Origin of the sequence: Lysinibacillus sp. NPDC093197 (assembly GCF_044754025.1) — a bacterium.
Taxonomy (GTDB): domain Bacteria; phylum Bacillota; class Bacilli; order Bacillales_A; family Planococcaceae; genus Lysinibacillus.
The window spans coordinates 1-57,671 of sequence record NZ_JBIVOH010000004.1; the positions used below are offsets into that span (position 1 = coordinate 1).

Sequence of the window (57,671 nt, forward strand, 5' to 3'; positions counted from 1 at the left end):
AGCCAGGATCAAACTCTCCATAAAAGAAATTTGATTAGCTCAAATTGTTTTGCTGGCATCAATTTTGATGTCCAAAATTTTGTTTCGTTCACTAACGAAGTTAGCTAGTAAAAACTATATTGATTACGTTTTGCTTGTTCAGTTTTCAAGGTTCATTTTGTTATCGCTTGTTTTCAGCGACTTTATTAGTCTAACTTGTTTTCAACAAGAAGTCAACAACTTTTTTAAATTGTTATTTTCAAGCCGTCCTTCTTGTTAAGGACAAGTAATAATATATAATATTGCAATATAAAAATCAAGCTTTTTTCATAAAAAACTTTAAAATCTTTTTTTCGTCCACTACAAATAATAGAATCCCTACTATTACAACTAATCCACCGATGATTTGTGTTGCAATTAAATACTCTTTAAAAATAACAAGAGCTAAAACAGCCGCTCCAATTGGCTCGAATAGAATAGCAATTGATATAACATTCGTACTAACATATTTAATGGACCAATTAAATAAAGTATGGCCTAATAAATTTGGGACAATGGCTAATAAAATAAACCATATCCAATCCGTTGAAGAATAAGGACCGAATGATTCTCCTTTAATTAGTACATAGAAAAACAACGTAATCGTACTCACTACGTAAACTATCATTGTATATGTCACAAGTGACAGTCGTTTCCTTACATCCTGGCCAAATAAAAGATAGGTTGTAATAAGTGCACAAGCAATTAGTGCAAGCATATCTCCATAGAAAGCAGATCCACTTAGCTTAAAATCTCCCCAGCTAATTAATACACTTCCTACTATGGCAATTGCCCCTGCCAAAATGGTTTTTAAAGTAATAGCCTCTTTAAAGAAAAAGTATGTACCAACAAACGCAAAAAGCGGTTGAAGAGTCACTAGGACAGTTGAACTTGCAACAGATGTGTAATTTAGTGATTCAAACCACAAAATAAAATGAAATGCTAAAAATACCCCCGCAATTGAAGAGAAAAGCCAATCCCTATTAGATAGCTGCTTTAATTCTTTTGTATATTTCATGAAAAATAACGGTGCCATGATTATGACAGAAAACAACATACGATAAAAAGCAATAACACCCGACTCCGCATTAGCTAATTTTACAAAAATAGCTGATAAAGATACTGAAATAACGCCAATAAAAATTGGGATATACGGATGAATCTTTGGTTCATTCATTGAAATCGACCTCCAGAAAAAAAGCTTATACATCATAACTTCCATGATGTACAATACAAAAAAGTAATGTACATATAATAATGACAGCTTGCATATCTCTTAGCAATACGAAATATTAATGGAGGGGTGCGTTTGGAAACATTATTGGAGAATATGATTACATATGAAGTTGGCATAAAATTAGTGATTGCAGCCACATTAAGTTTAGTAATCGGAATTGAAAGGGAATTAAAAAAGAAACCTGTTGGATTAAAGACCAGTTTAGTTATTGCTACATTCAGCTGCTTACTTACAATTATCTCGATTGAGACCGCATACTCAACACCTCCGAGATCAGAAATTAATATATCAATGGATCCCCTTCGCCTCGCAGCTCAAATAGTAAGCGGCATCGGATTTCTTGGAGCAGGAGTCATTTTAAGACGCGGTAATGATAGCATTTCGGGTTTAACTACTGCCGCTATGATTTGGGGAGCTGCTGGTATCGGGATTGCTGTTGGTGCAGGCTTCTATATGGATGCTACAATGGCTGTTATTATTATTGTTTTCGGTATCGAAGTATTGTCTCCATTTCTTATGAAAATTGGACCAAAGAGAATTCGTATGCGAGAAGTATCGCTAAAAATTCAAATTGATGATGATGGTAATACAGAATCGTTCCTTCTATTTTTAAAAGACAACAATATTGTGATTGAAAACATTCGTATAAAAGACATTCCTTTAGGCAATAATCAAGTGTTACACGAATTAGATTTCCGTTTATCTTTAATTGTCTCTGATAACTTACTGTCGCTTTATCGTTCATTACGTACCTTACCTTACATTGAAAAAATTGAAATGGAAATTTTAAACTAGCTGGAGGATTCTCTAATGACAGAAATATTGAAACTACTCAAGGAAGGTAATAAGCCTTCATTAATGGCTGCATTTGTAAATGCATTTTTAGGGATTATAAAAGGCATTGCCTTCTTCTTCACAGGTAACGTCGCTATGTTTGCCGAAATGATGCATTCACTAGGAGACGCTGCAAACCAACTATTTGTATATGTTGGTTCAGCGCTATCCAAAAAAGCCCCTACGAAAAAATTCCCTGGAGGCTTTGGTCGAATTGTTAATCTAGTTTGCCTGTTTGCCGTTATTATTGTAGCTATCCTTTCTTACGAGACTATAAAAGAAGGCTGGCATCATTTTATGCATCCTTCAGGTGAATCAAAAGGAATGTTAATAGCACTTGGCGTGTTATTGGTCGGGGTTGTATTAGAAGGAACAGTTCTGGCAAAAGCGGCAGTGGAAGTACTTCACGAAGCAGGGCAAGAAAAAGCTGGTATGATGTCTATTCCCAAAGCATTTGGATTTTTGAATCGTGCAAAACCTGCGACAAAATTAGTCTTTATGGAAGATTTAGTAGCAACAGGTGGTAATGTTTTAGCCTTTGTCGCTATCTTAATTGCACATTTTACAGGTTGGACGAGAATTGAAGGACTTGTATCAATCATTATTGGCTGTATGATGTTTTATGTAGTTGGAAAAGTATTCTTAGATAATGCACGTGGCGTTATTGGTGAAACAGATGAAGAAATGCTCAATCATATTGCTCATCTTGTGATGGATGATCCTAACATTAAAGATATTGTACGCTTAGAGGTTGTAAAAGAAGGCGAATTTTTACACGTTGAATTAGTTGCTGAAGCTGATGCTAATTTATCACTTGCATTTCTAGATGATGTCCGTGATCATTTAACAGAAGTTATTTTAAGTCAAAAAGGTGTCTCCAAAGTAGCCATTTTATTTGATGAAGATGACGGAAAAGCAAACTGGGTACACGTCGGCGAGCGACCATCAACCGCCTATAACAAACAATAAATAATAGAAGAAAAGCCAATTGCCTACGCAGGCAATTGGCTTTTCTATCGTATACCTATAACGCGTTTTGTAAAATTGTACGAACATCATCTTCGTGTAGCTTATTAAAGTTACCAAAAGGTCCATTTTGCATTGCATGCTCAATGATTTGGTCAAATTTCGAATCATCAATATCATAATCAGCTAGACGGCTCGGTGCATCCAAGGAAGTCCAAAATGCAGATAAACGATCAATTCCTTCATAGGCAATTTCTTCTGCTGTTTTTCCTGTCGCATCAACACCGAAAACGCGAGTTGCTAAACCGGCAAAACGTTCTGGATTTACTGGCACATTTAGTCGCATCCAATGAGGCTGTAATATTGCTAAGCCACCAGCATGCGGAATATCGTAAATTGCTGATACAGCATGTTCGATATTATGTGATGCCCAATCTCCGCGAGAGCCGATTGATAGGAAACCATTTAAACCAATTGTCCCTGCTAGCAATATTGTTTCACGCAATGAAATATCCTCTAAATCTTTTAGTAATTTAGGTGCTGTCGTCATAACAGTTCGTAAAACACCTTCACACATTTCATCTGTCACCGGCGTATTCGTCGTGTTGTGGAAATATTGCTCGAAAACATGAGACATCATATCGACCATACCGTAAACTGTATGGTTTTTCGGTACTGACACTGTGTAAGCTGGATTTAAAATAGAAAATTTAGGGAACGTAGCAGGACTTCCCCAACCTAACTTTTCTTCAGTTGCCGCATTTGTAATAACAGAGCCTGAATTCATTTCAGAGCCTGTAGCAGCTAATGTTAAAACAGTTCCAAGTGGTAAGGCATCTTGAACTAATACTTTTCGTTTAACAATATCCCATGCGTCGCCATCATATTTAGCACCGGCAACAATTAATTTAGAACAGTCAATGACCGAGCCACCACCAACAGCAAGCACAAGATCAATGCCTTCTTTTTTACAAATATCAATGCCAATTCGCGCTGTTTCTACACGAGGATTAGGCTCTACGCCACTCAATTCAAATACCGTTTTATCCGCTTGTTGTAGCTTTTCAATAACAGCATTGTACACGCCGTTACTCTTTATACTTCCCCCACCATAGACTACTAGTACTTTGCTACCATATTGCTCTAACTCTTTCGGTAATTTTTCCAGTGCATCTTCACCAAAGTGTAATTTCACTGGGTTATAAAATGTAAATGAATCCATTGAATTCGCCCCTTTCTAGTTGGATTTTCTCATATCTACAATGAAGAAAGCAAAGATTTAAAACCTAAAAATGCAAAACATAGGAGAATACAAGAGTGTCAACTAATAGCATCAGGCATTTTCCCCTGCTACCTATTATTTAGTTGTTTGGTGAAGAGGACGAAGGGTGGGCGCCTAGCACTGGAGGGCGAGTGCCTGGCACTCAAACAATTCACCAGGCTAATCATGCATTTTATGACTATCCAAGTAAACATCCACGTAGACTTCTTTAGGAACAGCACAAGGTGTAAGACGCAATAAACCGCGCAACTGCGAGGATTGCGGCTTACATTTTGCCCAAAGAAAGCGTAGAGGATTTTTTACGTTTTAGGAGCCGACTACTACTACTTAGTGCCAGGCACTCAAACAATTAAGGTTGCCGCCCGGAGCATAAATCAACTGCAATCAATAAAAAAAAGACATCCCTAATTAGGAATGTCTTCTCATTTAAGTATCTATTGATTAAACCCAGCCACGGAAGCGAGATGCTTCTGCAGTACGGCGTACACCAACCATATATGCTGCTAAGCGCATATTGATATTACGTGTAGTCGCTGTTGTATATACATTATCAAATGCTTCAACCATTTTTTTGTAAAGGCGTTCTTCTACTTCTTCTTCTGTCCAATAATAACCTTGGTTATTTTGTACCCATTCAAAGTAAGAAACTGTAACACCACCAGCAGATGCTAATACGTCTGGTACAAGTAAAATGCCACGCTCTGTTAAAATTTTAGTCGCTTCTGCTGTTGTTGGACCATTTGCTGCTTCAACAACAATGTTTGCTTTAATATTATGCGCATTGTCTGCAGTAATTTGGTTTTCAATTGCAGCTGGAACTAAAATATCACAATCAAGCTCTAAAAGATCTTTATTTGAAATTGTGTTTTCAAATAATGTTGTTACTGTTCCGAAGCTATCACGACGATCTAATAAGTAGTCGATATCTAAACCTTCTGGATCATGAAGTGCACCATATGCATCAGAAATACCAATTACTTTAGCACCTAAATCATTCATGAATTTAGCTAAGAAACTACCTGCGTTACCAAAACCTTGGATTACAACGCGAGCGCCTTTAATGTCGATACCACGTTTTTTCGCAGCTTCTTCGATAACAATTGTTACACCTTGAGCAGTTGCACGGTCGCGACCTTGAGAACCGCCAAGAACAAGTGGCTTACCTGTGATGAAACCTGGAGAGTTGAATTCGTCCATACGACTATATTCATCCATCATCCATGCCATAATTTGTGCATTCGTAAATACGTCTGGAGCAGGAATATCTTTTGTTGGTCCAACAATTTGACTAACCGCACGAACATAACCACGGCTTAGACGTTCGATTTCACCCATAGACATTTGACGTGGGTCACAGATGACACCGCCCTTACCTCCGCCGTATGGTAGATCTACAATTCCACATTTCAATGTCATCCACATTGAAAGCGCTTTAACTTCCTCTTCGGAAACAGCTGGATGGAAACGTACTCCACCTTTAGTTGGTCCTACTGCATCATTATGTTGTGCACGGTAACCAGTAAATACTTTTGTAGTTCCATCATCCATTTTAACTGGAATGCGGACTTGCAGCATACGAAGCGGCTCTTTTAGTAGTTCATACATTGCTTCGTCATAGCCTAGTTTATTAAGAGCTTCTTGAATAACATCTTGAGTTGATGTGAACAGATTTAAGTTTTCAGACATTTTAAATCGCCTCTTTGTTTTTTTTAATGATTGTATATCGGCATCATTGTAACACACTTCTGAATTAAAATGTGAACATTTTGTTAAAGTTTAAATACTTTTTCAATTTGAGCAATAGACCAATCTAAATCTTCTTGAGAAATAACTAATGGTGGTGCAAAACGAATTACAGTATCATGTGTTTCTTTACATAATAAACCTAATTCTTTTAGTTTTTCACAATATGGACGTGCAGCTTCTGTTAGTTCCATACCGATGAATAAACCACGGCCACGAACGTCTTTAATCACTGGGTTGTTAATTTCACGTAATTTACCTTTGAAATATTCACCAAGTTGTTGTGAGCGCTCTGCTAATTTTTCATCTAATAATACTTTAATAGATGCGATAGAAACAGCACATGCTAAAGGATTTCCTCCGAAAGTTGAACCGTGAGAACCTGGATTGAAGACACCTAAAATTTCACGATTAGCAGCAACACAAGAAATTGGGAATACACCGCCACCTAATGCTTTACCTAAGATGTACATATCAGGCTCTACTTCTTCCCAATCACATGCAAACATTTTACCTGTACGAGCTAAACCAGCTTGAATTTCATCCGCAATGAATAAAACATTATTTTCACGGCATAATTCACGTGCAGCTTTTAAGAAGCCTTCTGGTGGAATAACAATACCCGCTTCACCTTGGATTGGCTCAATTAAAAATGCTGCTGTATTTGGAGTAATTGCAGCTTTTAATGCTTCTAAATTACCGTAATCAACAAGTTTAATATTTGGTAACATTGGTCCGAAACCGCGACGGTATTCTTCATCAGATGATAAAGATACAGCTAGCATCGTACGTCCATGGAAGTTTCCGTTACAAGCGATAAGCTCTGCTTTACCTTCTTCTACACCTTTTACATCATAAGCCCAACGACGAGCAGCTTTAAATGCAGTTTCTACTGCTTCTGCGCCTGTATTCATAGGTAAAACCATTTGTTTATTTGTTAATTTTCCTACTAGCTCATACCATTCACCTAAGTTTTCACTGTAAAATGCACGAGAAGTTAAAGTTACTTTATCAGCTTGTTCTTTTAATGCAGCAATAATTTTCGGATGGCGATGCCCCTGATTCACTGCAGAATATGCTGATAACATATCTAAGTATTTGTTTCCTTCTGGATCTTTAACCCAAACACCTTCAGCCTCTGCAATAACGATTGGCAGTGGATGATAGTTTGCAGCACCGTAATTTTGTGTTTGTTCAATAACTTGTTGTGATTTTGACATATAGCATTCTCTCCCTACTAACTAAAATGAAAATCTATAAAGATAGGACGGTTTATAAGATCTGATAAAAGAGCTCTTTAATAGAAACAAAACAAAAAATTGGTCACCTATTAATTAAGCCGCACACCTCGTAGGTTTTACTATCTACGTACGAGGCGTTGCTAGCTTTTTCTTCTTATTTAAACAGCCCATCTATGAACATGTGGTTTTGCGCCACACAAATCAGTAAAAATTAAAGCATTTCTGAAGTTGTTTTTGCTTGCATATGAAGTTGTAAGTAGTCAGGGCCACCAGCTTTTGAGTCAGTACCTGACATGTTGAAGCCACCAAATGGTTGGTAACCAACGATAGCACCTGTGCAACCACGGTTGAAGTATAAGTTACCAACATGGAAATCTTCACGAGCTTTTTCTAAGTTCATACGGTTGTTAGTAATAACCGCACCTGTTAAGCCGTATTCTGTGTCGTTTGCAATTTCGATTGCTTCATCGAAATCTTTTGCTTTCGCAATTGCTACAACTGGTCCGAAAATTTCTTCTTTCATAATACGAGCAGAACGATCTACGTCAGCGAATACTGTTGGATTGACGAAGTAACCAACTGAATCATCAGCCGTACCACCTGCTACAAGGCGACCTTCTCCTTTACCAATTTCAATGTATTCAGTAATTTTATTGAATGCTGCTTGGTCAATTACTGTAGCCATGAAGTTGCTGTTGTCAGCTGGGTCACCAACTGTTAACGCATTTGTAAGCTCAGCTACACGGTTAACAACTGTTTCGTAAACATCTTCTACGATAACGGCACGAGAACATGCAGAACATTTTTGACCTGAGAAGCCGAAAGCTGATTTTACGATTGATTGTGCCGCAAGCTCTAAATCTGCTTCTTTATCGACAACAATTGTATCTTTACCGCCCATTTCAGCGATAACACGTTTAATCCAAATTTGACCATCGTTATGTGTTGCTGCACGTTGGTTAATACGTAAGCCTACATCACGAGAACCTGTGAAGCTGATGAAGCGTGTTTTCGGATGATCAACTAAGTAATCTCCAACTTCTGCACCTGAACCTGGTACATAGTTCACTGCACCTGCAGGTAATCCCGCTTCTTCTAAAACTTCGATAAATTTATAAGCAACAACTGGTGTTGTTGAAGCTGGTTTTAATAATACTGTGTTCCCTGTTACTAAAGCTGCTACTGTAGTACCAGCCATAATAGCGAATGGGAAGTTCCATGGTGAAATTACAATACCAATACCTAATGGAATATAATCATAACGATTGTATTCGCCTGGTCGGCTTTCTACTGGTTGACCGTCTTTAATACGTAACATTTGGCGACCATAGTATTCAAGGAAGTCAATTGCTTCTGCTGTATCAGCATCTGCTTCATTCCAAGGCTTACCAGCTTCTTTTGTTAAAAGTGCTGAGAATTCATGTTTACGGCGACGGATAATTGCTGCTGCTTTGAATAGCACGTCAGCACGAATAGCTGGGTCTACTTTTTTCCAAGTTTTAAATGTTTCATCTGCTGCTTGCATAGCTTTTTCAGCTAATTCTCTGCTTGCTTTTGAAACGCGACCAATTACTTCTGTTTTCTTTGCTGGGTTATATGAAACAATTTTATCTTCTGTTGTAATACGTTCTCCACCAATAATTAGTGGATAGTCTTGACCTAAATAGCCTTCAACTTTATTTAATGCCTCTAAATAAGCTTTGTAGTTTGCCTCTTGAGAAAAATCTGTAAATGGTTCGTGTTTGTATGGAATCATACTATATCCTCCTTTTGTGAGCTGTAAAAATTTAGTGTGCAAAAAACATTGACGCAAATTTTTTTTGCGTATAAAATATTCTTACACTTATTATAATGCAAAATTTCGTTGCATATTTCAAGTAAAAAATTTTTGAGGTGCACATTTTATGAAAAATTCTGAACCCTTATTACCTTTTTATGAGTTTATTGCAACTAATGTATCCGTTGGTATACATGCGATTGACGTAACAGGTAAAACAATTATCTATAATTCAAAAATGAAAGAAATTGAAGGATTTCATTTTGACGAATTAGCAGATCGTTCAATTATTGAGTTGTTTTCCTTCCGTCAACATGAAAGTACTTTAATGCGGGTATTACAAACTGGCTTACAAGAAATGAATGTGAAACAAACCTATTGGAATAAAAATGGTCATGAAATTACAACGATTAACGATACATTTCCGCTTTTTAAAAACAATCAACTAATCGGTGCAATTGAATTTGCACGTGATATAACATCTTTAGAAAAACTAGTGTATCAACCTCTCCGTCGATATGGTGAGCCTTTAACATTTGATATGATTACCGCCGTTTCAGAGACGATGAAACAAGTTATCGTAAATGCTAAAAAAGCTGCCGCAGTAAAATTACCTATATTACTCATCGGGGAGTCTGGTACAGGAAAGGATTTAGTTGCAGAAAGTATTCATCATGCTGCTTCAGCTGATACTGAAGCTTTTGTTACACTATTTAGTCGACGTTCAGCGAAATCAGTGCTAGATAAAATGCAAGAGCTTTTACAGGATGACAAAGCATATACATTTTTCTTTGAACGGATTGATTTTTTAAGCCTTCATGTTCAGGAGCAATTACTGGAATTATTACAGTCGCTCCCACAATCAAAATATATGCTGATAGGCAGTGTCGGCAGTGATCCGATTACACTTATAGCGGAGAAAAAGCTTTTAAAATCTTTGTATTATTTCTTTGCAACAATGTCCATCACTATTCCAAATTTAACAGACCGAAAAGAAGATATTTTACCGTTTGTTGATGATTATTTTAGTCGCCATCGTGAGCGATTTGCATCAAACGTAACAGAACTAGCACCTGATGTCCAAGCATTATTCTTACAATATGACTGGCCAGGAAATCTGAAAGAGCTCGAACTTTTACTTGATGAAATCGTGTCATTTATGACAACTGAATCAACTGTTACGTTCGATTTACTCCCTGTTCATTTTCGATTTAAGGTGCAGAGCCAAGATACTTCTGAGCGCGAACCTGAATTTTTTATGTTCCAACAGCAAAATGATGTCATGCCTCTCGATGCTTATTTACGGGAAGCCGAATCCTATTATGTGCAAAATGTCTTAAATCTATATGAGGGTAATATAACAAAGGCTGCTGGTGCGCTTGGCATGAGCCGCCAAAACTTGCAGTATCGCATACGGAAGATGAAAAAGGACTAATCTTAATTATGAAAATGTTTATAAAAAAAACGAGGATGCCTTCACATGGAAGCATCCTCGTTTTTTAATGTCCTGACTGTTCGATCCAGTCCTGTAGTTTATCTTTTAGGGAATTAAAGCCGTTTGCATCGGATTCATCTACACGATCCTGTAGAGATTTCCGTGGTGGCGCATCTTTTTTTCTTATTGCTGCTGGGCGCTCTTGTAAGGCACGGATCGATAAACTAATTTTTTCGGCCGCTTCATCGATTTCAAGTACCTTCACTTCAACCTCTTGCCCTACTGATAAAAACTCACTGACGTCTTTTACAAAGCCGTACGTAATTTCAGAAATATGCACGAGCCCTTGTGTATCGTCATCAAGTGCTACAAACGCACCGTACGGTTGAATACCTGTAACTTTTCCGGTCAATACGTCTCCTAATTCATATTTTTTTGCCATAACCTTTGCCCACTTTCTATATGTTTGCTCGTATATATCACGTTAAATTATAACATACGTCAATATCTGGAGCAAAAAATCGTCCCACTAATCAATGATCTCTGTTATACGATAATACCCTTCCTCTTGCTTCGAAAACTTTATTAGGAATTGCCTTCCGTACATATCCTGTTCACTGATTGCAACGCGAGCAGCTACAATTGGATAAATCCCATCGTATTCACCTAGCTGACTAAATATTTCTATATTTTTCATTGTTTGTAACATCAAACTTATATCCAATTCGGAATCTGGCATTAATAAAGTTTTTTGCAAAGACTCATCACCAATGGATATGGTATATAAATAAAGCGCAGCAATATTTATTGGGCGAAGTTGGTTTAATATAGCTATATCGTTATGTTTTTTATATTGCTCATATATTCCTTTAATTTGCTCTATACGAGAGTCATTCATGTCAACAATATTAAAATCACTATCGTTGATATAACCTGCTGTTTCTTCCCGTGTCTGTAAAAGTATTGTCCATATATCATAAGCAGTAAGTTGCGCTAATGTTTCAGAATGATTATTTTGCTGTAATTCCTTAAAGATATTGGCAGCTTTCTTTTTCATAACCTCACCATACTTACCCTTGGCTACTTCCTGTAAAAATGTTATATATTCCTTATCAGGTTGCCCATCTTCCGCTAAGACAGGATATTTTTTAGTACCTAGCAATAATGCCACCCACGTGTTTTTAAAGGTTTCTAGTAATAGTTTGTAATTGGGAGAACCGGCATTGACATCTGCAAGTAACGAACGTTCCATTATTTTAAGCGAATTTGCTGTTTCTTCTCGTGAATAGCGTAAATCGTCGACTAATAATAAATAACCCGTTTTTAAGTATTCGAAATACCCAAAAACATCCGGATGTAATTGATTTATATAAGCTGGCGCAAACTCCCCTTCTACTGGATTCGCTTTAAAATAAAACGAGCCATTTTCATCCTTTTTCAGCTCCATATATTGATTATTTGCCGCTTCAATAATAGCTTTTAAATCAGATGGATATTGCTTTTTATCCGCATTCTTCAGTAGTGGTTCAAACGGTTCAAGTAGCTTGCTATAAAAATTTTCCAACTCTTCTACAGCAATAACGTATTGGTTATAAACCTCATACGATTCATCAAAAGTTAAATTGTTATATGTTTTTATCGTCTCTATAGCCCTTTTAGGAGTCATTAAATTACTTAACACATATTCTTCCATATTTTCAACATAACTTTCATCAGTTAATAACAAATGTAAATTATTTTTTAAATAAAAATCTAACATTGTATCTGCCGTTTGAATAAACTCAAATGTTTGCAGTTCATCTTTCGAAACTTTTAATTCTCTTCTAATATCCTCTTTTCGACTTTTATATTTTTTCATTAAATAGTCGGCTACCTCTTCTTCTTCTGCCTTTTTTAAAAGTTCATTTTGTGGGACTTCAGTTTGGTTATTTTCTTGCTGTTTCATTGTATAGAGCGTCACTAAAAAACCAACTAGTAATACGCTTGCAATACTCGCTAGCCACACTGCTGGCTTTTGCCATTTTGGGAAGGGTTTCTTTTGTGTGGCAATCGTTTGCTTTGCGAGTGCTTCTTTTTCTTCTTCTTCAATTTGCTTCAAAACATCTGCTGGATTTAATTTTTGTTCCATTCGGTCGTATGATTTTTTTAATAATGCCATGCGTTTGTCAAATTGTTTGTCATCCATTTTCAACACTCCCATCCTGTGTCAAAGAGACTTTGAGCTTTTCCTTTGCGCATAAAATTCGCACTTTGACCGCCGACAATGAAATACCAAGTACTTCTGCAATTTCCTCATATTTCAACTCATGAAAGTAAAACAATACAAGTGGATAGCGATATTTTTCATCCAATGCTTGAATGTTATTGTGCAATAATCGATCTTCTTCAAAATTTAATACGTGCTTTTCCGCCGAGGGACTATAATTTTGTGGCTGTACATTTAACAGCTCCTCTTTCGCCTGCTCCCGTTGCTCCCGACGATAATAATCACGCGTAGCATTGAGCGTGACTTTATAAAGCCATGTAGTAAAACGATCCTGCTTGAATTGATGTAAAAAGCGGTACAGCTTAACAAAAACTTCTTGTGCAACATCCGCCAAATCACTACTATGTACGCCACATTGAAAGGCAAATTTTTCTACTGTTCGCTGATGGATGCGAATTAGTTCGATATAGGCTTCTTTATCACCTTGTTGTGCTCGTTCGATTAATTCGGACTCATTCACTCGTTATCCCTCCTTTTATATGTAACGACCTATTTCCCCTAATTGTTACAATTAACTGAATTGGTGATAGCGCATAGTTTTGTGCTAATAAAACCAATAGAACCGGTCTTCTGCGCTGTTAAGCTAACACTTTAGCACGTAAGTTTTTAATCCCATTTAGAAGTAGCTAGAAAAAAAGTATTTATAATCAATTTTCAGAAATTTGACTTGTGTTATGACGTTTTTACGGTAAAATATAACTTTAGTATAAGGAGGCTTTATTTTCGTGTCATCTAGAGATCAATTCCATATATGGCGGGAACGATTGGTGGAAGTGTATTTATTTTATGTACATTTTTCATCGGCTTACCGGTGTTAATTGCAGATTTTATGATTGACCGTCATGGGCAAAAGGATGCTGTTACATCGTTCAAAGAACAAGCGCCAGGAAAATCATGGTTTTTAATAGGATGGGGCGGCATAATTATTGCTTGTTTAATACTGTCCTTCTATAGTGTAGTTGGCGGTTGGATATTAAGTTCTTTAGGGCGTTCATTGACTTTTCAATTATCAAGTAATGGTAGTGAAGGCAATTACGCTGATTTATTTAGCAATATCATCTCTAGTCCAATTGAAGCTATTCTTGTACAAGGACTATTTTTACTTTTAACAGTTGCTATCGTATCGGGAGGCATTAAAGGTGGGATTGAAAAGGCTAGTACGTGGATGATGCCACTATTATTCATTTTCTTCATTGTGTTAGTTATCCGTTCCTTAACACTTGATGGTGCAATGGACGGCGTAAATGCTAAAACATTTTTAAAAGCACTTGGACAAGCATTCTTCTCTCTAAGTGTCGGTATTGCCGTTATGATTACGTACGCATCATATCTCCCGAAAACCGAAAAGATTGGTAATTCAGCTATCAATGTAGCCTCTATAATAGTATTATTTCGCTACTTGCAGGTTTAGTTATTTTCCGAGCCGTGTTCGTACTAGGCTATACACCTAACCAAGGCCAAAGCTTGTTTTTATTATTTTGCCTGCCGTTTTCGAACAATGGCCACTCGGTGGTCTATTCCTGAAAATTTTCTTTAATTGGTGCATTACTGATTTCTATTTTTGCAGGCTATTACTATACAAAAGATATTTCCCGAAAAGAGCTTGCTTCCTCAAGTCTTATGTTTAATATTTGGTACTTATTAATTCGCTACGTATCACCAATTGCGATTTTCCTTATTTTTATTCAAGGGATTTTACCATTGTTTTAATAAGAAAATGAGGCTGTCTAAGTATTGAAGACAACCTCACTTTTATAAGGAAAGAGAGCTTACGGCATGCATACATGCTCGCCCCATACGCCCTTTCCAATAGAAAAACATTATATGTCGTTTAAATAATGCATTTTGCTTCAAACTTAATGGCAATTAGTTTGTATGAAATGGCAACACAATCTTCAATTGGAATCCATTGCTCAAACGAGTGCTCGTAAGTTTCTTGAATGACCTTTGCAAGAGCCGATGGGTCATCAATACCTTGTAATGCTGCAACAACATCTGCTGTTTCTGTATCATAATTCTCAGCACCGATGTGGAAAGGGTCCCACTCCGCTAGCAGATGTACGGCTGCTCGATTCATTTTTATATTTTCCAAAATACTCACCTATTATCCTTTAATCTTAATAGGTATGATACCATAGTAAAAAAAAAAGAAAAGAGTGATTTGCTTGTCTATTTTCGATCAAACTTTAAAACGTCGCTATACTAACTCAGTAAAATGGGACGCAATGGAGAAAATTTATGGCCTAAACGATACTACAGAAATATTACCAATGTGGATAGCAGACATGGACTTTGCCCCACCATCAGCTGTTTCAAAGGCACTACAAAAACATGCTGAGGGTGCCATCTTCGGTTATGGCTTTGTATGCGAGGAAGTAAAACAGTCGATAGTGGACTGGCAATATAATCGTTATAATTGGCACATTGAAAAAGATTCCATTTCTTTTAGCCATGGCGTCGTGTCAGCATTAGCAAATATTTTAACAGCAATGACAAATTTAGGAGATAAGGTACTTATTTCAACACCTGTCTATCCGCCATTTTTTAATATCCCAAAAAGTAATGGTCGTGAAGTGATAACTTGTCCGTTAGTAGAACAAGACGGGACATTTGTCTATGATTTTGAGGCATTCGAACAAGCACTTGCCCAAGACATAAAAGCTTACATATTGTGTAACCCTCATAATCCAGGTGGTTATGTATGGGACGAAGCCACACTAAAAGAGATTATTCGTCTTTGTGCTAAGTATGATGTTCTAATTATTTCAGATGAAATCCACGCAGATTTAATGTTAGATGGTGCTAAGCATACGCCGCTTGCAAAAATTGCAGGCGATGAAATCGATCGTGTAATTACGTGTATGGCACCGACAAAAACATTCAATCTTGCAGGTATTCAAGTCTCATATATCATTGCCACTGATAAGAAAAAACGCCTTCAATTAGAGGCTGTCAATATGGCCAGTGGTCAAGGCTCATTAAACAGCTTTGCCCCTATTGCACTGCAAGCAGCTTACACTGAAGGTTTACCATGGCTAGAAGAATTACTTCTTTATATTTCTAATAACATGGATTATGTCATTACAGAGTTAACGCAATTGCCTGGCATACACATTGCTAAGCCTCAAGGCACATACTTACTGTGGATAGATTGTCGTCAATTAGAAATGGATGAAAAAGAGTTAATGAAGCAATTGCTTGAAGTTGGGAAACTTGCATTAGAGCCTGGTTCAAAATATGGCGAAGAAGGCCGTGGCTTCCTACGTATGAACGTGGCCTGCTCATTTGATACTGTAAAAGATGCAGTTGCCCGCTTTAAGCTAGCATTGTCATTGTAAGTGCCTGGCACTCAAACAATTCTGAATTTTTAACAAAGCAAAAATCCACGTAGACTCCTGCGGGAACGCACGCAAAGTAAGACGCAACAAACCGCGCGCCCGCGAGGTTTGTGGCTTACACTGTGCCCGAGGAAAGCGCGTGGTTTTTTGCGCTATAAAAATGGATTTTTCCTATTCGTTACACTAGTGCTAGTTACTCAAGTCTTCACTTTGCATACAGGAATGTTTTATGTATTAATCTAAAAAAAAACTATAGACAAACCGAAAATTATTCGAGTTTGCCTATAGTCTGAGGCACTCTTACACAGAGTACCTTTACTTATACATTTTGTTGATTATTTGTGCTATTTCGTTCAGCTAAAATACGTGTTTCGATTTCCTTAGATTTTAATTCCTGCTTTTTAGAGATTTTACGGAAAATCATAAATACACCTATACATAAAATAAGCATGATTAAAAATTCAAATACTGCTGGAATATAAGCTGTTTTATCTTCAGGGAAATATAAAAATTGATACATTAAATGTTCCATATTTTCTACACGTCCTTACAATTATTATTCAAAAACTGTAATTGACTCAATTTTAACATCTTCAAGCGGTTTATCGCGGTTATCTTTTGCTACATCAGCAATTTTATCAACGATATCCATACCCTCTACAACATGACCAAATACAGAGTGTTTATGGTCTAACCATGGTGTACCACCGTTTTGTGCATATGCTTCAATAATTTCTTCTGGGAAACCAGCACCTTGAAGTTGGCGTAGCATATCACTTGGAAGGTGTTTCATTTGTACGATAAAGAATTGAGAACCGTTTGTGTTTGGACCAGCGTTTGCCATTGAAAGTGCACCACGTAGGTTAAATAATTCATCAGAAAACTCATCTTCAAATGAGTTACCCCAAATTGACTCACCGCCCATACCAGTACCAGTTGGGTCACCGCCTTGAATCATGAAATCTTGAATAACGCGGTGGAAAATGATTCCATCGTAATAACCTGATTTTGCATGCCCTAAGAAATTTTCAACTGTTTTTGGTGCTTGTTTTGGAAATAATTTAATTTTTAGCGCACCTAAAGTCGTTTTCATTTCTACTAGTACTTCGCCTTCTTGTACTTCTGTTGTTAATTGTGGAAACATTGGAGTCTCTCCTTTAAATGTAAAATTTCAGTTTCAATGAAAATGATCATCCTAGATCATTCCTGACCTCATATTAGTCTAACATACTTCCTAGCCGTTTTCTCCACCTAAGTATTGACGAATTTTGTAATTTTACAATCGTTCAGCCAATTATATTTTTGAAAACGGGGAAACTTCTGTTTGATACCTATGGTAGTATAACCCAAAATGATGATGGAAGAAACGGGCTATCTTTGCTATTTCTTTTTATAGTTTCGTAATGTGTAAATAGGTCTCAACGAGTATTTGGAATACATCCAAAATATGCTATTCTGTTGAAAGACTTATTTTCAAAGTTGGAGGCATTTATGAAAAAAGTTTTTGGTTTTATTATTATTACTCTATGTTTACCTACCATTTGGTGGATCGGTACGAATATACGATCAGAGTTAAATGCAGCCCAAGCCCACGAACAACAAATCGAGGAAACGATTGATGTACCTGAAGTACAGGTTCAGCTTCCCGTCACATTAATAGATCAAGATGGTCAAACCTTTAGCGAAGAATATGTCGAATGGAGGCAGCCTTTAACACTGCAAGAAATTCCACAAATTGCCCAGGAAATTTTTATTGCTAGTGAGGATGCCGACTTTTATGATCATATCGGCTTCGATCTTAGTGCCATTATTCGTGCTGTTGTCGCGAACTCTAATGCCAATGCTACTTCGCAAGGAGGCAGTACCATTACCCAACAGCTTGTTCGAATGCGCTATTTATCTGACGAAAAAACGTACGAACGAAAATTGACGGAATTATTTTATGCCTACGAGCTTGAAAAAAAATACGATAAAGATGCTATTTTAACTATGTATTTAAATGAATCTTATTTTAGCAATCAAGTATATGGTATAGGAAGTGCAGCGAGCTATTATTTCCAAAAATCTATTCAAGATTTATCAATTGCTGAGATAGCTTTTATTTCTGCTATTCCAAACAATCCATCACTTTATAATCCTTTAAAAAATTTTGATGAAACAAAGGCAAGACAGGAACGGCTACTCGATACACTAGCTGCTAGTGGTGCTATTACAAAGGAAGATGCAGCTTCTTATAAAGCAGCACCAGTCATATTAAATGTGAAAAATAAGATGCAAAGCTACCCCATGTATAGCACTTATGTTCTGCAAGAGCTACGCTGGCTTGTAGCTGAGAAAGAAGGCTATACGGATCGACTTCAAAATACGCAAAGTGATGAAGAAAAAAAGTTGATTCAAGCACAACTAGACAATCGTCTCAATACTTTGTTCCAAAATGGTTTAACCATTTATACGGCTCTTGACCCAACTAAACAAAATCATGATGAAGAGCAAATGACGGCTATACTAGGAACTGGCCAATTGCAAGCAGCGGGAGCTGTAATTAATAACACCTCTCGTGAAATCATCAGTCTATATGCCGGTAAAAATTACGAGAAATTTGATTATCATCGGGCTTTTCAAGGACCAAGACAGCCAGGTTCAGCATTTAAGCCACTTGCTGTCTATGCACCTTTTTTTGAAACGACAACAAATACACCAGATTCCATCGTGAATGGTGGTAGTTATTGTGTCGGTTCTTTTTGCCCTCAAAACTATGGGGGATATAAATATGGGGATGTGACTATTCGAACAGCATTCCGTAATAGTTATAATACTTCTGCTCTTCGCCTTTTTAATGCTGTTGGTGTCGAGACGGCATTTAGTTACCTTGATCGCTTCCATTTCCGCTCCATCGTGGCAAAGGATCATACATATGCCGCATCATTGGGTGGATTAACATATGGTGTTACAGCTCTGGAGTTAGCAGATGCCTACACAAGCTTTATTGACGGCTCATATGTCCTTGCACATAGTATTCGTAAGGTGACAGCCAATGACGGCACTGTACTATTTAGCTGGGATACGGAACGTGATCAAATATGGTCACCCAAAACGGTAAAATATATGCGAGAGTTACTTACAGAAGTTGTAACAAATGGTACAGGGCAAGGTGTTTATAATAATAGTAACTATGTTGGCGCTAAAACAGGTACGACAAATGATTACCGCGATTATTGGCTAGCCGGTTTAAATGATCAGTATACAGCTGCTGTTTGGCTTGGCTATGATAAACCTCAACCGATGGAAAAACTAGAAGCGTATAAAATTCATCACAAGCTATTTAATATTTTACTAGAGTAAAGTTTCCTAGCAAATAACGACTTATTATAGCGTAGCACAATGGAATCTTCTAAAACGTAAAAACCCACTTGCTTTCCGCGGGCACTCCGTAAGCCGCAACCCTCGCTGTCGCGCGGTTTGTTGCGTCTTACTTTACGTGCGTTCCCGCAGGAGTCTACGTGGGTTTTTACTTAGTTATTAAAAATACATTACTGGCAGTATTCAGAATTGTTTGAGTGACTGGCACTTATCAAGGACACCTAGCACACTGTACTCTTCTAAAATGTAAAAACCCACTTGCTTTCCGCGGGCACACTGTTAGCCGCAACCGTCGCTGTCGCGCGGTTTGTTGCGTCTTACTTTACGTGCGTTCCCGCAAGAGTCTAAGTGGGTTTTTCAATATATTACTGGCAGAATTCAGAATTGTTTGAGTGACTGGCACTTAGCAAAGACACCTAGCACACTGGCATCTTCTAAAACGTAAAAACCCACTCGCTTTCCGCGGGCACACTGTTAGCCGCAACCGTCGCTATCGTGCGATTTGTTGCGGCTTACTTTGCGTGCATTCCCGCAGGAGTCTACGTGGGTTTTTACTTAGTTATTAAAAATACATTACTGGCAGTATTCAGAATTGTTTGAGTGACTGGCACTGACTTTATTTTGCAAAAGGTAGACTTGCCAGTACACCGTTATACAATTTTAAAATCACATAAACTAATAACGAAAATAATATTGTCCACATGAAAAGTTCAAATATTAGTAATCCAATCGTGCCACCCATGGACATAAAAAGGCTCATTTTATAAATAAGATAAATGAAATAGATAAAAATCGTTAAAACGAATATACCTGCTAATGCATAAATGGATTGAATAGCAAAGACAGAACACATAGCTCCAATAAATAGAATGACATAGCCTCCACGCGCTTGGCTTACTGCTGCACCTTCATTATCTTTTGAAAAAAATAACATACCTAGTTCATGAATTGTTTCACCAACTAATTTAAGCGCAGAAATTGCCATAAAAAAAATAACCGCAAATACAACTAGCAATAATACACGTAATTCAAAATCCGATAAAAATTCACGCATTCCTGAATAAACACCGATTGCTTGAAATAATTGTAATGCTTCGCCTACTGCATACATGCCGAACGTTAAACTAAACAATAAAATTGTAATTAATGGTAAATAACCATATATGTAAGGGTTCCTCATAAAAATTTTTTTCCTCTGTTTTTTTTGATAACTTCCTATTTATAATATAGCTAAAATTCTCCTGCTATCCAAGCTAAATCCTGTTAGTCCAAATGCATTCCCTACGAAAGTACGTTATAATTATTACACTTACCTGCATAAAGGAGGATTTTTTTGTTACAAGTACTCTATATTTTCATCCCGATGCTTGCTGCAATATTTGTGCCTTTTATATATAAAAGCGTAAAAAATATTCATACAGGCTGGTTTGTTCTGGCAGTACCTGCAACACTCGCCGTTATTTATGCTACTTATATAGCGAGAGTTGCCCAAGGAGAAGTGTTTTATGATGGAATACCTTGGATTCCATCGCTCGATATTTCTTTCGTATCATATTTGGATGGACTTAGCTTACTATTTTCGTTACTCATTACAGGAATTGGCTCACTCGTTGTGCTTTACTCCATTTTTTACTTAGATAAACATAAAGAAAAACTACATAATTTTTATGTTTACTTATTATTGTTTATGACCGCAATGCTCGGTGTTGTACAATCTGATCATTTAATTACTTTGTACTTCTTCTGGGAGTTAACGTCGATTTCATCATTCCTACTTATTGGTTATTGGTACACACGTGATGCTTCTCGCTTCGGTGCACTAAAATCAATGATGATTACAGTCTTCGGCGGCTTAATGATGTTAGGAGGATTTATCCTACTTTATTTAATGGGTGGAACATATTCAATTCGTGAACTTATAGCAATGGCACCAAACCTAGTGCAACATCCATTGTTCACATGGGCACTCGTTTTATTACTCCTAGGGGCATTTACAAAATCTGCACAATTCCCATTCTACATTTGGTTACCTGATGCAATGGAAGCACCGACACCAGTCAGCGCATATTTACACTCTGCAACAATGGTAAAAGCAGGGATTTACTTAGTGGCTCGCTTTACACCAATTTTTGCAGCTTCTGAGCTATGGGTATGGCTTGTTACAGGAGTAGGTCTGTTAACGCTATTCTGGGGTTCGTTCTTTGCATTAAAGCAAACCGATTTAAAAGGAATTCTAGCGTTTTCTACTGTCAGTCAGCTTGGATTAATTATGTCACTACTAGGCGCTGGGGCAGTTGCATTTCATGTAAACGGTGCAGCTGATTCAGTGTTTAAATATGCGGCATTTGCAGCCATTTTCCACCTTATTAACCACGCAACATTTAAAGGTAGCTTATTTATGATTGCAGGGATTATCGACCATGAAACAGGTACTCGTGATATCCGTAAACTTGGGGGATTAATGAGCATTATGCCTCTTAGCTTTACAGTGGCGGCAATTGGCAGCTTCTCAATGTCAGGATTACCTCCATTTAATGGTTTCCTAAGTAAGGAAATGTTTTTAACTGCTATGTTAGCACTTCAAAATTTCGAATTTTTTGGTTTTGATACATGGGGCGTTCTTTTCCCTATCGTTGCTTGGGTAGCGAGTATTTTTACGTTTATTTATAGTTTCTACTTTGTATTTAGAACATTTACAGGAAAATATAAACCAGAGCTTTACGCTCATAAACCACATGAGGCTCCTATTGGTATGCTAATATCACCGATGATTTTAGCATCATTAGTAGTCGTTATTTTCTTCATTCCTAATATAATTGGGGATACGTTTGTAAAGCCTGCAGTACAAGCCATTCAGCCGTTTTTATATGATGTTCCTAAAGATATCAATATTCACGTGGCAGCCTGGCATGGAGGTCTAACACCGGAGTTAATCATGACTATCGGCATTGTCATTATAGGCGTCTTATTATTTGTTGCTTTACCTAAATGGCAAGGCATCTATAAACTATTCCCGCGTGCTCTTACGCTCAATAATGCCTATGACAAAACAATGCTTGGTTTAGATGTCGGATTAAATCGTGTATCACGTCTTTATATGACTGGTTCTATGCGTCACTATCTACTGTATATGTTTAGTGCTATTGCTGTTATTTCAATTGGGACGTTATTTGCCAAGGATGCCTTTTCAATATCCTTTGAAGGCGCAGCCCCAATTCGATCTTACCAATTAATTTTAATAGTTGTATTAATTATTGGCACAACGATTACTATTTTTGCGAAGTCACGTCTTACAGCAATCATTGGACTTGGTTCTGTCGGATACACTGTTGCATTATTTTTCGTAATTTTTAATGCACCTGATTTAGCTTTAACACAGCTAGTTATTGAAACTATTTCTGTCGCATTATTTTTATTGGCGTTTTACCATCTTCCGAAGCTTGGAAAACGTGAAGAACGCATGCGCTTTCAGTTGAATCGTGCGGTTATTTCAATCGCAGTTGGTGTGATGGTGACGCTTATAGCCTTATCGGCACATTCTCAAAAGCTTGTCCCGACTATCTCAAAATATTACGAAGAAACCGTCTATTCATTAGCAGGTGGCGGGAACATTGTAAATGTTATTTTAGTAGACTATCGTGGCTTTGATACATTATTTGAAATTACAGTGTTAGGTATTGCTGGAATGGCAATTTTAGCAATGATCAAGCTGCGTATGAATAGAAAGGAGAAATCGCATGAAAACAAATGATGTGATAATACAATTCACAGCTAAAATTGTATTCTTCATTATTTTCTTCTTCTCCATTCATATTTTTTTAGCTGGTCATTATACACCAGGTGGAGGCTTTGTAGGAGGACTTTTAACATCGAGTGCCATCGTGCTCTTAGTACTTGCCTTTGATTTAAACACTGTACGCAATGTTTTACCGATCAACTATACGTATTTAACTGCAACGGGCTTATTATTGGCACTTGCAACAGCGGCATTCCCTATGTTTTTAGGGAAACCTTTTTTCACACATTTCTTTGATTATTTCGAACTACCGCTTCTAGGTAAGCAATCCTTACACACTGCAATGCTTTTTGACAGCGGTGTTTACTTGGTTGTTGTTGGCGTTACGATGACCATTATTCAAACGATTGGAGAGGATGAATAATGGAAATAATTATGGCGTTTGTCATTGGCTTTTTGTTTATGGCAGCGGTTTATTTAATATTATCGAAAAGCTTATTACGTATTATTATCGGTACTGGGCTTCTAAGCCACGGTGCACATTTACTCATTTTAACAATGGGTGGACTTACAGGGGAGGCTCCTCCTGTTTTAAAAGAAGGTGCCAAAACGTTTGCTGACCCTTTACCACAAGCTTTAATTTTAACCGCTATTGTTATTAGCTTTGGGGTAACGGCTTTCTTCCTAGTACTTGCATATCGCTCATATCAGGAGCTAGAGACAGATGATATTAGCTTAATGAGAGGAAGTGATGAGGATGAATAACTTCCTTTTACTACCAATCATCATTCCGTTCTTCTTCGGCATGATTTTAATGTTTGGGCAGAAAAATTTAAAATATCAGCGCACGTTTGCTTTACTAGGCATTCTACTCGCTTTCATATCAGCCGTTTCACTTTTATTGAAAGTAAAAAATGACGGTCTGCAGAAAGTTACATTCGGAGATTGGCCCGTACCATATGGTATTACAATGGTTTCGGATATGATGTCTGCACTGTTAGTAACGACAACATTACTCATTGCATTCTTCGTTGTTTGGTACGGCTTTGGTTCTATTACAAAGGAGCGTGAACGCTTTTTCTATTATCCTGGTATTATGTTTATTTTAACAGGTGTGAATGGCGCATTTACGACAGGGGATATTTTTAACTTATTCGTATTCTTTGAAGTATTATTAATGGCGTCCTATTTACTAATTGTACTAGGTGGAGAAAAAGGACAACTTAAAGGCTCCATTAAATATATTTTAATTAATGTCATATCTTCAGCATTGTTTGTAATTACAGTAGCTTTCCTATACTCAGTTGTAGGCACACTGAATATGGCAGACATTGCGGTGAAAATTAGCGAGATTAATCAGCCAGGTATCATAACCGTTATTGCTGTGCTGTTTTTAATGGTATTTGGTTTAAAAGCGGCGATATTCCCGCTTTACTTCTGGCTTCCAACTTCTTATGCAGCTGCACCGATTCCTGTGTTGACACTATTTGGTGCACTTCTAACAAAAGTTGGCGTTTACGCGATTACTCGCACATACACACTATTTTTCGTACATGATTTATCGTATACACATCATTTGCTGATGATACTAGCAATTGGAACGATTATTGCAGGCTGTATCGGGGCACTTGCCTATTTCGATGTCAAACTCATTATTATCTATAACATTGTTATTGCAGTAGGTGTCATTTTATTTGGTGTATCTCAAATGAATGAAGTGGCGTTAAAGGGTGCGATGTTCTACTTAATCCATGACATGCTTATAAAGGCAGCCCTCTTTATGTTGATTGGTATTGTAATCTACATTACAGGCACATCAGATTTACGGAAAATGGGCGGACTTATGAAAAAGTACCCTGTGCTAGGCTGGTTTTATTTAATAGCTGCCTTCGGTTTAGCAGGGATTCCCCCACTTAGTGGTTTTGTTGGAAAGCTGTTAATAGTTCAAGGCGGCTTTGAGGCTGGTAGCATGTGGAGTAGTATCTTTATTTTAGCCTCATCTTTACTTGTGCTACTTTCTGTTATTCGTATTTTCCTTTATGCCTTCTGGGGAGAGGAAAAAGCGACAACGGGTACTGTCGATAAAAAAGTATACACTACCCTTTTCGTACCAACTGTCATATTGGTGCTTATTACAGTAGCATACGGTGTTGGTTCAGAGTGGATAACACCATTTATGGATGATGCTGCGAAACTATTAAATGACCCATCTATTTATATAGATGCTGTAATGAAGGAGGATTAGAGCTATGGCATTTCAAATTATTTTAAACTTTGCTCTTGCCTTCGTTTGGATGTTTCTTTCATCTAACTATACAGCAACAGGCTTTATAGTAGGCTTCATTCTCGGTATTATATTGCTCGTGATTATGAGAAGATTCTTTTTTAAACGTCTCTATGTTTTCCGTATATGGGCAATTATTAAACTTACTGTGCTCTTCTTTAAGGAGTTAATATTAGCAAATATTCAAGTACTGAAAGTTGTGTTAAAGCCTAAGCTAGATATGCAACCTGCCTTCTTTGCTTACCCTACTGTCCTAAAAGAAGATTGGGAAATTACATTATTATCGAGTCTCATTACTTTAACACCAGGAACCGTTGTCGTTCATGTATCGGACGATGCAAAAACATTGTTTGTCCATGCTATTGATATTAGTGATGTAGACGATGCCATTGCATCCATTCGTGATTCTTTTGAAAAAGCCATTTTGGAGGTGAGTAAATCATGATGACGTTTATTATTGCAGCGATCGTAGTGATTTGCTTATCAATGATCGCCGTGATTTTCCGTATGGTGAAAGGGCCATCCGCGTCCGATCGCGTCGTAGCACTAGATTCCTTAGGAGTGTCACTAATTTCATTAATCGCTTTATTTTCAATTTTAGTGGAAACGAGCTTCTTTTTAGAAATTGTATTATTGTTAGCGATTTTATCGTTCATCGGTACAGTTGCTTTCTCTAAATTCATAGAGAAAGGAGATATCATTAAACGTGACAATTCTCGCTAATACTATAGTTATTCTGTTCATTTCTATCGGGGTACTATTTATCGTCGTAACAGCTATTGGGCTAATTCGATTACCTGATTTGTATACACGTGCACATGCCGCTTCTAAAAGTGCAACACTCGGTGTTATGTGTGTATTGATTGGCGTATTCTTTCACTTTTGGCTTATCGAGGATCATTTTAACCCTCGTATTTTACTCGGTATATTGTTTCTCTTTATTACAGGCCCTGTCGGTGGACATATCATGACCCGTTCATCCTATATAGCAGGTGTTAAACCTTGGAAGGGAACAGTACGTGACGAGCTAGGTCCTGAAATTGATAAAATGAAAAAAGAACAAGGTATCAAATAAGAGGCTGAGACAAAAATAAAAAGTGTTAGATTGACTGCAATCAATCTAACACTTTTTTGTTATGCCGTTGATGTTCGCTACAGGTTGCTTTCCGCAGGTTTACTGGCGATTCACTGGCTTTTACGGGCAATTTCTCTAGTTTTACGGGCGATTCAAAGGCCTTTTCGGGCGATTTCCCCTGTTTTACCGGCGATTCAGGGACTTTTACTGGCGATTTCTCCTGTTCCTGTTTTAAATATAGCCTTTTTCCGTTAAAAACGTCGTTAACTGCTCGACACATTCCTCAATAGAGTAGCGTTCCGTGTCCAAAATAAATTCTGGATGTTCAGGTTCTTCGTATGGCGCACTAATACCTGTAAAATTGGCAATTTCCGCATTGCGTGCTTTTTTATAAAGACCTTTTGGATCACGCTGTTCACATGTTTCTACAGAGCATCTCACATACACTTCTAAAAATTCTCCCTCTTCCACTAGCTTACGAACAACTTGGCGATCTTCTCTATAAGGTGAAATAAATGCCGTGAGCACAATTTGACCGCCTTCCACAAAAAGCTTGGAAACTTCCCCGATACGCCTTATATTTTCCTTACGGCTTACTTCGTCAAAGCCTAAATCATTATTTAACCCATGTCGTACATTATCGCCGTCCAGTACGAATGCCTGGTTCCCTCGTTCAAATAGGCCACGGGCAAGGGCATTTGCTACGGATGATTTCCCTGAAGCTGATAGCCCTGTAAACCATAAAATAAAGCTTTGATGTTTATTTTGAGTGCGGCGTTCTTCTTTTGTAATGGATGACTCATGCCAAACGATATTGGAACTCATTTTAACACCTCCTCACGCATGCCTTTAATAAGTACATCGACAACCTCTTTACGGCTAAATGTACTTGGAGGAACTTCCCCATTCCGAAGCATTTCCCGCACTTTCGTACCGGATAAAATAACATGTGATGCACTATCATGCGGGCATGTTTTTGTTGTAGCCATACCTTCACATTTAGTGCAATAGAAACTATGTTCAAACTTTAAAGGAACAATACCAAGTTCATCTTCTGTAAATTGTTCAAAGATTTTTTGAGCATCGTATGTTCCATAATAATCACCTACCCCTGCGTGATCACGTCCTACAATAAAATGGGTGCAGCCGTAATTTTTTCGCACAAGTGCATGGAAAATGGCTTCTTTTGGCCCTGCATAACGCATTGCTGCTGGAAAGACACCTAATTGCACACGATTTTGAGGATAGTAATTTTCTAAAAGAACCTTATAGCTCTCCATGCGTATACCTGCCGATACATCATCTGACTTCGTTTCGCCTACTAACGGATTTAAAAATAAGCCATCGATTGTTTCTAATGCCGCCTTTTGGATATATTCATGTGCACGATGAACAGGATTACGTGTTTGAAAGCCCACAATTGTTTGCCATCCCTTTTCCTTAAACAACTGACGTGTCTCCTTTGGATCAAATGAATAAGTAGGGAATTTTTGCTCAAGACGCTTTATTAATGTAATTTTACCTCCAACATATATCGCCTGCCGCTCATGGAGCTTTTTCACACCAGGATGTGCTAAATCCTGTGTACCGTAAATGAGTAGTGCCTCTTTTAGTTTATCTGGCTCATATATATCAGTGATATCGATGACACCATAAATTTCGTTGCCATATACTAATTTCGCTTCATCCCCTGGCTGTAATGTTGCTGCGACTTCGTTGTTAACAGGAAGTGTAATAGGAATACTCCATACAATTCCAGAGGCTAACCTTGTATGTTCAACGACAGATTCATAATCACTTTTAGTTAAAAAACCATCGATTGGGCTATATCCACCGATTGCAATTAACTCTAAATCACTTAACGCAATTGCATCCAATTCAATCTCCTTTTTAATATGTACTACCGATTTCTGTGGATTATAGGCTTGCACTAAAGCACCGCCATGTGGTTGTAGCGTCATTTATATTCCTCCTAAATTAATTCGAATAGTATGTTTTATCATTAAATACCTTCACCAGCATCGTAAATTGATCGTTCCTCTTCACGCATTGTTCTCATTAAACTAATCGCACCAAGCGTTCCGATTATGACGCTTCCCATTATTACGATGGCATATAAATCTTTCTTCATAAATAACTGAATGAGACTATAAGAAATCGCTAATGAAAAAATAGGTGAAACAAGCCAAATACACATAATTTTTTTGACGATATGTTTATGAAAAATTTGTTTTCCGCTTTTCGCCATTCCTATACCAATGATAGAGGAGGACGTTACTTGCGTTAACGGTACGGGTAATCCAAACAGCGAACTGATTCCAACAAGCAATGCACCTGTACTTGAAATTAGAATGCCCTCAGCTTTCTCGAAACGTACAATTTTTTTCCCATTCGTTTCGAGTACGCGTTTTCCTAATAGCATCGCTCCTATCGCAACAAATGCACCCCCAAGCCAAATGCCATTTGAGACAGTTATCATCCCAGCACCAACAAGTGGGCCAACTGCATTAGCAACATTGTTCATACCTGCTGAGAAGGCTTCAAAAAATCCTGCAAGCACGAGTAGCACTGTTAACAACGGATGGTTTGCTAATAATCCCTTTCCTTGAAATTTATTTAGTACCTTACCAAATACGAGAGCAATGACAAATGCTATTAGCGGAACGATTACCCAAAAGGACATAATGACAAGCAATGATTTAACATATAGCACGCGATAGGCAATTCCTACACCGACTACTGCCCCTACGGTTACTTCACTTGTCGATAATGGAATGCCTAATAGATTGGCAAGAAACAATGAGCTTGTGGCAGAAATTAATATAATCACGACGATTTTCACCGTAATATACTCTTGTGGCATAATTCCTGAGCTTATTGTCTTTACAACTTCCCCACCACCTAGAATCGCGCCTGCAAAAACCCCTACTGCACAAATTAGTAGTGCATGCCAAGCTTTTTTAATTGCCCCCGCTCCGTAGGCTACACCCATTGAAGCGGCTGCTCCACTTGCACCAATATTCATTGCAAAAAATAAACTAATGGCTATTGCAATATATTCCAGCATAATTTAAACGCCCCTATTCATGTAGCCCACATTCAGTTTTAGCAGATCCTTGCCATCTGCCTGCGCGTAGGTCATCCATTGTAAAGGCTGGTTGTGTACAGTGTTCACAGCCAATGCTCGGATAGCCTTGATCGTGTAACGGATTGTAAGTTAAATCATGCTTTGAAACATAACGCCATACATCTTTCCACGACCAATGAATGAGCGGACAAATTTTAATCGACTTAAATTTATCATCACGATTGATAAAATTCGTCTGCTGTCGTGTCGGGGATTGTTCCCTGCGCAAACCTGAAATCCAAGCTGTAGCTCCTGATAATGCCTCATGTAATGGCTTAATTTTTCGAATATCGCAGCACTTATTAGGGTTGGACTTCCATAATTCATCTCCATATTGAGCCTTTTGTTCATCAAGTGTAAGCTTAGGTTTCTGCAAGATTATATTAAGCTGTGGATATTTTTGCTTTACACGTTCAATCGTTTCATATGTTTCTTTAAAATGGACATCTGTGTCTAAAAAAACGATAGTAGCGTTTGGCTTAACCTTTGAGATGAGATCGATTAATACAATTCCCTCTATACCAAAGCTACAGGCATAAACGATGTTATCGCCATATTGTGCATAGCTCCATTGTAAAACCTCTAGTGCACCTTTAAAGGATTCATCCACTCCAAAATTAACCGTTGGCTCCTGCCAAGTTGCATACGTTAACATGTAATCCCCCTCGAAACATTTTCAGATATAGCAAAAGGCGTTTTAACAACAGACACAACAATTGCATTGTGCCTTCGTTAAAACGCCTCTAGTTTGACTAGCCAGCTTTTATGGATGATTGTAAACTAGTAATCTTGTACCTCATTTAGCAATCATACTTCTTATTACCAAATATATACTAAATTACACCTAGTAGTCAACTAGGTTTTATAAAAAATCTAAACTTCTTTCAGCAGTATCATTTTATTTCCCATTTGAATGTCACGCTCATCATTTACAAATAATTTTATTCAAATAATTTGTCTTTTGCTACTCACCGTCTGCACATCGGTTAATTGTCTGAAAAAAAACAGAAATTTTTCATAATTCCTTGTTGACTAATAGGAAATATATGTTTAATGTGGTACTAAGCTAATTAAAAATAAAAAAATGCTGATCAGAGGATCTGAAGGCCATCTACTCAAAATGTGTTTGTACACGTTTTTGAGAGATGGTCTTTTGTGTTCTTTTGAGAAAAAGGGGAGATTTTTGATGAAAAAAAGAAAGCATATTTTTCAATCATTTGTACTCTTATCTGGCTTAACTTTAATGTTAACAGGATGTAATAGCACATCCACAGACAACGATACAAGTACGGAAGACACAAAAAAGTCAGTTGAGCTACTAAATGTTTCTTATGATCCAACGCGGGAGCTTTATGATGAATTTAATAAAGACTTTATCGCAAAGTGGAAAGACGAAACAGGTCAAGATGTGAAGATTCATCAATCACATGGTGGCTCTGGTAAACAAGGGCGAGCGGTCATTGATGGTCAAGAAGCCGATGTTGTGACACTAGCACTTGCCTATGATATTGATGAAATCGCCCAAGCTCGCGATCTGCTAAATAAAGACTGGCAAACTGAATTTGAAAATAATTCTACACCCTACACTTCTACAATTGTCTTTTTAGTACGAAAAGGCAATCCAAAAGCTATACAAGACTGGAGTGATTTAACAAAAGACGATGTATCAGTCATCACACCAAACCCAAAAACTTCAGGTGGTGCACGTTGGAATTACTTAGCTGCATGGGGGTTTGCTGCAAAGTTGTATAACAATGACGAGAAGCAAATAAAGGATTTTATGAAGGCGTTGTATAGCAATGTAGAGGTACTTGATTCTGGGGCTCGCGGCGCTACGACGACGTTTGTTGAACGGAAAATAGGTGATGTGTTAATTGCTTGGGAAAATGAAGCTTATTTATCACTCAATGAATTAGGGGAAGATGAATTTGAAATCGTTACACCTTCATTGAGTATTTTAGCAGAGCCTCCTGTTGCAATTGTTGACAAAATTGTAGATAAAAAAGGGACGCGCGAAGTGGCAGAAGCATACTTACAACATTTATATAGCGATATTGGGCAAGAAATTGCTGCAAAAAACTACTATCGACCACGCAATGAAGAAATATTAGCAAAATACCAAGATCAATTTCCAAAGCTTGAGCTCATTTCAATTGATGACTTTGGCGGTTGGGCAGAAGCACAGTCCAAGCATTTTAAAGACGGTGGCACGTTCGATGAAATTTACGTTCCACAATAAGGAGGCATATGATGAGTAGCCTAACATTAAAAAAGAAGCCGGCACGAGTTATTCCCGGCTTCCATCTTTCTCTTGGTTATACAATGCTATACGTTAGTTTGCTTGTGCTCTTGCCTTTAGCAATGATTTTTATTCAGACGATGTCCTTGAGTTGGGCTGAATTCGTGACAATTATAACCGATCCACGTGCAGTTGCCTCCTATAAGCTCAGTTTCGGCACAGCACTAGCTGCTGGTTTACTTAATGTTGTCTTTGGCACCATTATCGCTTGGGTACTCGTGCGTTACCATTTTCCGTTTAAGCGCATCATTGACGGTCTTGTAGATTTACCATTTGCTTTACCTACAGCAGTAGCAGGAATTGCTTTAACATCTCTTTATGCCCCGAATGGTTGGATAGGTCAATTTTTCGATTTTAAAATCGCTTTTACACCACTTGGTATCATTATTGCACTAACCTTTATTGGACTTCCATTTGTAGTGCGCACCGTGCAACCTGTTTTACAAAACATTAGTACTGAAGTCGAAGAAGCCTCAGCAAGTCTTGGAGCAACAAGGCTCCAAACAGTCATAAAAATTATTTTCCCTGAACTAGCACCTGCCATTTTAACAGGCTTTTCGTTAGCCTTTGCACGTGCCCTAGGGGAATATGGATCAGTTGTCTTTATTGCTGGGAATATGCCGATGAAGACGGAAATTACACCATTAATCATTATGACAAAGCTTGAACAATATGACTATGCAGGCGCTACTTCTATTGCTGCCGTCATGCTTATTACATCATTTGTCTTATTGTTCACCATTAATTTAATACAGTGGCTAGCAAATCGTCGCTTTGTACATTAGGAGGTATTTATGGATCAGTCTACGGTAATCGAACCAATTGCTCCTGAATCACACATTGCAACGGCAAAGCCCGCTGCCCTACAGGAGCCTCGTATTGTTCGTTATGTATTAACATTTATTGCGCTTGCTTTTTTAGCATGTTTTATCGTTCTTCCTCTCGTATCAATTTTTATAACAGCCTTTCAAAAAGGAGCAGACGTCTATTTTGACGCAATTACCCATCCAGATGCATTAGCTGCTATAAAATTAACCTTAACAGTAGTGGCAATCGCAGTTCCTTTAAATGCAATCTTCGGCATTATGGCAGCTTGGACACTAACGAAATTTAACTATAAAGGGAAAAATCTATTACTTACAGTGATTGACCTACCTTTTGCTGTGTCACCAGTTATCGCAGGTTTAGTGTTTATATTGCTATTCGGTGCACAAGGTCTGTTTGGGAACTGGCTATTTGCCAACGATATTAAAATTGTTTTTGCTTTGCCGGGCATTGTACTTGCTACTATTTTTGTCACATTGCCCTTTGTAGCAAGAGAGCTCGTGCCATTAATGCAGGCACAAGGGACATCAGAAGAAGAGGCCTCTATTTCTCTCGGGGCTAATGGCTTTAAAACCTTTTGGTATGTCACATTACCCAATATTAAATGGGGATTATTTTATGGTTTGATATTATGTAATGCTCGTGCAATTGGCGAATTCGGAGCTGTTTCTGTCGTATCGGGTCATATTCGTGGTATGACGAATACAATGCCGCTTCATATCGAAATTTTATACAATGAATATCAATTTTCAGCAGCCTTTGCTGTTGCGTCATTGATGAGTGTGCTAGCTATTATTACGCTTATTATAAAAGATATTGTTGCTTGGAAATCAAAATCAGTTTAAAGGGGGTATACTTGCTTGAGTATACAAATACAAAATGTATCAAAGAAATTCGGTTCCTTTCAAGCACTGCAAGATGTATCCATTGATATTCAATCTGGTGAATTGGTAGCACTGCTTGGTCCATCTGGCTCTGGCAAAACGTCTTTACTTCGTGTAATTGCAGGACTCGAAGCCTCCGATGTTGGCGAAATATTATTTGACGGTCAAACGATTACGAATCGTCATCCGAAGGAACGAAACGTAGGCTTTGTTTTCCAACATTATGCGCTTTTTCGCCATATGACTGTTTTTGATAATGTAGCTTATGGCCTGAAAGTACGGCCACGTAAAACAAGACCATCCAAAGCAGAAATAACCGATAAAGTAATGACATTACTACGACTTGTTAAACTAGAAAATTTCTCGGATCGTTATCCAACTCAGCTATCTGGTGGGCAACGTCAACGTGTCGCACTCGCTCGCGCTCTCGCTGTCGAACCTAAAGTACTTTTATTAGATGAACCATTCGGTGCACTCGATGCTAAAGTGCGTAAGGAATTACGGCGGTGGTTGCGAAAGCTACATGATGATTTTCAAATAACGAGTATTTTTGTGACGCATGACCAAGAGGAAGCGCTTGATGTGGCTGATCGAATTGTCGTGATGAACAACGGTAAAATTGAGCAAATTGGCAGTCCAGATGAAGTTTACACCCACCCTAAAAGTCCATTTGTCTATGATTTCTTAGGTAATGTCAACCTCTTCAAAGGGCGTTTACATAACGGAAAGCTGACACATGGAGAATTTGCCATTGATGTGCCAGACACGCATGCTCATACACAGGACGATGCTGTAGGCTACGTTCGCCCACACGATATACAAATTGAAAAAACAGCGGTGTCAGGCACTGTTCCTGCTCAAATAAGCCATATACATTTGCTAGGACCAATTGTACAAATTGAACTGCGCCGTCTTGATATTGATGAATTTTTAGAGGCAGAGCTGACAAAAGATCAGTTTACAAATCTTCAACTAAAAGTAGGCGACAATGTATTTGTACGACCAAAGCAATTAAAAGTATTTATTCCAGAAGATTTTTCTATTTAAAAAAAGAAGGCACGGTTAAAATTTAAGAATAAAAATATGTTCGCTAATTTTGCTATTTCACTATGTTAAACTTAGCAATTCTTTCTTTTGCAAGATTAATAAATTAGCAGCGTGTACTAGTTGTTGGTAGCGAAGGCGGTGACTCCTGCGGGAACACACGCAACGTAAGACACAACAAGCCGCGCTTTAGCGAGGGTTGCGGCTTACGTGTGTGCCCGCGGAAAGCACTGACGGAGCAGACAACAACGGCATAGCTTAATAGTTGGTAGATTGTCTAGAATCAGCAATTCTTTCTTTTGCAAAAATAATAAATTAGCAGCGTGTACTAGTTGTTGGTAGCGAAGGCGGTGACTCCTGCGGGAACACACGCAGCGTAAGACACAACAAACCGCGCGTTAGCGAGGGTTGTGGCTTACGTGTGTGCCCGCGGAAAGCACTGACGGAGCAGACAACAACGGCATAGCTTAATAGTTGGTAGATTGTCTAGAATCAGCAATTCTTTCTTTTGCAAAAATAATAAATTAGCAGCGTGTACTAGTTGTTGGTAGCGAAGGCGGTGACTCCTGCGGGAACACACGCAGCGTAAGACACAACAAACCGCGCGTTAGCGAGGGTTGTGGCTTACGTGTGTGCCCGCGGAAAGCACCGCCGGAGCGGACAACAACGGCATACATAAAAAGTGTTAGATTGATGGTAGTCAATCTAACACTTTTTCTACTTTGCATATATTTTAGTTATGAAATTCTCGTCCATCAAAGACTGCTATTACATAGCCCGCACGAATAACAAAGTCTCCGAAATGCTCACCATCTAAACGGTCCTTTGCAAAATGCAAAAGAATTGGACGTAACTCCGCTAAAATTTCTTCTTCCCCAATATTTTCACGATAAATTTTATTCAAACGATTACCTGTAAAGCTAGCGCCAAGATACATATTGTACTTACCTGGACCTTTGCCGATAAAGCCTATTTCGCCCATTGCTGCACGTGAGCAGCCATTTGGACAACCAGACATACGAATAACAATTTCGGTGTCATGTAAACCAGCTTCATCAATAATCGTATCAATTTTCGTAATGAGTGAAGGTAAATAACGCTCTGCCTCTGCCATTGCTAAACCACAAGTAGGTAACGATACACAAGCAATTGAATTGCGGCGCAGTGCTGAGTAATGCGCACCATCTGTTAACTTATACTGTTCAATAAGTGCAGCTATTTGTTTCTTCTTCTGTTGCGATACATTGCTAATCATTAAGTTTTGATTTGGTGTTAAACGAAAATCTCCGCTATGCACTTTGGCAATTTCTCGTAAACCAGTTAACAGCTCGTAATCCTCAAAATCTTTAATTCGCCCATTTTGAATAAATAATGTGTAATGCCAATTGCCATCAGCACCTTTGATCCATCCAAATTCATCACCAGTACGTTCAAATGTAAATGGACGTTCCTCTTGTAGTTCCCATCCTAAACGACGATGTAATTCTGCTTTAAACCAGTCGAGTCCTCGCGCATCAATTGTATATTTAAAACGTGCATTTTTACGAACTGAACGATTACCATAGTCACGCTGAATCGTAATAATTTTCTCCGACGTTTCAAGCAATTTGTCAGGTGTAATAAAGCCAATAATACGAGCAAGCTGTGGATATGTTTCATGGTCACCATGCGACATTCCCATGCCTCCTCCAACAGCTACATTAAAGCCCACTAGCTGGTCTTCTTCAATGATTGCAATTAAACCGATATCTTGGGAATAAACATCGACATCATTGCTTGGTGGAATTGCCATACCGATTTTAAATTTACGCGGTAAATATTGTGCACCGTAAATAGGCTCAATTTCTTCCTCTTGGCTATCTACTACTTTTTCACCATCAAGCCATAGCTCGTGATAGGCACGAGTTCTTGGCAATAAATGCTCACTTAACTTTGCTGACCAATTGTAAATTTCCTCATGTAATGACGATTGGTTCGGATTGACATTACACATCACATTTCGATTCACATCCCCACATGCAGCGAGTGAATCTAACAGAACATCATTAATTTCTTGCATATATTTTTTGACATTCCATTTCAAAATGCCATGTACTTGGAATGCCTGACGTGTCGTTAATTTTAATGAGCCATTGCCATATTTTCTTGCCATGTCATCCATCACAAGCCACTGTGCAGGTGTTGCAGCCCCACCAGGTGTTCTTACTCGCACCATAAACTGATACGCTGGTTCTAGCTTTTGACGCTGTCGTTCATTTCGCAAATCTCTGTCATCCTGTAAGTAACTTCCGTGGAATTTCATTAATCTATTATCATCCTCAGGAATTCCTGAGCTTAATGGATCATTCATAGTCCGTTCAAGTGTCCCACGTAAGTAATTACTATCGCTTTTAATACGTTCTACATCACTAGGTGTCCCAGGTTGTGGAGGTAAAATAATTTTTCCAGTCATCTTTTTCGCTCCTTTACTAATAAACGTCACGTTGGTAGCGTTTTTGCTGTTTCAAATCATTGATATAAGCTTTCGCTTCCTCAGGCGTTTTGTTCCCATGCTGCTCAATAATGTGACGGATTGTTTGATCAACATCAGCAGCCATCGATTTTTTATCGCCACATACGTAAATAACAGCCCCTTGCTCAAGCCATTCATAAAATGCTTGTGCCTTTTCCTCGATTTTATGTTGGACATATATTTTTTTATCTGTATCACGAGAAAAGGCTATATCCATTTGAGCTAATGTTCCTGAGGCAAGCCAACGCTGCCAATCTGTTTGATAAAGGAAATCCGTCATAAAATGCTGATCGCCAAAAATTAACCAAGATTTCCCCTCTATACCTAATTCCTCTCGCTCCTCTAAAAATGCACGATATGGCGCAACTCCTGTACCAGCGCCAATCATAATAATTGGTGTGTCTGCTTGTTCTGGTAATCTAAAGTTCGGGTTTTTATGAACATAAATCGGCAATGTATCACCAATATTGACGCGCCCTGCAACACTACCGGAACACACCCCAAAACGCACTCGGCCATTCGTTTCATAGCTTACTTTTCCTATTGTTAAATGGACTTCATCACTATTTGCTAATTGGCTACTTGCAATGGAATAAAGTCTAACTGGTATTTTGCGAAGAAGGTCAACAAATTGTTGAGCATCCCAAGTAAATGGAGCAAAATCTTCAGCGATATCTACTAAATCCCGTCCTCTTGCATAGTCCTTCCAAGCTGTAGAACTTTCACATAGCTTCGCAAATTCTTTATGCACCGTAAATGCGCTAATTTTTTGTAAAAGAGGCTTTGATAAAACCGTAATTTCCAACTTTTTCCGAAGCGCATCTTTTAATTGCATTGCCTCATCAGATACAGTTACTTGTGCCTGTGGATTAAACTGTAATGCTGTTATTAATGCATGCACTAATGTTTCATCATTTTCTGGAAGAATACCAATGCTATCTCCAGGCTGAAATTGAAAATTCGCTCCTTCAATTGATAACTCGATATGACGCGTTTCTTTTTCAGAGCCACGACCATTTAAATTGATGTTTTCCAATACTTCAGCATAATACGGATTTTTACGGGAATATGTAGCATCTCCTTCTAATATTTGCGTTTGCTCCGTTTTAATCGCTGTATCTGTATGCTCTAATAATGCCTGTTGAACATCCGTAAACCATTTGGCAGCAGGTTCATCGTAATCAACATCACAGTCTGTTCGTGGAACAATACGTGTTGCGCCTAACTTTTCAAATTGCGCGTCAAAATCCTGACCTGTTTTACAGAAAAATTCATATGAGCTATCGCCTAATGCCAATACGGAAAAGTGCAGATGCTCAAGTTTGGGTGCACGTTTACTGTGTAAAAATTCATAAAATTGAATTGCTTGATCGGGTGGTTCCCCTTCACCATGCGTACTTACTACGAGCAATAGATTCGTTATTTTCTTTAAATTATTCGGCTTAAACTTCGCTAAAGATGTAACTGTTACCTCAACATCATTGGCTTTTAACGCAGCTGCATATTTTTCAGCTAAGCCTTGGCTATTTCCTGTTTGTGAACCATATAACAGTGTTACTGATTTCGTTGTTGGGACAACTGACAATTTTGCTTCTTCTACTACGTTTGTATCAATGGTTGCTAGTAGCGCACTTAAGTAACCATTTAACCAAATTTTTTGTTCTCCTGTTAAATTAGGTAGAAGCTCATTTAAAAGTTTCACCTGCTCCTCATTAAAAGGACTGTTAATTACTTGCAGTTTCAAACTATGCCACCTCACGTATAATTTAAAATTATCTAAGTCGTATTTTTTCTTTTTTTTCAATTTGTACAACGTAAAAATTTTGTACAATTAATGTAATCGAACCATGGTTAACTGTATTTAAAATTTGTCGGACATTATCTAATGCTAGATTGATATTTTCTTCTCTCTTATCTACCATTACGAAAAACACCCTTCCTCCAAATAATTTAGTTGTACTAATTGAACGATACGTTCCACTAATACTTTCCTTACATTATCGTCATAGCCCAAGCTATTACATAAAATCATGTTGTTTTCCTCATATCCTTGCAATTGCTTGGCAATACTTTGACGTAAAATGCCTGTAAACAATAAATACGGCACGATAAATACACGATGATTGAATTGTTGCCTTTGCTTTATCCAACCTTCCAAGCTAGGACCCGCTCCGTATAAAAAGCATGTATCGACTGCTACATAACTATATTTTTCACGTAATCTTAACGCAATTTTAGCTAAATCCTCTTTAACTGCTGGATCACTACTGCCACGACCAATGAGTAATACGCTTGCATTGTTAGCATAAAGCTCTGTTTCTAAAATTCGCGTTTGTAGTGTGTCAATTAATAGCTCATGTACTCCGAGTGGCTCCCCGTATGTAAAGCGTACTGTTGGGTATCGCTTTTTTGCCTTTTCAATCTCCTGAGGGATATCGTGCTTCGCATGCTGGGCAGCTAACAAAAGAATCGGCATAATTGCAATGGCTGTAGCCCCTTGGCGTACGCAATTTTCAATACCTTGTGCAATCGTTGGCTGGGCTAGCTCTAAAAAACAAATTTCCTGAATCGGTAAATCAATGTCCTGTTGCACTCGCTGTAAAAATGCAACTGCTTGCTCTACACCAGCCTTTACCCGACTACCATGTGCCACATATAAAATAGCCTGCATCAAAACACTTCCCTATACTGAAATTTCTTTTAAAGGCATTTTAGGACAAGTTTCCTCAAACCATTGAATTTTTTCCCGTAATGTCACCACTTCACCAATTACAATCATGCTTGGATTTTGAATATTTTCTTGCTGTGCAACATCCACAATATTCGCTAATGTTCCAATGACAGTTTTTTGTTGCTGACATGTTCCCCAATGAATAAGTGCGACAGGCGTTTGCTCGTCACGTCCGTATTTTATTAACTGCTGTTGGATATAAGGTAAATTTCCAACCCCCATATAAATCGCAAGCGTATCTATTCCTTTAGCAAGACTTTCCCATTGAATAGCATCATCTTTTCCCTCTCGCATATGACCTGTGACCATTGCGAAGCTTGAACTTAAATCCCGATGTGTAACAGGAATACCCGCATATGCTGGCGCGGCTATTCCAGAGGTGATCCCAGGTACGATTTCAAATGGAATATGATGTTGTGCAAGCACTTCTGCTTCCTCAGCACCTCTGCCAAAAACGAATGGGTCACCCCCTTTTAACCTTGTGACAATAAAGCCTTGCTGTGCATAGCTTACAAGGGAATGATTAATATGATCCTGAATCATGGCATGTCGATTTGGTAACTTTCCACAAAATATCAACTTGGCACTTTTTTTCGCATACGTTAATAAGTCCTTATTAATCAGTCTGTCGTATAAGATGACATCCGCCTGTTCAATGCAGCGTAATCCTCTTAGCGTAATCAAATCAATATCGCCCGGACCGGCTCCTACAATGTAAACTTTCCCCATGTCATGGCACTCCTTTCTATCGATAAAAAAAGAGACTCATACTATCCATAGGCAAAGCAATGCCTGTGAATAATAAGAGCCTCTAGTTTGCTAGTCAGCTTCCATTTTTAATTCTTAGTAATATAATAAGAATAATAAATAATTTAGTATATTCTGTCAACAGTTGTTTTATTCCTTTTAAAAATGCTAACCGTTTAAACGGAGCAATGAAAGGTAACAATGCAAAAAAAATATGCAAGGAGCGTGTACTCCTTGCATACTTTTTATTTTTGGGTCAAGCCACAAGCTGAACTTTTGTTCGTTCATAGAAATCAAATTAGTATGGTCTAAACCGTGGATATGGTCTACGTGGACCGAAATATGGACCTGGTGGATATGGACGATAGTACGGATAATTCGGGTAGTAGGGATATTGGTTGAATTGTGATCCAAGTAAACTTCCTAAAAAACCACCAAAAAACGGCCCGCCAATTGGCCAAAAGCCTCCTCCAAAGCCTCCAGGATATCCTCCGAAATTTCGCATAGGCTTCCTCCCTTCTTCTCTATCGTATGAAGGGAGATACATATCCCGCGAGTCCTTTGCCTACTCTATTTTTCTTCACCTAAACGTTGCACAAAGTTTGCTAATGTACGCACCATGACACCCGTACCACCTTTTGGTCCTAAATCATGTGCAGCTCCTGTATCCGATGTACCTGCAATATCTAAATGAATCCAAGGTAAATCACCAACAAATTCGCCTACGAAGCCACCACCGAAAATCATATGACCATCGCGACCAGGAGAGTTGTTCAAATCTGCAACATCTGATTTACGAATTCGTTTCTTATCACTTTCTGTTAAAGGCATACGCCATACAAACTCATCTGTCTCTTGTGCTGCTTCCATGAAACTAGCATAGAATTCGTCATCATTAGAAAGTGCACCCGTTTTATCTAGACCAAGTGCTGTAATAACACCGCCTGTTAAAGTAGCAACGTCAATAAGTGCAGTTGCTCCTTGTTGTTTAGCATATGTAGTAGCATCTGCCAATACTAAACGTCCTTCAGCATCAGTATTTAAAATCTCAACCGTTTTACCACTATACGTTGTAATTACATCATCAGGTTTAAAGGCTGTATCAGAAACCATATTATCAGTAGAGCCAATAACTGCAACTACGTTTTTATTAGGGCGTAATTCACCGATAATTTTCATAGCACCGAGCACTGCTGCTGCACCGCCCATATCGCCCTTCATACCAACCATCGAATCTTTAGGTTTTAATGAATAACCACCCGTATCATACGTAACGCCTTTACCCACAAGACCAATTGGATCAGCGAAATCTTCTGTTGCTTTATATTTTAACGTGATTAAACGAGGTTCTTCATATGAACCTTGATTGACACTTAAAATACCGCCCATACCAAGTTCCTCTAGTTGAGCTTTATCTAAAATTTCCACTTCAAAATCATAGTCGATTGCGAGGGACTGTGCATAATTTGCTAAGTCTGTTGCAGTTAATAGATTTGGTGGTAGATTAATTAAGCTACGTGCCTCGTTAACTGCATCTGCATAAATAATACCGACTTCAAAACTAGCCACAACCTCATCTAAATCCTCAGCAGTAGTCACTAAATTTACTGCTTCAATACGTTTATCTACTTCATTTGAAGTTGTTTTATAATGAGGAATAGAATAATAGCCTAGCGTTGTTCCTTCACCCGCTAAAAACGCAACATCATCTACAGTTATAGCTTCTGTTGTAAATGATTCAAGCCAAATTGAATAGTCTTTTACTTTTAAAGCTTTAAGCTCTTTACCGACTAATCCAAATGCAGCACGTAAGTCACCTTCTGTTAAGTTTTTACGCTCATCTAAGCCTACAAATAAAATACGTTTTAAATTGTCATGTTCCTTCACGAATGGCAATTTCGTAATCGATTTTAGTTCAGTCGATACATCGCCTGCACTAAGCCAAGCATTTAGTGATTCTCCGTAAAATGCTGAAAAACTTGCCCAATCTTGCATTTGTTCACGATGTTTTGTAACCCCTACAACTAATAATTCTGTAGAAATCGATTCAAATGTTTTTGCTTCTTTAACAATATGCATAATTATTCCTCCATTCAATATTTCTATTATACCTAACTTTCAAAAAAGCGCGTAATATTTAGCTATTTCTTCTTTTAGAAAATAATGAATGTTATAATAAAAGCAATTATAAGTGAAGGTTGTGATGAATTTGGCGATACTTCAAAATACCCCTCTACTCGTCGCCCTCTTTTCTGTTCTCTTTGCACAGTTTGTAAAAATTCCTATACATTTTTTAATGACAAGACAAATAAAATGGGGCCTATTTACATCCACTGGAGGAATGCCTAGCTCTCACTCTGCTTCTGTTACGGGGTTAACAACATCAATAGCGTATGAAACAGGTTTAGATTCACCTGTTTTTGCTATAGCCGCAATGTTTTCGTTCATTGTTATGTATGATGCAAGTGGTGTTCGTTTCCAAGCAGGGCAACACGCAGTTGTATTAAATCAACTTCGCAAAGATTTTCAGACGTTGCTACGTGATATTAAAGATTGGCCACAGATGGATGGGCAGGAAAAAATGGAAGAGTTGAAAACTTTGCTTGGTCATAAGCGTAGTGAGGTGTTTTTCGGAGCATTAACAGGCATCTTTATCGCTATCATAACCTATCAATTCATTCAATAAAAAAAGAGTTGGTTCACATCCACGAACCAGCTCCTTTTATATATCCATTTTGTCTTTTTAACGTTAAAACATCCGATATCCACTTTTTCTTAAATAAATCATAACAATTCCTGCTACAATTGCCCCTGCAAAGCCACCGGATAAAATAGAAATATCTACTACTTGTAACGCTTGCAATTTATCTAACAGCGCTGGGAAGGCTGAACCAGGTTTAAAAATATAATCTAAAAAGCTTACATCATCAACAATAAAGACAACTACAATTGGATATACAACTGCCATTAACCAAGTCATCCGCAGTAACATATTCAATAGAAATCCGATACCAAAAAACATGACGAAAAATAACACAATTGAAATGATTAACTGCACGATTGAAACTGAACCACCCATGTATGTATAACCTCCGTTTTCCTCTCATTAGTTTACATGATTATGAGAGTGCTTTCAATGAACATATCCTTCATTTCGCATGTTCGTCATATTTTAGTAAAAAACCAACTTCTAGTAAAAGTAGCCTGCTATTATCATCATATTATTTTTTAAAAAATAATCGATAGGAGGAGTAACCGAACACGTCACCTGGATTGATGCCATCAATTGCATCTAATTGATGCTGTTCAAATTGATTAGACACCATTTCCTTTAACATAACAGATGTCATTTCATCTTGTGCCAGCTCACTAGGATACAGCCATTTGGCCTCTAATATTTCATTTTCTTGAATAAAGAGCTGTTGTTGTTCATCCTTCATCTTGCAATAAAAAATAGCCATGTTATCACTAATTTCACCACGAATAACACCTGTACGAAAGCCGATTAAACCCGAAACATAACAATCGATGCCAGTTTCTTCTTTCAATTCTCGAACAACTGCCTCATCAACTGTTTCTCCTGCATTAACAAAACCGGCTGGTAATGACCAGCGTCCTTTTAAACCACTATAAGCCTTTTTTACAACGAGCCATTGCCCAATTTCATTGACAGTGCAACCTGCAACGCCTAACCAAACTTTGCCACGATCTTTTTTCATAACCATTCACCTCTATGTCCATATTATAGCTTTTTCATTTCTATTCTTAGAAGCAATAATTTATAAAAAAAGTATGCGTAGATGGGAAAAGTTGAATTCAAAAACTGTAGATGACTACTATTGTTGATTTCCGCTTCAGGCGGTGCATTCTTCGGACACATTGTAAATAGCAATCCTCGCTAACGCACGAGATGCACGCGTCTTACATTTTGTGCTGTTCCCACAGGAGTCACCCCCCATCGCTACAATCGACTGGATAGGTAATAAGATAAAAGGAATCAAGAATAAACTTCTTGATTCCTTTTATCGACAATTCGAAGAATTAAGAAATAGTCATTGTTAAAAACTACTCGTTGTTATGCCTCTAACTGCTCAATACTCCAATTAAGTTGTAATATATTTTTTAATTTCGTTACTGATTCTTCTCCAATTGTGCGAACCAATTGTTGTTCAATTTCCGCTTTGTTACGTTCGTTTTGTTCATAGCAAACTTCGCCGAAATTTGTCATTCGGATCACTTTGTGTTTTTTACTATGCTCAGCATTGCTCACCTCTACCAAGCCTTTTGCTTCTAAACTTTTTATAAATTTGTGAGTAGCCTGACGGGAAAAATCGACAACTTTCGTTACCTCTGAAATAGTAGGTTGGTTTTTATATATTTTACTTAAAATATGCCATTCTGAGTTAGATATATGGATTGTATTATATTTATTCCATTTCTCTTCAGCAAGTCGTCGAAGTATTTCATGACGTTCGCTCAACAAATCAATGACATCTCGATTTTGCAATTCGTCCTTCAACTCGTTCACCTTCATTCCATAATTTCGTAATTACTATACAAAAAAACGACCCAGTCGTCAACTAAGTTGACAAAAGTTCTTTTATTGTTTACAATTAATTTAGTCAACCAAGTTGACAATAATGTTTGATGGAGGGATTATACATGTACAATGTTGGCGATGTAGTCATTTATTCATCACATGGACTTTGTTCAGTTGAAGATATTTGTGAACAAACCTTTAGCGACATTACTAAAACTTACTACGTTTTACAACCACTCAACGATTCAAAATTAACAATTCGTACTCCTATCGATAATGCAAAAAAACAACTTAGAGATATTATTAAAAAAGATGATGCCATTAGAATTTTAAGTTCATTTACGTCTCCCGGTATTGAATGGATTGAACAAAACACACATCGGATGAGATTTCACGTAGAAATTATTAAAACAGGCGATCGACAAAAACAGGCGAACCTTTTAAATACATTGCTACGCAAAAAGTTTGAATATGAAGCAAACGAAAAAAAATTCCCAAATCAAGAAGAAAAATTATTGCACTCTTTACAAGAAATTATATTTTCCGAATTCTCCATTGCACTCGATAAACCTTCAGAAGAAATTTATGAAGATGTATTAGCTAAACTAAGTTAAACATTTCTTAAAGGTACATAAAGAAGCCCACAATTAAGAAGATAATCGAGGCTTCTTTTTTTTCGTACTAATTGTACCTACCTTTTTACCTCAATTAAACTACTTTAACAAACCTTTTATTATTCAAAAACCCTAGAACTACCTCAACTTTAGTTGTAAATATAGCAATAATCCCCCTAATAATTTTCCATATATATACTGAATTATCATTTAAAGTGCTACAATTATATCTAGACAGAAAAATAAACATATTAAAATTAGAAAAAAGGCAGGAAAATTTATGGTTGAAGTAAGAAAAGCATTATCTAGTGAAGCTGAAAAAATAGTAAGTGTAATGACAAATGCCGAAGCATCTGGTTTTATGCTATTTTCTCCGCAAGAAAGAGTAGTGAATCCTGAAAAGTTCGCTAAATTTATTGATGCAACTCATAGTAATGAGAAATCAGGGGTTTTTGTTGCATGTGTAGATGAACGAATTGTCGGTTATTTAATCGTCCAAAATGAAAAGCCGCAACGTATAGCACATCGAGCAAATATTGTAATTGGCGTAAATAGTGAAAGTCGTGGTCAAGGCGTCGGTAATGCCCTTTTTACGCATGTAATGGCATGGGCACAGCAAGTAGGATTGCACCGACTAGATTTAACGGTTATCGCATCAAATGAAGTTGCCGTTCATTTATATACAAAATTGGGCTTTGAAATTGAAGGTGTTAAAAGACACTCTTTATGTATTGACGGTCAATATGTAGATGAGTATTATATGTCCATATTATTATAATCAGAGTCCATTCTAGACTTTCCTGTAACGCTCAGCCAAGTCAAACACTTCTAATGGAGAAAAGAGATGATTAAATGGAGTATTTCAAATACCTAAGACAATATGTAGGTCACCAACCAATAATTTTGCCAGGTTCGGTTGTCATAATATTAAATGATAAAAATGAGTTATTACTCCAAAAAAGAAATGATGGTACTTGGGGATTACCAGGTGGCTTAATGGATTTAGGAGAGAGTTTTGAAGAAGTAGCCAAGAGGGAAGTTTTCGAAGAAACCGGATTATTAGTCCACAACCTAAAATTACTGAATGTATTCTCAGGATCTGAATACTATTTAAAAGTATCAAATGGTGATGAATTATATTCTATAACAGCTGTTTATTACACAAAGGAATTTAGTAGCGAAATGAAAATCGACTACAATGAATCAGAAAGTCTTCAATTTTTTGCTTATTGTAATTTACCTACAGACTTAACACAAATATATAGAAGTTTTATTAATCCATATATAGATACTATATTTACATAATTCGATAGTGCTTATCCGATACTCAAAATAACTGATTAATTGGCTTTCACTTGAAATCATCAAAAACCCCCTTCTATTTACTAAAATACATAAATAAAAGAGAGCCATTTTATTTAATATTATTGTTGAAGAAACCGACCACTAAAACGGCATTTCACTTACGATAATATATTAATTTTGCTGTAGTATAAAGATTTTTATCATCCACTGCAATCAAAACTGCGTAACCACTCTTTTCCCAACCTGTATATAAAGCGCTATATTTTTCATAACTAAATTGATAATCATTACCAAATTCAGCTACTCCTTGTCTATGTAGTAGGTCATGTATCGTTGACATTTGATCCCATGTGTGAAAACTATTTTCTTCTGGAAAGAAGTTATAAGTAATATACTCTAATTGCCCACCTAAAAAAATGTAAGTCAACTCTGCATAATAGCCATATTTCATCGTTTCATAGATTAAAAATGTCTCTCTACCGTCTTGAAGTTTTTGTATAAACTTTGATTTTTCATTTTTCTCTACATCTTTAATAGACAAGTTAAAGTTAATATTATTGAAAGGTACAACTGGTTTCTTTGTAGATAAATACGAATCTACTACGTACCCTTTGACATTATTAGCAGTCACATAAGACCAACCTACTAACGTAGCATGTACAGTTACTTGTGTACCATTACTTAATGAACCTACCGAAGCCCCAGATTGGCTGGCAATATTGCGAACAACAACCCCACTATTTGTATTAACATACTTTGTCGTTGTTTTAGTCTGACCCATAAAATCAGATTTAACATAGCCTACCACATTGCCATACTGCACAAATGACCATCCATCCCCTACTGAACCATAATCTTCAACAACCATATTATACTTCAATGTAGCTAATGTTGAGGCTGATAGAGATGGCATAGATTTTACAACGAGGCCACTTTTAGAATTTGCGATTTTAATAGTTGAAGGTGGAGTACTTAAAAAAGAGGAAGATACATACCCTTTTACTTCACCTGCTTGAATGTGAGACCAACCATTTGATGAAGAAAACTCTATTACGAATTGATCTTTATCTAAATTACCAATGGAATTGGCTGTATCATTCGGCGAATCTCTCACAATCAAGCTGGAGCCACTTACAATCTTCACAGTACGATAGTCAGCTGCTTCTGCTACTTGATGCTGAAAGCTAAATAGGATGAGAAGTACAAAAACTGCAACTAACCATTTCTTAATTATATTCAATCAAATTACCCCCTTTCACATTTTCACCATCATACCATTCAGCCTATATATTGTATATATTTCCATAATATTTATTACTACTGAATCACAAATGTATAAAGATTAATAAAACATAAAATGGTATAATACGGCCCGGTCTAATAGCCACTGACGCTTCGCTTTTGTGCATATAATCAATGTGTCCGGATTTTTTTGTACTTTTTAATAATCTCTTCTTAACTTCCCGGGCATCCTCGGGAAATACACTACAAGATTACTGCTCGTTCCGCCTGGTCTTTTACCAATAGAAGTGCGTTACTTCTTTTCAAAAAAATCCATACAAAAAAGCCTCCCCAATTTGTGATGTTGTTGCAACATACAAATTAAAAAGGCTTCGTATCTACATTCCTTAATACATCAATTTCTATTTTTTCGCAATCCTACTTCAACAATTGACAACTATTTATTAATCACAAACCTCAGGCGTACCTTCACGTTTTGCCGCTTTAAAGCTTGTGCCACAGCCACAAGATGCGATTGCATTTGGGTTATCGATGGTGAAGCCACCGCCCATAAGCGATTGTTTGTAGTCAATTTTTGTTCCCATTAAAATAGGCGCATCTTCGCGGGAAACAAGAATCGTTAAACCATGTTGTACATCTTCAAAATCGTCTTCTTTTTTCTCTTTATCAAAATGCATTCCATACGATAGACCACTACATCCGCCACCATTAACAGCTACGCGTAAAAAAGCACCTTGCTCCTCATTATGCTCCATCATTTCATTAATATGAAAAACTGCTGCCTCAGTCACTTCTATTACTTGTTTTAAACTTGTCATCCCAATCACCTTCCTTCTTACTTATCATATCAATTTTGACTATTATATGACAAACATTCAGCTTCAAGTAGATTATTAGCAAAAATTCCCGATTTTTTCACTTAATTAGTATTTTTTATTCATGTACAAAACATATGAATTGGTATAATAGTTTTAATTACATCTATGAAAGAGGTATCAATTATGGAGATTTCACCATATTACGAAAAGAAAGTACAATGTCTTAATTGTAAAAAAGAATTTCCTACATTAAAAGTACGCTCTAAATTCATAAAAGTAGATCATACCGAAACTGATTTTCATCCGATTTATGCGGACGATGTTAATGCTCTTTACTACAACGTATTCGTTTGCGAGCATTGTGGCTTCTCCTTTACTGAAGACTTTTCAAAATATTTTGCGCCTGGCGTACAGGATATTATTCAGACACAAATTACAGAAAAATGGGTACATCATGATTTCAAAGGCGAACGTACTATATTCCAAGCGATTCAAGCTTATAAATTAGCCTTTTTATGCGGTACTATTAAAAAGGAAAAATTCGTCGCTACAGCTGGCCTTACTTTACGTCTTGCATGGCTATATCGTGCATTAAAAAATGAAGGGCAAGAGCAACGATTTATGAAAATGTCACGTGATCTTTATATGGAATCTTATTCAAATGAAGATTATAGCTCAACTCAAATGTCAGATGTTCGCATTATGTATATGATTGCCGAATTATCTCGTCGTATCGGTGATATTGAAAATGCGACACGCTTCTTTTCTAAAGTTATTGAGAAACAAAGCAATGGTGGAGAAGCAAAAATTATTGATATGGCGAAGGAACAATGGACTCTTATTCGCGAAGAAAAAGCTCGACATGTGTAAATAAAAAAGTTCTAGCCTGAATTATTCAGCTAGAACTTTTTATACAAAATGATTAGAAAACTTGCTCTACTTCAATGATACCTGGTACTTCTTCTAATAAAGCACGTTCGATACCTGCTTTTAGTGTAATCGTAGAACTAGGGCAACTACCGCATGCACCTAATAAACGTAATTTTACAACACCATCTTCTACGTCTACTAATTCACAGTCTCCACCGTCACGTAGTAAGAATGGGCGTAATTTATCTAATACTTCTTGAACTTGGTCGTTAATCATTGCTTCTGCCATTTGTCTCGACTCCTTTCCTTATAATGATTATAATGTTAGCAACAGAAAAAATCCAATATAGAATCACGGAGGAGAATAAATACTATGGGTCAATCAAAACCAACTATTGAAATTTACGGAACAGCTGTGATTTGTGCTAGCTGTGTCAATGCACCTTCTTCAAAAGATACATATGAATGGCTACAAGCTGCCATTGATCGAAAATATCCAAACCAAGCCTATGATATTCGCTATGTCGATATTGAAGGTCCAATTGAGAATGATCGTGACCAGGATTATGCTACACGTATTCAAGAAGATGAATTTTTCTATCCACTGGTCCTAATCAATGATGAAGTAGTAGGAGAAGGCTATGTCCAATTAAAACCTGTCTTCACTGCACTTGAAAGCCTTGGCTTTACACCAGACGAAACCGTGTAAAGAAAATAGGAAAGGGATTGTTCAGAAGTTCTTTGAGCAATCCCTTTTTTATTATATATGAATGCTCAACAACAAAAGAGCAACTTATTAATCGTTTTGATATTTATACATCCACAGTAATCCAGATTTCATTAAACGTGCAATACGACCTGTAACAGTTGTATCCGCTAGGTATGCAAAGCCTTGTTTTTTGCCTAATGAACCCATGAAACCTTTTAATTTAATATCTGGCATTTTTTCTGGTAAATGCTCACCTTTCCAACGCATGCGCAATACTTTGACGATATGCTCTGCCTGTTCTTCCGCTAATTGTGCACTTGGAGAAAAGTCTGAAGAAGCACAATCACCTACAACATATACATGCTCATCATCTAAAACATTAAAGTATTGTGTAACAATTGGACGACCTTGGCGATCCTTTTCAACATCCATATCGCGTACGATTTTAACAGGCTGTACCCCTGCAGTCCAAACTATTGCATCTAACGGAATTTCTTCTTCATGATTAAATATTTTACCAGGTTCTACTTTAGTAATATTAGAGTTTGCTATTACATCTACATTATGTTTCGTAAACCAAGCTTTTACATATTTACTAAGCTTCTCAGGGAAGTCTTTCAAAATACGTGAACCTCGGTCAAATAATTTTACTTTTAAATCAGCACGGCTTTCACGTAGTTCACTCGCTAACTCAATACCACTTAAACCAGCTCCCACAATGCCGACAGTTGAGCCTGCTGGTAAGCCACATAGCGCTTGGAATGTTGCACGTGATTTTGCCATCGTCTGAATGCTGTAAGTGTACTCTTCTGCACCTGGTACACCATGATATTTATCTTCACAGCCTAGACCAATTACTAAATCATCATATTCAATACGTTGCCCATCTTCTAGAATGACTACTTTTTCTGCACGGTTAATGTCAACGGCCTCACCATATACAGCCGTTAAACGCTCGTGCTCTGGGAAGCTTACACGAATTTCTTTATCTGTCGATGTCCCTGCTGCTAATGCATAAAATTCTGTTTTTAAACTATGGAAAGGTGCTCTATCTACTAAAACGATTTCCGTGTCTAACGGTAAGTTATTCGGTAAAAGTCGAAGCATGACACGCATATTGCCGTAGCCGCCACCTAAAAGTACTAATTTCCCCATAATAGTCTCCTTTAATGTATCTAATAATAATTGTTCACAAAGTATCCACAAATGAGTATAACCGATTGTGAGAAGTTTCACAATATCATAATGCATTTTTTGTGAAAGATTTCACAATATCGATTACTTCTTTGCGTTTTTTAACAACAATTCATACAAGAACGATTACAGCTCGAGCTTATTGTACCTAGTTTTTTAGGTAACATGCTCGAAAAGTACCGCTTTAAATTTGTGACATTCTCCGTAACTCTTAACATGCTTCATTCCAATAATGACGCCTACGGAATCAAGTGCAAAGTTTAGCATTTCTCTCCACTTGAAAACGTGATGGCTTTTGTTGAATTAAGTTAAAACATTGACGAACGTTTCAAAAGCTAGTAGCATAGCAATGGTGAGGTGAACATATGAATCCAATGGTTGAATTTTGTGTAAGTAATTTAGCAAATGGCTCACAGAAAACTTATGAAATACTCGAACGCGATCCAAATATCGACGTTTTGGAATATGGCTGCCTCAGCTACTGTACGAAGTGTTCTGAATCCTTTTATGCGATTGTAAATGGTGATTTAGTTGAAGCTGCTTCTCCTGATGAGCTCACAAAAGCTATATATCAATTTATCGAAGAAAATCCATTATGGTAATATAATTGTTTTTATAACAATCATGTTGAGTCCTATAAAATAAAGTTACACATATGAAAAGGATGTTATACCATTAATCGGTATAACATCCTTTGTTTTTTCATAAAGTCCAGCACAGCTAGTATTTTTAAACGAGCGTTTCTACTAAATAAGTAGGTTGCAATTCTTTTTCAAGCACGGCACTTGTTGGTGTTACGCCTGTGTTGACGTGAATAGTATCACAGCCGAAACGAATACCACACATAATGTCTGTATCGTAGTTATCACCAATCATCACCATCTCATCTTTTGTAAAACGATGCTCTATTGCGATGATGTCAAGCATTGCGGGTGATGGCTTACCGATGTATATCGGCTCGACGCCTGCAACATCCCCTACTAAGCGCGCAAATGACCCATTCCCAGGTAAAAATCCATATTCTGTTGGAAACTTAATATCTTGATTTGTTGCGATAAGTATAGCACCATTTTGCACTGCAATCGTTGCCTTTGCTAATGCCATATAATCCAAAGTCCGATCTATTCCCATAACAAATACATCTGGCTCGTTGTCTACAGGTTCAATTCCTTCATTTTTTAACGCCAATCTAATACCATCTGAGCCCATCATCGCTACTTTCTTGCCTGAATAATTCAGAGCTACATACTTTGCCGTAACTAAAGCACTTGAATAAATATGATGAAGTGGTGCTTCTACTCCAATAGCTTTTAAAGATTCTTGTAATTGCTCTCTCGTTTTAGAAGAGTTGTTTGTCACGTAAAAGGGTTCAATCCCCTGTTGCTGTAATCTCTGTATAAAAGCAACCGCAGAAGGAATACCTTCCTTACCGCGGTAGACAGTGCCATCTAAATCAAAGCAATAAGCCTTATAAGTTTTCATTGATGATCCTCAGGTAAAAATGCTGATACGGGACCTAACTCATTTGTTAAGTAGCTATTCACAGCTGGTGCAAACTGCTTTAAAGCAGGTAAGCTTGCCGTTAAAACGTTCACAACTTCAGTAATATCTACAGATGTAAATTCACGAACAAGCATTTTACGTAAGCCTACAACAGCCTTTAACGATGCTTCGATGTCAGTTGATACAACTTTTTCATCGATTAAAATATCAATTATATCCTCATAGCTACCTGGATCACGCATAATAAAGCCGTCAATCATCAAGTTACCTACATCCATCATTGATTCCATCACGTTATGACCGATACGCTCGATTGCTAATTTCGTAATATCACTTTGAAGCCAGTTATCCTCTGCCTCAAAAATAGCTAATAGTTTATCTAAGTACTGTAAGTTTGTTGTGATTTTATTTCGATCTACAAAATACACAAGGAAAGCCCCCATTCAAATCATTTAAAGTTGATACTCTTTTCTCTTCTATAGTACCATATCTATAGGACTGGAAGGAGATTAAAAGATGGAACGTTTTTTCTTATATGATGATGTAGAAGATACAAAAACACGCTTTGTAAGTTTCGCAGGGCAAAAACTTCGTTACGATTTAGCCATTTTACAATCTGGACGCTTCTTTGGAAAGGTGCTTGTAATGGATATCCAATTTGGCCGTTTCGCCATTATAGGACCAGACGATATAGAAGAACCTGGCTACCTTGAGCATGTGTACAACCGTTCTGAAGAGGACACAGTGGAATTGCGTGAATACTTACGTGAATTACTTAATTGACACCCGTTTAAAGATTTAAATACAAAAAAAATTCCGCTAATCTATTTCTTCGGGGCATTCCGTAAGTTGTACAATCTGACATTAACAGCCCCGCTGGAATAGAGCGAAATTTTTTTTGTCAAAATCTTATCGACTAACGGATTTTGCTAATTGAATTACCATCTGGGACAATCCATACAACCTTATTGATTTAAGGTTGATGGGTTGTCTTTATTATGTGGTTTGTCTTTATTTTCGTTATCATTTTGTTTTTTTGCTTGTTTGTTTTGCCCAATAACAGCTAAATCATCAACACTAATATCAAATCCATATCCGTATTCTTCACGGTCTAATTGTTTTTTCTTTTGTTTATCGTTCGCCAAAATTTTCACCTCCAATTTATAAATTATCCTCTTTTATGTGATTTATACTTAATACATTATGAGCTAAAATTGTGCATCTTCTATTATCCAGTCTACTGCACTTATTAAATTAGGGAATATTGCATCAGCTAGTGGATCATGTTTACCTAAAAAAACGCCCTTTGTACCAGCTCGTTTCCCTGCTATTATGTCTGTATCTGTATCCCCCACCATATAGGACTTGGATAAATCAACATCGTATGTTTCAGCAAGATCAACAATTAACTTGCTATTCGGCTTACGACAGTCACAACCAGCTTTCGGTTTATGAGGACAATACACTACTTCATGAATAATAGCGCCTTGTTTCTTTAATTCACTCGCCATATGAACGTGTATTTTTTTAAGTTGACTTTCCTTCATAAAACCTAATCCCACACCCCCTTGATTCGTTACAACAAAAACGTAATCAAAAAACTTATTCAAATTTTTTATCGCTTCCGGTACGCCGGGTAAGAAAAACAGTTGCTGAGGTTTATTTACAAATTTAACCCTTTTGGTCAACACTTCGTTAATAACGCCATCCCTGTCCAAAAATACTGCTCTTTTTATATAAATCACACCTTTATTAATAATCAATTACGCCTAGGCTTAATTGCATAACGGTATTTTTCGAGCTTACTCGAAAAGCTCCTTTTAAAATCATCAGGACTTCTTCTGAAGCAAGTTAAATTATATTGTATCCCATTGTTAATAAACCTATGAAAGCTAAACTTCGACTGAAAATGTCATTCATTTTACATATGCTAAATGTATTAAGTCTTTTGTATAAAATGAAAAATCTATTAGGATATTATATCCAAAATACTCACACCAAACTTGGATGTTATGCGTGCTACTAACACTAACGTTGTGCCGCGGAAAGCGTCCGCCCATAGCGGAAATCAACGACAGTAGTCCTTTATTTAATTAATGGTTGAAAAAGACAACTATCATAATATTCATAAGAGCGATGATTGTACTTAAATTTAATCTTTTTTCTCAAAAAGAAAATGCGACATTTGTTGATTGTAGTGGAGGGCGGCGACTCCTGCGGGAACGCACAGCACGTAAGACGCAACAATCCGCGCGACAGCGAGGGTTGCGGCTTACGGCGTGCCCGCGGAAAGTGTCCGCCCGCAACGGAAATCAACCGTAGTGAAATAAAAAAACCTGATGCAAACTTCACATCAGGTCATTATAGCTATTCTGCTATTTGTTCATTGTCATTTGGTTTTGTCACTTCGGTTGCTTCATTTACTACAACGTCGGGCTGTAAAATAACTTTACCGCCTTTACGTAAAACAAAATATGCACAGCCAAAATTACAATACTCATATAAGTAATCTTGAAGCGTACTAATTTTCGTATCAAAGGTAGATTTTTGATTTTTATCATCAAAAAAACCTTTTAGACGTAGCTGATTATAGCCCCAGTCGCCTACAATATAATCATATTTGACTAAAATATCTGAGTACCGCTCTTTAAAGACTTCTTCCTGAAAAGCTTCACGGTAATCTTCAACAATTTCATATTCATATCCTTCTATAATTATCAAAGTGACACCACCTTTCTCGTCAATCTTTTCACATTATACTTCAGCTTGTAGTTGTCGCTCCTTCGTTGCAGCATTCACTTGCTCATCGGCATGATAACTACTGCGTACGAGTGGTCCTGCTTCACAATGCTTAAAGCCTTTTTCCATTGCAATTTTGCGAAGTTTGCCAAATTCAATAGGTGAATAATATTTTTTTACAGATAAATGTTTTTTTGTTGGTTGCAAATATTGACCAATTGTCATAATATCCACGTTATTTGCACGTAAATCGTCCATTACTTCTAAAATTTCTTCATGCGTTTCTCCTAAGCCAATCATTAATGATGACTTTGTTGGAATGTCTGGTTGCATCTCTTTTGCTAAACGAAGAAAATCTAATGAACGTTCATATTTCGCACGTGCACGTACTCTTGGTGTCAAACGGCGTACTGTTTCAATATTATGATTTAAAATATCTGGTTTAGAGTCCATTAAAAGTTGAAGATTTTCCTTCAAACCACCAAGGTCAGAAGGTAATACTTCTACAGACGTGAAAGGACTTTTACGGCGAATAGCGCGCACTGTTTCAGCTAATACTTCTGCACCGCCATCCTTTAAATCATCACGTGCTACCATTGTTATAACAACGTGCTTTAAATTCATAATGGCTACTGAGTCTGCAACACGTTCTGGTTCTGCAAGATCTAACTCATTTGGTAAACCGGTTTTTACTGCGCAGAAACGACAAGCACGTGTACAAACTGATCCTAAAATCATCATTGTTGCAGTACGACGCTCACCCCAGCATTCATGAATATTTGGACAGCGAGCTTCTTCACATACTGTATGAAGATTTTTTTCACGCATAAGCTTTTTAAGACCTTTATATTCATCGTTCGTGTTTAGTTTAATTTTAAGCCAATCAGGTTTTCTTACATGTTCTTCTTTTTCATGGCTAGTAGGTTTACAGGATGTCATACAAATTCGCCCCTATCAAAGTTATCTTTTGTTGAATATTATCTACCATCACTGTTGTCAATGTATCATATTACACGAACGGCAACAACTAACATTTACTCTCAATTTAAACTTTTCTATTGGTACGGAACTGGGACTTCTATGGATGGTTGTACTGCATCTCCACCATTTGTATAAATGTTTGGTACTGGTCCTCTCGTTAATCCCATCGCTACCGGAATGTCCTGAGATACTGTCGTTGATTTACTAGCAAATGGAACTATTATTTGGACATTAACTTCTATATGAATACCTACTTCTACATAGGCACTATTAATGCCAAATTCCCTTATATCTGATGTAACATTACTATGCACATTACCAATTACATGAAAACGAATTGGTATTTTCGGCCCCAAATTACCGAGTAAAGGAAGATCAGCCGCCTGTGCAAGTGG

61 protein-coding genes and 1 pseudogene (1 of these 62 running past the window's edge) are annotated in these 57,671 nt (G+C 37.4%); 25 read left to right on the forward strand and 37 right to left on the reverse strand.

The genetic code is table 11. The features are described 5' to 3' along the window. Positions 1-295 precede the first annotated feature (295 nt). Positions 296-1,195 carry a DMT family transporter gene (locus tag ACIP9G_RS12365; RefSeq protein WP_340822884.1) on the reverse strand — a complete coding sequence of 300 codons (900 nt, stop codon included), beginning with the start codon at positions 1,193-1,195 and terminating at the stop codon, positions 296-298. A 132-nt stretch (positions 1,196-1,327) separates the two neighbouring features. Between ACIP9G_RS12365 and ACIP9G_RS12370 the strand changes: the two genes are divergently transcribed. Then, positions 1,328-2,050 (forward strand): MgtC/SapB family protein, encoded by a 723-nt coding sequence (locus ACIP9G_RS12370; protein WP_401019661.1) that lies wholly within the window; start codon positions 1,328-1,330, stop codon positions 2,048-2,050. 15 nt (positions 2,051-2,065) lie between these two features. Next, positions 2,066-3,058, forward strand: coding sequence for a cation diffusion facilitator family transporter (locus ACIP9G_RS12375; protein WP_401019664.1), 993 nt, complete (start codon positions 2,066-2,068; stop codon positions 3,056-3,058). Positions 3,059-3,113: 55 nt separating this feature from the next. Here the strand turns inward: ACIP9G_RS12375 and ACIP9G_RS12380 are convergent, their stop codons facing one another. The 4 genes from ACIP9G_RS12380 to pruA form a co-directional block, all read right to left on the reverse strand. Beyond that, positions 3,114-4,277 (reverse strand): iron-containing alcohol dehydrogenase, encoded by a 1,164-nt coding sequence (locus ACIP9G_RS12380; RefSeq protein WP_401019667.1) that lies wholly within the window; start codon positions 4,275-4,277, stop codon positions 3,114-3,116. Positions 4,278-4,778: 501 nt separating this feature from the next. Continuing rightward, positions 4,779-6,023: a Glu/Leu/Phe/Val family dehydrogenase gene (locus tag ACIP9G_RS12385; protein WP_069509732.1), complete on the reverse strand. Its 1,245-nt coding sequence runs from the start codon at positions 6,021-6,023 to the stop codon at positions 4,779-4,781. An 83-nt stretch (positions 6,024-6,106) separates the two neighbouring features. Further along, complete coding sequence (locus ACIP9G_RS12390) at positions 6,107-7,300, reverse strand: ornithine--oxo-acid transaminase (RefSeq protein WP_340822876.1); 1,194 nt, start codon at positions 7,298-7,300, stop codon at positions 6,107-6,109. A 232-nt stretch (positions 7,301-7,532) separates the two neighbouring features. Next, on the reverse strand, positions 7,533-9,077 hold the full coding sequence (gene pruA / locus ACIP9G_RS12395) for an L-glutamate gamma-semialdehyde dehydrogenase (protein ID WP_401019671.1): 1,545 nt from the start codon (positions 9,075-9,077) through the stop codon (positions 7,533-7,535). A gap of 148 nt (positions 9,078-9,225) precedes the next feature. Here pruA and ACIP9G_RS12400 point away from each other — a divergent pair, with 148 nt between their 5' ends. Beyond that, complete coding sequence (locus tag ACIP9G_RS12400; protein WP_340822874.1) at positions 9,226-10,533, forward strand: AAA-type ATPase lid domain-containing protein; 1,308 nt, start codon at positions 9,226-9,228, stop codon at positions 10,531-10,533. Between the two features lie 64 nt (positions 10,534-10,597). Here the strand turns inward: ACIP9G_RS12400 and yugI are convergent, their stop codons facing one another. The 3 genes from yugI to ACIP9G_RS12415 form a co-directional block, all read right to left on the reverse strand. Continuing rightward, positions 10,598-10,975, reverse strand: coding sequence for a S1 domain-containing post-transcriptional regulator GSP13 (yugI, locus tag ACIP9G_RS12405; protein WP_340822872.1), 378 nt, complete (start codon positions 10,973-10,975; stop codon positions 10,598-10,600). Positions 10,976-11,062: 87 nt separating this feature from the next. Next, on the reverse strand, positions 11,063-12,718 hold the full coding sequence (locus ACIP9G_RS12410) for a hypothetical protein (RefSeq protein WP_401019673.1): 1,656 nt from the start codon (positions 12,716-12,718) through the stop codon (positions 11,063-11,065). Further along, positions 12,711-13,259 (reverse strand): RNA polymerase sigma factor, encoded by a 549-nt coding sequence (locus ACIP9G_RS12415; RefSeq protein ID WP_401019675.1) that lies wholly within the window; start codon positions 13,257-13,259, stop codon positions 12,711-12,713. Before ACIP9G_RS12415 ends, ACIP9G_RS12410 begins: the two co-directional genes overlap by 8 nt. A gap of 285 nt (positions 13,260-13,544) precedes the next feature. On the opposite strand from ACIP9G_RS12415, the pseudogene ACIP9G_RS12420 reads away from it, so the two are divergent. Beyond that, positions 13,545-14,509, forward strand: a pseudogene (locus ACIP9G_RS12420) (sodium-dependent transporter); the annotation flags it as partial. Between the two features lie 121 nt (positions 14,510-14,630). On the opposite strand, the gene ACIP9G_RS12425 reads toward ACIP9G_RS12420, so the two are convergent. Then, the gene (locus ACIP9G_RS12425; protein WP_401012602.1) at positions 14,631-14,891 is read right to left on the reverse strand and encodes a DUF1871 family protein; all 261 of its coding nucleotides are present in this window, start codon (positions 14,889-14,891) and stop codon (positions 14,631-14,633) included. 73 nt (positions 14,892-14,964) lie between these two features. On the opposite strand from ACIP9G_RS12425, the gene ACIP9G_RS12430 reads away from it, so the two are divergent. Beyond that, positions 14,965-16,137, forward strand: a complete 1,173-nt coding sequence (locus ACIP9G_RS12430; protein ID WP_401019678.1) for a MalY/PatB family protein — start codon at positions 14,965-14,967, stop codon at positions 16,135-16,137. Positions 16,138-16,456: 319 nt separating this feature from the next. Here ACIP9G_RS12430 and ACIP9G_RS12435 read toward each other — a convergent pair whose 3' ends face one another. Then, complete coding sequence (locus ACIP9G_RS12435) at positions 16,457-16,669, reverse strand: OadG family protein (protein ID WP_401019681.1); 213 nt, start codon at positions 16,667-16,669, stop codon at positions 16,457-16,459. A gap of 24 nt (positions 16,670-16,693) precedes the next feature. After that, a complete protein-coding gene (locus tag ACIP9G_RS12440; protein WP_340822860.1) occupies positions 16,694-17,281 on the reverse strand; it encodes a peptidylprolyl isomerase in 588 nt (195 codons plus the stop codon). A 347-nt stretch (positions 17,282-17,628) separates the two neighbouring features. Between ACIP9G_RS12440 and ACIP9G_RS12445 the strand changes: the two genes are divergently transcribed. Further along, positions 17,629-19,479 carry a transglycosylase domain-containing protein gene (locus tag ACIP9G_RS12445; protein WP_401019683.1) on the forward strand — a complete coding sequence of 617 codons (1,851 nt, stop codon included), beginning with the start codon at positions 17,629-17,631 and terminating at the stop codon, positions 19,477-19,479. 634 nt (positions 19,480-20,113) lie between these two features. On the opposite strand, the gene ACIP9G_RS12450 is transcribed toward ACIP9G_RS12445, so the two are convergent. Further along, a complete protein-coding gene (locus tag ACIP9G_RS12450) occupies positions 20,114-20,677 on the reverse strand; it encodes a DUF5366 family protein (protein WP_340822858.1) in 564 nt (187 codons plus the stop codon). 153 nt (positions 20,678-20,830) lie between these two features. Between ACIP9G_RS12450 and ACIP9G_RS12455 the strand changes: the two genes are divergently transcribed. Genes ACIP9G_RS12455 through mnhG form a run of 7 tightly spaced genes read left to right on the forward strand, consistent with a single transcriptional unit; the run spans position 20,831 to position 26,592 of the window. Then, a complete protein-coding gene (locus ACIP9G_RS12455; RefSeq protein ID WP_401019686.1) occupies positions 20,831-23,248 on the forward strand; it encodes a Na+/H+ antiporter subunit A in 2,418 nt (805 codons plus the stop codon). Beyond that, positions 23,235-23,657 carry a Na(+)/H(+) antiporter subunit B gene (locus ACIP9G_RS12460; RefSeq protein ID WP_340822856.1) on the forward strand — a complete coding sequence of 141 codons (423 nt, stop codon included), beginning with the start codon at positions 23,235-23,237 and terminating at the stop codon, positions 23,655-23,657. The genes ACIP9G_RS12455 and ACIP9G_RS12460 overlap by 14 nt, the downstream gene beginning before the upstream one ends. Continuing rightward, entirely contained in the window at positions 23,657-23,998 is a 342-nt protein-coding gene (locus ACIP9G_RS12465) for a Na(+)/H(+) antiporter subunit C (protein ID WP_024364871.1), read from the forward strand. The genes ACIP9G_RS12460 and ACIP9G_RS12465 overlap by 1 nt, the downstream gene beginning before the upstream one ends. Beyond that, complete coding sequence (locus ACIP9G_RS12470) at positions 23,991-25,478, forward strand: Na+/H+ antiporter subunit D (protein WP_401019688.1); 1,488 nt, start codon at positions 23,991-23,993, stop codon at positions 25,476-25,478. Before ACIP9G_RS12465 ends, ACIP9G_RS12470 begins: the two co-directional genes overlap by 8 nt. A gap of 4 nt (positions 25,479-25,482) precedes the next feature. Then, a complete protein-coding gene (locus ACIP9G_RS12475) occupies positions 25,483-25,962 on the forward strand; it encodes a Na+/H+ antiporter subunit E (RefSeq protein ID WP_340822852.1) in 480 nt (159 codons plus the stop codon). Beyond that, on the forward strand, positions 25,959-26,240 hold the full coding sequence (locus tag ACIP9G_RS12480; RefSeq protein ID WP_139860686.1) for a Na(+)/H(+) antiporter subunit F1: 282 nt from the start codon (positions 25,959-25,961) through the stop codon (positions 26,238-26,240). The genes ACIP9G_RS12475 and ACIP9G_RS12480 overlap by 4 nt, the downstream gene beginning before the upstream one ends. Continuing rightward, positions 26,224-26,592: a monovalent cation/H(+) antiporter subunit G gene (gene mnhG / locus ACIP9G_RS12485; RefSeq protein WP_340822851.1), complete on the forward strand. Its 369-nt coding sequence runs from the start codon at positions 26,224-26,226 to the stop codon at positions 26,590-26,592. Before ACIP9G_RS12480 ends, mnhG begins: the two co-directional genes overlap by 17 nt. Positions 26,593-26,823: 231 nt before the next feature. On the opposite strand, the gene cysC is transcribed toward mnhG, so the two are convergent. From cysC to ACIP9G_RS12505, 4 genes are read right to left on the reverse strand one after another with little or no spacing between them, the layout of a single operon-like run. Beyond that, a complete protein-coding gene (cysC, locus tag ACIP9G_RS12490) occupies positions 26,824-27,417 on the reverse strand; it encodes an adenylyl-sulfate kinase (protein WP_401019690.1) in 594 nt (197 codons plus the stop codon). Then, the gene (sat, locus tag ACIP9G_RS12495) at positions 27,414-28,553 is read right to left on the reverse strand and encodes a sulfate adenylyltransferase (RefSeq protein WP_401019693.1); all 1,140 of its coding nucleotides are present in this window, start codon (positions 28,551-28,553) and stop codon (positions 27,414-27,416) included. The genes cysC and sat overlap by 4 nt, the downstream gene beginning before the upstream one ends. A 41-nt stretch (positions 28,554-28,594) precedes the next feature. Next, positions 28,595-29,656: a sulfate permease gene (locus ACIP9G_RS12500; protein WP_401020164.1), complete on the reverse strand. Its 1,062-nt coding sequence runs from the start codon at positions 29,654-29,656 to the stop codon at positions 28,595-28,597. A 16-nt stretch (positions 29,657-29,672) separates the two neighbouring features. Next, positions 29,673-30,374: a phosphoadenylyl-sulfate reductase gene (locus ACIP9G_RS12505; RefSeq protein WP_401019696.1), complete on the reverse strand. Its 702-nt coding sequence runs from the start codon at positions 30,372-30,374 to the stop codon at positions 29,673-29,675. 531 nt (positions 30,375-30,905) lie between these two features. Here ACIP9G_RS12505 and ACIP9G_RS12510 point away from each other — a divergent pair. The 4 genes from ACIP9G_RS12510 to ACIP9G_RS12525 are packed head-to-tail and all read left to right on the forward strand — an operon-like array spanning position 30,906 to position 34,774. Continuing rightward, positions 30,906-31,958, forward strand: a complete 1,053-nt coding sequence (locus ACIP9G_RS12510) for a sulfate ABC transporter substrate-binding protein (protein ID WP_340822843.1) — start codon at positions 30,906-30,908, stop codon at positions 31,956-31,958. Positions 31,959-31,969: 11 nt separating this feature from the next. Next, a complete protein-coding gene (gene cysT, locus ACIP9G_RS12515; protein ID WP_401019699.1) occupies positions 31,970-32,803 on the forward strand; it encodes a sulfate ABC transporter permease subunit CysT in 834 nt (277 codons plus the stop codon). Between the two features lie 9 nt (positions 32,804-32,812). After that, positions 32,813-33,688, forward strand: a complete 876-nt coding sequence (gene cysW / locus ACIP9G_RS12520) for a sulfate ABC transporter permease subunit CysW (protein WP_340822841.1) — start codon at positions 32,813-32,815, stop codon at positions 33,686-33,688. A gap of 15 nt (positions 33,689-33,703) precedes the next feature. Continuing rightward, positions 33,704-34,774 carry a sulfate/molybdate ABC transporter ATP-binding protein gene (locus ACIP9G_RS12525; protein ID WP_340822840.1) on the forward strand — a complete coding sequence of 357 codons (1,071 nt, stop codon included), beginning with the start codon at positions 33,704-33,706 and terminating at the stop codon, positions 34,772-34,774. Positions 34,775-35,504: 730 nt separating this feature from the next. Here ACIP9G_RS12525 and cysI read toward each other — a convergent pair. The 7 genes from cysI to ACIP9G_RS12560 all read right to left on the reverse strand — a co-directional run bounded on the left by cysI (position 35,505) and on the right by ACIP9G_RS12560 (position 42,840). Then, complete coding sequence (cysI, locus tag ACIP9G_RS12530; protein ID WP_401019703.1) at positions 35,505-37,223, reverse strand: assimilatory sulfite reductase (NADPH) hemoprotein subunit; 1,719 nt, start codon at positions 37,221-37,223, stop codon at positions 35,505-35,507. Between the two features lie 16 nt (positions 37,224-37,239). Further along, positions 37,240-39,027: an assimilatory sulfite reductase (NADPH) flavoprotein subunit gene (locus tag ACIP9G_RS12535; RefSeq protein WP_401019705.1), complete on the reverse strand. Its 1,788-nt coding sequence runs from the start codon at positions 39,025-39,027 to the stop codon at positions 37,240-37,242. Positions 39,028-39,055: 28 nt separating this feature from the next. Beyond that, positions 39,056-39,205 (reverse strand): DUF2292 domain-containing protein, encoded by a 150-nt coding sequence (locus tag ACIP9G_RS12540; protein ID WP_340822835.1) that lies wholly within the window; start codon positions 39,203-39,205, stop codon positions 39,056-39,058. Beyond that, complete coding sequence (locus ACIP9G_RS12545; RefSeq protein ID WP_401019708.1) at positions 39,205-39,954, reverse strand: sirohydrochlorin chelatase; 750 nt, start codon at positions 39,952-39,954, stop codon at positions 39,205-39,207. The genes ACIP9G_RS12540 and ACIP9G_RS12545 overlap by 1 nt, the downstream gene beginning before the upstream one ends. Positions 39,955-39,966: 12 nt before the next feature. Further along, complete coding sequence (gene cobA / locus ACIP9G_RS12550; RefSeq protein WP_401019710.1) at positions 39,967-40,743, reverse strand: uroporphyrinogen-III C-methyltransferase; 777 nt, start codon at positions 40,741-40,743, stop codon at positions 39,967-39,969. Between the two features lie 316 nt (positions 40,744-41,059). Then, the gene (locus tag ACIP9G_RS12555; RefSeq protein ID WP_401019712.1) at positions 41,060-41,266 is read right to left on the reverse strand and encodes a uroporphyrin-III methyltransferase; all 207 of its coding nucleotides are present in this window, start codon (positions 41,264-41,266) and stop codon (positions 41,060-41,062) included. 65 nt (positions 41,267-41,331) lie between these two features. Further along, complete coding sequence (locus tag ACIP9G_RS12560) at positions 41,332-42,840, reverse strand: leucyl aminopeptidase (protein ID WP_401019714.1); 1,509 nt, start codon at positions 42,838-42,840, stop codon at positions 41,332-41,334. A 124-nt stretch (positions 42,841-42,964) separates the two neighbouring features. Here ACIP9G_RS12560 and ACIP9G_RS12565 point away from each other — a divergent pair, with 124 nt between their 5' ends. Continuing rightward, positions 42,965-43,447, forward strand: a complete 483-nt coding sequence (locus tag ACIP9G_RS12565; protein ID WP_340822829.1) for a divergent PAP2 family protein — start codon at positions 42,965-42,967, stop codon at positions 43,445-43,447. Between the two features lie 63 nt (positions 43,448-43,510). On the opposite strand, the gene ACIP9G_RS12570 is transcribed toward ACIP9G_RS12565, so the two are convergent. From ACIP9G_RS12570 to ACIP9G_RS12580, 3 genes are all read right to left on the reverse strand, one after another. Then, positions 43,511-43,840: a YuiB family protein gene (locus tag ACIP9G_RS12570; RefSeq protein ID WP_340822828.1), complete on the reverse strand. Its 330-nt coding sequence runs from the start codon at positions 43,838-43,840 to the stop codon at positions 43,511-43,513. A 142-nt stretch (positions 43,841-43,982) separates the two neighbouring features. Continuing rightward, a complete protein-coding gene (locus ACIP9G_RS12575; RefSeq protein ID WP_340822827.1) occupies positions 43,983-44,480 on the reverse strand; it encodes an NUDIX hydrolase in 498 nt (165 codons plus the stop codon). Between the two features lie 356 nt (positions 44,481-44,836). Further along, positions 44,837-45,289 (reverse strand): MarR family winged helix-turn-helix transcriptional regulator, encoded by a 453-nt coding sequence (locus ACIP9G_RS12580; protein ID WP_401012935.1) that lies wholly within the window; start codon positions 45,287-45,289, stop codon positions 44,837-44,839. A gap of 134 nt (positions 45,290-45,423) precedes the next feature. Here ACIP9G_RS12580 and ACIP9G_RS12585 point away from each other — a divergent pair, with 134 nt between their 5' ends. The 3 genes from ACIP9G_RS12585 (at position 45,424) to ACIP9G_RS12595 (ending at position 47,220) form a co-directional block, all read left to right on the forward strand. Then, a complete protein-coding gene (locus ACIP9G_RS12585) occupies positions 45,424-45,915 on the forward strand; it encodes a CarD family transcriptional regulator (RefSeq protein ID WP_340822825.1) in 492 nt (163 codons plus the stop codon). Positions 45,916-46,195: 280 nt separating this feature from the next. Further along, positions 46,196-46,693, forward strand: coding sequence for a GNAT family N-acetyltransferase (locus tag ACIP9G_RS12590; RefSeq protein WP_401019718.1), 498 nt, complete (start codon positions 46,196-46,198; stop codon positions 46,691-46,693). Between the two features lie 74 nt (positions 46,694-46,767). Then, positions 46,768-47,220, forward strand: a complete 453-nt coding sequence (locus tag ACIP9G_RS12595) for an NUDIX hydrolase (RefSeq protein WP_401019720.1) — start codon at positions 46,768-46,770, stop codon at positions 47,218-47,220. Between the two features lie 154 nt (positions 47,221-47,374). Here the strand turns inward: ACIP9G_RS12595 and ACIP9G_RS12600 are convergent, their stop codons facing one another. After that, entirely contained in the window at positions 47,375-48,460 is a 1,086-nt protein-coding gene (locus tag ACIP9G_RS12600) for an SH3 domain-containing protein (protein ID WP_401019722.1), read from the reverse strand. Positions 48,461-48,905: 445 nt separating this feature from the next. Beyond that, complete coding sequence (locus ACIP9G_RS12605) at positions 48,906-49,280, reverse strand: HesB/IscA family protein (RefSeq protein WP_340822822.1); 375 nt, start codon at positions 49,278-49,280, stop codon at positions 48,906-48,908. A gap of 183 nt (positions 49,281-49,463) precedes the next feature. Here ACIP9G_RS12605 and ACIP9G_RS12610 point away from each other — a divergent pair, with 183 nt between their 5' ends. Beyond that, on the forward strand, positions 49,464-50,150 hold the full coding sequence (locus tag ACIP9G_RS12610) for a DUF2225 domain-containing protein (protein WP_401019724.1): 687 nt from the start codon (positions 49,464-49,466) through the stop codon (positions 50,148-50,150). Positions 50,151-50,202: 52 nt separating this feature from the next. On the opposite strand, the gene ACIP9G_RS12615 is transcribed toward ACIP9G_RS12610, so the two are convergent. Further along, positions 50,203-50,439 carry a NifU family protein gene (locus ACIP9G_RS12615; protein WP_340822819.1) on the reverse strand — a complete coding sequence of 79 codons (237 nt, stop codon included), beginning with the start codon at positions 50,437-50,439 and terminating at the stop codon, positions 50,203-50,205. 84 nt (positions 50,440-50,523) lie between these two features. On the opposite strand from ACIP9G_RS12615, the gene ACIP9G_RS12620 reads away from it, so the two are divergent. Continuing rightward, positions 50,524-50,859, forward strand: a complete 336-nt coding sequence (locus tag ACIP9G_RS12620; RefSeq protein WP_340822818.1) for a YuzD family protein — start codon at positions 50,524-50,526, stop codon at positions 50,857-50,859. A gap of 87 nt (positions 50,860-50,946) precedes the next feature. Here ACIP9G_RS12620 and ACIP9G_RS12625 read toward each other — a convergent pair whose 3' ends face one another. Beyond that, entirely contained in the window at positions 50,947-52,014 is a 1,068-nt protein-coding gene (locus ACIP9G_RS12625; RefSeq protein ID WP_340822817.1) for an NAD(P)/FAD-dependent oxidoreductase, read from the reverse strand. Positions 52,015-52,418: 404 nt separating this feature from the next. Here ACIP9G_RS12625 and ACIP9G_RS12630 point away from each other — a divergent pair, with 404 nt between their 5' ends. Further along, entirely contained in the window at positions 52,419-52,655 is a 237-nt protein-coding gene (locus ACIP9G_RS12630; RefSeq protein WP_337980526.1) for a YuzB family protein, read from the forward strand. A gap of 127 nt (positions 52,656-52,782) precedes the next feature. Here ACIP9G_RS12630 and ACIP9G_RS12635 read toward each other — a convergent pair whose 3' ends face one another. After that, complete coding sequence (locus ACIP9G_RS12635) at positions 52,783-53,535, reverse strand: TIGR01457 family HAD-type hydrolase (protein WP_401019728.1); 753 nt, start codon at positions 53,533-53,535, stop codon at positions 52,783-52,785. Further along, complete coding sequence (locus tag ACIP9G_RS12640) at positions 53,532-53,984, reverse strand: DUF86 domain-containing protein (RefSeq protein WP_340822813.1); 453 nt, start codon at positions 53,982-53,984, stop codon at positions 53,532-53,534. Before ACIP9G_RS12640 ends, ACIP9G_RS12635 begins: the two co-directional genes overlap by 4 nt. An 88-nt stretch (positions 53,985-54,072) precedes the next feature. Between ACIP9G_RS12640 and ACIP9G_RS12645 the strand changes: the two genes are divergently transcribed. Continuing rightward, positions 54,073-54,339: a DUF3055 domain-containing protein gene (locus ACIP9G_RS12645; protein ID WP_340822812.1), complete on the forward strand. Its 267-nt coding sequence runs from the start codon at positions 54,073-54,075 to the stop codon at positions 54,337-54,339. Positions 54,340-54,521: 182 nt separating this feature from the next. Here ACIP9G_RS12645 and ACIP9G_RS12650 read toward each other — a convergent pair whose 3' ends face one another. The 5 genes from ACIP9G_RS12650 to yunB form a co-directional block, all read right to left on the reverse strand. Further along, positions 54,522-54,716: a hypothetical protein gene (locus ACIP9G_RS12650; protein WP_401019732.1), complete on the reverse strand. Its 195-nt coding sequence runs from the start codon at positions 54,714-54,716 to the stop codon at positions 54,522-54,524. Between the two features lie 48 nt (positions 54,717-54,764). Beyond that, on the reverse strand, positions 54,765-55,292 hold the full coding sequence (locus ACIP9G_RS12655) for a D-glycero-alpha-D-manno-heptose-1,7-bisphosphate 7-phosphatase (RefSeq protein ID WP_340826436.1): 528 nt from the start codon (positions 55,290-55,292) through the stop codon (positions 54,765-54,767). Between the two features lie 631 nt (positions 55,293-55,923). Then, positions 55,924-56,277, reverse strand: coding sequence for a YutD family protein (locus ACIP9G_RS12660; RefSeq protein ID WP_401019733.1), 354 nt, complete (start codon positions 56,275-56,277; stop codon positions 55,924-55,926). A gap of 33 nt (positions 56,278-56,310) precedes the next feature. Further along, the gene (gene lipA / locus ACIP9G_RS12665) at positions 56,311-57,234 is read right to left on the reverse strand and encodes a lipoyl synthase (RefSeq protein WP_340822807.1); all 924 of its coding nucleotides are present in this window, start codon (positions 57,232-57,234) and stop codon (positions 56,311-56,313) included. 116 nt (positions 57,235-57,350) lie between these two features. After that, positions 57,351-57,671 carry the final stretch of a sporulation protein YunB gene (yunB, locus tag ACIP9G_RS12670; protein ID WP_340822805.1) on the reverse strand. Its footprint extends 450 nt past the window's final position, so 321 of the gene's 771 nt are visible here — the last part of the coding sequence; the start codon falls outside the window, past its right edge — the gene reads right to left on this strand; it ends in the stop codon at positions 57,351-57,353.

Coding starts and splice junctions, on each gene's coding strand:
- ACIP9G_RS12385 (WP_069509732.1), bottom strand. CDS start 6,023: ATGTCTGAAAACTTAAATCTGTTCACATCAACTCAAGATGTTATTCAA.
- ACIP9G_RS12480 (WP_139860686.1), top strand. CDS start 25,959: ATGATGACGTTTATTATTGCAGCGATCGTAGTGATTTGCTTATCAATG.
- ACIP9G_RS12620 (WP_340822818.1), top strand. CDS start 50,524: ATGGGTCAATCAAAACCAACTATTGAAATTTACGGAACAGCTGTGATT.
- ACIP9G_RS12575 (WP_340822827.1), bottom strand. CDS start 44,480: ATGAAAAAAGATCGTGGCAAAGTTTGGTTAGGCGTTGCAGGTTGCACT.
- ACIP9G_RS12560 (WP_401019714.1), bottom strand. CDS start 42,840: ATGCATATTGTTAAAGAAGCAAAAACATTTGAATCGATTTCTACAGAA.
- ACIP9G_RS12605 (WP_340822822.1), bottom strand. CDS start 49,280: ATGACAAGTTTAAAACAAGTAATAGAAGTGACTGAGGCAGCAGTTTTT.
- ACIP9G_RS12625 (WP_340822817.1), bottom strand. CDS start 52,014: ATGGGGAAATTAGTACTTTTAGGTGGCGGCTACGGCAATATGCGTGTC.
- cysI (WP_401019703.1), bottom strand. CDS start 37,223: ATGACTGGAAAAATTATTTTACCTCCACAACCTGGGACACCTAGTGAT.
- cysW (WP_340822841.1), top strand. CDS start 32,813: ATGGATCAGTCTACGGTAATCGAACCAATTGCTCCTGAATCACACATT.
- ACIP9G_RS12470 (WP_401019688.1), top strand. CDS start 23,991: ATGAATAACTTCCTTTTACTACCAATCATCATTCCGTTCTTCTTCGGC.
- ACIP9G_RS12510 (WP_340822843.1), top strand. CDS start 30,906: ATGAAAAAAAGAAAGCATATTTTTCAATCATTTGTACTCTTATCTGGC.
- ACIP9G_RS12505 (WP_401019696.1), bottom strand. CDS start 30,374: ATGTTAACGTATGCAACTTGGCAGGAGCCAACGGTTAATTTTGGAGTG.
- ACIP9G_RS12465 (WP_024364871.1), top strand. CDS start 23,657: ATGGAAATAATTATGGCGTTTGTCATTGGCTTTTTGTTTATGGCAGCG.
- ACIP9G_RS12375 (WP_401019664.1), top strand. CDS start 2,066: ATGACAGAAATATTGAAACTACTCAAGGAAGGTAATAAGCCTTCATTA.
- ACIP9G_RS12565 (WP_340822829.1), top strand. CDS start 42,965: ATGAATTTGGCGATACTTCAAAATACCCCTCTACTCGTCGCCCTCTTT.
- ACIP9G_RS12570 (WP_340822828.1), bottom strand. CDS start 43,840: ATGGGTGGTTCAGTTTCAATCGTGCAGTTAATCATTTCAATTGTGTTA.
- cysT (WP_401019699.1), top strand. CDS start 31,970: ATGAGTAGCCTAACATTAAAAAAGAAGCCGGCACGAGTTATTCCCGGC.
- ACIP9G_RS12390 (WP_340822876.1), bottom strand. CDS start 7,300: ATGTCAAAATCACAACAAGTTATTGAACAAACACAAAATTACGGTGCT.
- ACIP9G_RS12365 (WP_340822884.1), bottom strand. CDS start 1,195: ATGAATGAACCAAAGATTCATCCGTATATCCCAATTTTTATTGGCGTT.
- ACIP9G_RS12450 (WP_340822858.1), bottom strand. CDS start 20,677: ATGAGGAACCCTTACATATATGGTTATTTACCATTAATTACAATTTTA.
- lipA (WP_340822807.1), bottom strand. CDS start 57,234: ATGACATCCTGTAAACCTACTAGCCATGAAAAAGAAGAACATGTAAGA.
- ACIP9G_RS12595 (WP_401019720.1), top strand. CDS start 46,768: ATGGAGTATTTCAAATACCTAAGACAATATGTAGGTCACCAACCAATA.
- pruA (WP_401019671.1), bottom strand. CDS start 9,077: ATGATTCCATACAAACACGAACCATTTACAGATTTTTCTCAAGAGGCA.
- ACIP9G_RS12645 (WP_340822812.1), top strand. CDS start 54,073: ATGGAACGTTTTTTCTTATATGATGATGTAGAAGATACAAAAACACGC.
- ACIP9G_RS12460 (WP_340822856.1), top strand. CDS start 23,235: ATGAAAACAAATGATGTGATAATACAATTCACAGCTAAAATTGTATTC.
- ACIP9G_RS12615 (WP_340822819.1), bottom strand. CDS start 50,439: ATGGCAGAAGCAATGATTAACGACCAAGTTCAAGAAGTATTAGATAAA.
- ACIP9G_RS12475 (WP_340822852.1), top strand. CDS start 25,483: ATGGCATTTCAAATTATTTTAAACTTTGCTCTTGCCTTCGTTTGGATG.
- sat (WP_401019693.1), bottom strand. CDS start 28,553: ATGACGCTACAACCACATGGCGGTGCTTTAGTGCAAGCCTATAATCCA.
- ACIP9G_RS12400 (WP_340822874.1), top strand. CDS start 9,226: ATGAAAAATTCTGAACCCTTATTACCTTTTTATGAGTTTATTGCAACT.
- ACIP9G_RS12555 (WP_401019712.1), bottom strand. CDS start 41,266: ATGCGAAATTTCGGAGGATATCCTGGAGGCTTTGGAGGAGGCTTTTGG.
- ACIP9G_RS12585 (WP_340822825.1), top strand. CDS start 45,424: ATGTACAATGTTGGCGATGTAGTCATTTATTCATCACATGGACTTTGT.
- ACIP9G_RS12590 (WP_401019718.1), top strand. CDS start 46,196: ATGGTTGAAGTAAGAAAAGCATTATCTAGTGAAGCTGAAAAAATAGTA.
- ACIP9G_RS12410 (WP_401019673.1), bottom strand. CDS start 12,718: ATGGATGACAAACAATTTGACAAACGCATGGCATTATTAAAAAAATCA.
- ACIP9G_RS12630 (WP_337980526.1), top strand. CDS start 52,419: ATGAATCCAATGGTTGAATTTTGTGTAAGTAATTTAGCAAATGGCTCA.
- cysC (WP_401019690.1), bottom strand. CDS start 27,417: ATGAGTTCCAATATCGTTTGGCATGAGTCATCCATTACAAAAGAAGAA.
- ACIP9G_RS12435 (WP_401019681.1), bottom strand. CDS start 16,669: ATGGAACATTTAATGTATCAATTTTTATATTTCCCTGAAGATAAAACA.
- cobA (WP_401019710.1), bottom strand. CDS start 40,743: ATGGGGAAAGTTTACATTGTAGGAGCCGGTCCGGGCGATATTGATTTG.
- ACIP9G_RS12445 (WP_401019683.1), top strand. CDS start 17,629: ATGAAAAAAGTTTTTGGTTTTATTATTATTACTCTATGTTTACCTACC.
- ACIP9G_RS12540 (WP_340822835.1), bottom strand. CDS start 39,205: ATGGTAGATAAGAGAGAAGAAAATATCAATCTAGCATTAGATAATGTC.
- yugI (WP_340822872.1), bottom strand. CDS start 10,975: ATGGCAAAAAAATATGAATTAGGAGACGTATTGACCGGAAAAGTTACA.
- ACIP9G_RS12635 (WP_401019728.1), bottom strand. CDS start 53,535: ATGAAAACTTATAAGGCTTATTGCTTTGATTTAGATGGCACTGTCTAC.
- ACIP9G_RS12545 (WP_401019708.1), bottom strand. CDS start 39,954: ATGCAGGCTATTTTATATGTGGCACATGGTAGTCGGGTAAAGGCTGGT.
- ACIP9G_RS12380 (WP_401019667.1), bottom strand. CDS start 4,277: ATGGATTCATTTACATTTTATAACCCAGTGAAATTACACTTTGGTGAA.
- ACIP9G_RS12610 (WP_401019724.1), top strand. CDS start 49,464: ATGGAGATTTCACCATATTACGAAAAGAAAGTACAATGTCTTAATTGT.
- ACIP9G_RS12440 (WP_340822860.1), bottom strand. CDS start 17,281: ATGTTTCCACAATTAACAACAGAAGTACAAGAAGGCGAAGTACTAGTA.